The sequence below is a fragment of the Micromonospora sp. NPDC051924 genome (genome assembly GCF_055586005.1).
In genome coordinates this window covers 112,717-168,586 of sequence record NZ_JBVJJA010000012.1, presented here as the reverse complement: position 1 = coordinate 168,586, position 55,870 = coordinate 112,717, and the positions used below count along the sequence as shown (strand labels likewise).

The following is a 55,870-nucleotide window of genomic DNA, read 5'->3' as shown; positions in this document are numbered from 1 at the left end:
AAAACACACCCCCCCTCCCCCTCGCCCCCCCCCCCCCCCCCCCCCCCCCCCCCCCCCCCCCCCCCCCCCCCCCCCCCCCCCCCCCCCCCCCCCCCCCCCCCCCCCGCGGCTACCTCCGGCCAAGGTCGGCAGGGCCGGGCTGTCCAACATCCCGAGCCCTGTGCCTGCGGACCTCGGTTCAACGCAGGGTGGCTGCTCCGGTGGTGGCGTACTGCTCGTCGAGGTCGCCGGAGGGCGCGCCACCGACTCCGATGGCCCCGACGACCTGACCGTCGACGGTCACCGGTACGCCGCCGGCGAGAAACAACGTTCCGGGGATGTCGCGCAGCGTCGCTCCCTGGCCGGTGACTCGGCCGGCGAGTGCAGAGGTCGGCTGGCCGAAGGAGGCAGCCGTATACGCCTTGCGCTCGGCGGACTCGGCCGTCTGCGGGCCTGCGCCGTCGCCCTTGAGCTGTACCTGGACGTCGCCCGATCGGTCGAGGACCACGACGGTGACCCGATGGCCGCCCTTCTCGGCCGCCTTGAGTGTCGCTTCGGCCGCACGCAGCGCCGCGTCGATGTCGAGTGACGGGTTGGCGACGACGGCGCTCTGGTCGGCGACTGCGGCGGTGCCGGGTGCGACCGTGGACTCCGCGGCGTTGGCGTTGATGGTGACGCCGGTGACGGTGGCCACGCCCACGGCGCCAGCGATCAGGCCGAGGGTGGCCCGGCGGCGGACATTGATCATTGCGATGCTCCTCTGGTTCGACGTTCGAGTCGAGGTGACGTCCCCCAGCCTGGTCGTGACCTGTGGCGCGGACATGGCCCGCCGGATCCAACCGCTATACATCAGATGGTTGATTCGCCCGCCCGAGACCTGCCGTACGCTGGGCATTTACCAAGATCAGACGGAATGCGTGAGGGAGGTGCGGCGATGCGGGAGGACCGGCTGGGCGCGGCGATGCGGTGGGGGTTTCTGCTCCTGCTGGCCGCTTCCGCTTCCCGGTATGTGGTGTACCACGGTGGGGGAGCCGCCACCGTCGGCGTGCTGGCGCTGGCCGGCGTGCTACTGGCCGCGTACGCGTTGAACGAGCTGGAGGGTTTCGCGCCGGGTGCCCGCTTCGCGGTGGTGACCGTCCCGTTCCTCGCGCTCGTCTTCCTCGCGCCGAGCTTCGCCTGGTGCGCGATCCCGCTGTTCTTCCTGGGCCTGCGCCAGCTCCCGCGCCGCGCGGTCTGGCCCGTGGTCGCGCTGCTGACCGCGGCGGTGGTGATCGCGCAGATCCGGCTGGCCGACCGGTTCGAACCCAGCCTGCTGCTCGGGCCGGCGGGTATCGCCGCCATCACCACCACTGTCTTCCTCGAACTGGATCGGCAGAACCGAGCCCGGCAACACGCGCTCGACGATCTGCTGGCGACCCGGGACGAGCTGAGCCGCAGCCAGCACGAGGCCGGGGCGCTGGCGGAACGAGCCCGGCTGTCCCGGGAGATCCACGACACCCTCGCGCAAGGCCTGTCGAGCATGAACCTGCTGCTGCAAGCGGCCGACCAGGAATGGGACACCGAGCCCGCGCAGGCGCGCGGGCATGTCCGGCAGGCCGCGGCGACCGCCCGGGAGAACCTGGCCGAGGCGCGCCGTTTCGTCCGGGGGCTGGCCTCTCCGGCGCTCGACAACGCCTCGTTGACCGACGCCCTGCGACGGTTGTGCGCGGCGACCGAACGCGACATCGGCACGGCGGTTCGATTCACCGTGGCGGGCACGGTCGTGCCGCTCGGCGTCGACAACGAGGTCGCTCTGCTGCGGGTCGCGCAGGGCGCCCTGGCCAACGTCCGCCGTCACGCGCACGCCCACCACATCGCGGTGACGCTGACCTACGGCGACAAGGAGGTGATGCTCGACGTGTACGACGACGGGACAGGTTTCGACCCCGCGGTCGCCACCGGATTCGGGCTCACCGGCATCCGCGAACGGATAGCGCACCTCAACGGCACGGTCACCATCGAAAGCGCACCAGGTGAGGGCACCGTGCTCGCCGTGAGCCTGCCGCTGCGGGAGGCGCGATGACAGACCCGCTGCGGCTGATCCTGGTCGATGACCATCCGGTGGTCCGCGCCGGCCTGCGCGCGCTGCTCGGCGCCCGACCGGACATGACCGTGGTCGCCGAGGCGGCCACGGCCGACGACGCCGTCCGGCAGGCCGCCGCGCTGCGCCCCGACGTGGTCCTGATGGACCTGCAACTCGGCCACGGAGCCGACGGGGTCGCGGCCACTGAGCACCTCCTCGCCCTGCCGGACCCGCCGCGCGTGCTGGTGTTGACCACGTACGACACCCAGGAGGACATCATGCGGGCGATCGAGGCCGGTGCGACCGGATACCTGCTCAAGGACTGTCCGCCTGACGAACTCTTCCGCGCCGTGCATGCCGCCGCCGCCGGACAGACCGTCCTCTCGCCGCCGGTCGCGGCCCGGCTGATGGACCGGATGCGCGGCCCGCGTACCACCCTCAGCACCCGCGAGGTGGAGATCCTCACGCTGCTTGCCCGCGGCCACGCCAACAGGGAGATCAGCCGACGGTTGTTCATCAGCGAGGCCACCGTCAAGACCCACCTGGTCCACATCTACGCCAAGCTCGGCGTCGACTCCCGCACCGCGGCGGTGCACGCCGCCCTCGAACGGAAGCTGATCCGGCTGTGAAGCGCCGTGGACTGCTCATCCTCACCCTCGCACTGGCTGGCTGCACGCAATCGGATAAGACACCCCGGGAGGACCACATGACCACATCCCCCGACGAGGCGCTGCTCGCCGCGGCGAACGCCGGCGAGCCAGCAGGCGTACGCGCAGCACTGGCGGCCGGCGCCGACCGCGAGACCCGCGATGCACGGCAGCGCACGGCGCTGCTGCTGGCCGCCGCGAACGACCACGTCGAGGCCGCCCGCGTGCTCGTCGCCGCCGGTGCCGACCCGAACGCGCTCGACGACCGGCACGACACCCCCTGGCTGGTGACGGGCGTGACTGGCAGCGTGGCGATGCTCGAGGTCCTGCTGCCCGCGGCCCCGGACCTCAACGTGGTGAACCGATTCGGCGGAATCTCGATCATCCCGGCGAGCGAGCGTGGCCACGTCGCGTACGTCGAGCGCGTCGTCCGTACCGGCATCAACGTCAACCACGTCAACAACCTCGGCTGGACCGCCCTGCTGGAATGCGTCATCCTCGGCGACGGAACGAAGCCGTACCAGCAGATCGCGGAGATCCTCGTGACCGCTGGCGCGGACGTCCACCAGCCAGACAAGGACGGCGTCGACGCGCTGCAACACGCACGCGACCGCGGATACGACCAGATCGTCGCCATTCTGTCCCGATGAGCACGGGACAGGACGCCGGCCGGCTCCGGATCGCGCCCGGTGTCGTCATCCGGAAACTTCGATGGCTCGACGAAGACTAGGCCGCCAAGGTCCGGAAGTGCTCGGCGATCAGGGGGAATACGGGGCGGGGATGGCGCAGGAGATGGACATTTCCACCACCACGCTGCCCGGCGACGCTTTCGTACGGGACCGGCCGACCATCCTGTCCTACAGCGCCCTGGGTGCGTACACCTTCTGGCTGTACGCCTTCGGCCCGGCGCTGGCTCTGCTCCGCACGGAACTGAGCTTCTCCTACACGATGATCAGCGTCTACTCGGCGCTGTGGGCGGCCGGCTCCATCGTCGCCGGCGCGGCCTTCGCGCCGCTCGCCACCGCCATGGGTCGGCGAGCCGTGCTGGGATGGTCGGCCCTGGTGACCACCGCAGGCGCGGCCCTGTTCACGCTCTTCCACAGCGTCACCATCACGCTGCTGGGCGCCGTCGTGATGGGGTTCGCCGGCACCACCGTGCAGACCACCACCCAATCGGTGCTCGCCGATCACCACGGTCCCCGCCGAGACCGGGCGTTGGTCGAGATGAACATCGGCGCCGGACTCGGGGCCGTGGTCGCCCCGCTCGCCCTCGGCCTGTCGCAGGCGACCACGAGCACCTGGCGCACCGCCATGGCGGTACCGGCGCTCGCCTTGGTGGTCCTCGCCGTGGTCTACCGGCACGAGCCGCTGCCGGCCCCACCGCCCCGCCCGCCGCACAACCCACTGCACCGACACGCCTCTCGGTTGTCCCTGGCGTGCTGGCTGCTGTGCCTGCTCGTGGCGGTCGGCATCGGCGTCGAATTCTCCGTGGTGTATTTCGGCGCCGAGCTCCTGACGGCGGCCCACCGACTGTCCACGGCCGCGGCCGCCACCGCCATGACGATCTTTTACGCAGGCATCCTGCTCGGCCGCGTCGCGGCGGTTCGCCTGACCCGCCGTCCCGGCCAGGCCGGTTTCCTGCTGGGCGGGTCGCTCGCGGTCACCCTCGCCGGCCTGGTCGCCCTCCGGCTGCCCGGTGGTTCGGCCCTCGCCCTGCTCGCCCTGTTCGTCACGGGCCTGGGCATCGCCAACCAGTTCCCGCTGGCCCTGGCCCTGACCCTTGCAGCCGCACCGGGCAACACCGACGCCGCCAATGCCCGCGCCCAACTCCTCGGCGGGGTGCTGGTTCTCGCCGCCCCGTTCCTGCTCGGCTCCCTCGCCGACCACATCGGGATTACCGCTGGCTTCTCGATCGCACCCCTGCTCACCGCCCTGTCCGGGCTCTTGCTCCATGCGGCGCTCCGCCAAGAACGCCGCGGATCCGGCACGGTGCTGGGAAAGGTGGCGACTTGACCCTGAGCCCGTGCGCAGCCGTCCAGCGGGAACGCGTCGACCAGGCGCTCACCCAGAAGATCGCCACGGTGTACGAGGCGTCTCCGGGGTTGCGTACGGGGCGTCGCGGATAGACGCCGAACTGGCCGCGGCCGGGCACCGGCACGGTCGCGAGCACTAGGAGGCCCGTCGCCGGAGTCTCCGGTAACGGGTCAGCGTGGCGAGTTGTCGCCGTGAGCCCGTTCTTGTCCGCTGTGGCTCATGCGCTGTGTCGACGGGTGAACGATGCGCGGTACGCGCTTGGGTTGAGACCGGTTCGGCGGACGACATGCTGGCGCAGCGACTCGATGCTGCCGATGCCACTGAGGTGGGCCACCCGCGTCAATGGCAGGTCCGTCGCCTCCAACAGTTCGCATGCCTGCTCGACGCGCTGATGCAGCAGCCACTGCAACGGGCTCTGGCCGGTCTCGGCGCGGAAGCGTCGGGTCAGGGTTCGGACGCTCATCCGCGCATGCGTGGCGAGGTCGGTGAGGGTCAGCGGCTCACCCAGCCGGCCCAGCACCCACGCCCGGGTGTCGGCCAGCGTCGTCCCGTTCTCCTCCGGCAGCGGGGACCTGATGAACTGGGCCTGGCCGCCGGGGCGCACCGGCGCCACGACCCCAAGGCGTGCCACGGTGTTGGCGGTCGCGGCGCCGTGGTCAATGCGGATCAGGTGCAGGCACATGTCGATCCCAGCGGCCAGGCCCGCGGAGGTCACGATGTCGCCGTCCTGGACGTACAACACATCCGGTTGCGGGGTGACGGACGGGAAGCGCTCACCGAGTTCGGCGGCGTAGCGCCAGTGTGTGGTGGCGCGGCGACCGTCCAGGAGGCCAGCCTGGGCGAGCACGAAGGCGCCAGTGCAGATGGACGCGATCCGCGCGCCCCGCGCCGCCGCCCGACGCAGGGCCGCGAGCGCGCGGGGATCCGCATGCTCGCGCGCCCCGGTGCCGGTGACCATGACCGTGTCGGCGGTCTCGGTGCGGTCCAGCCCGTGCGGCACGAACACGTCGAGCCCTCCGGTGCTGGTGACCCGGCCCGGCTCGGCCGCGCAGGTGAGCACGTCGTAAGCGGGGTGCCCGGCCACCTGTACAGCGCTGAAGATCAGGTCCGGGATAGCGAGCTCGAAGGTGCCGACCGGAGGCACGGCCACGACGGCGATCTGATGCATGGCCAGATCCTACGTGCATATGGCATTCGGGCCACTGTGCTGTCCGGCTGTTGTGGCGCACAGTGAGCACGTTCGAAACGCGAAATTGGAGGAAGACATGCCGTTGTCTGTCGTGATCGGTGCCGGAGGTACGGGCATCGCGACCGCTAGGCTGCTGGCGGATTCGGGCCACGACGTCCGCCTCGTCACTCGCACCGGCAGCGGGCCGGAGCATCCGCGGATTGAGCGGGTCGTGGCCGACGCCGTCGACGCCGTCCGTCTGACTGAGCTGACCAGGGGCGCGGAAACGCTGTTCAACTGCGCCGCGCCGCCCTACCACCGCTGGCAGACGCAGTTTCCGCCGCTGGCGAAGTCCCTGCTGAAGACCGCGGAGGTGACCGGAGCCGGCTACGTGATGCTCGGCAACCTCTACGCGTACGGGCCGGTGGACAAGCCGATGACCGAGGAGACGCCGTTGGCGCCGTCCAGCAAGAAGGGCAGGATCCGGGCGGCGATGTGGGAGGAAGCGCTCGCCGCGCACCGTGTGGGCCGGGTGCGGGTCACCGAGGTGCGGGCCAGTGACTTCATCGGCGGCGGAGCCGGCTCGGTGTTCACCCTAGCGGCGGTGCCAAAGGTGCTGGCCGGCAAGCTCGCGGTGGTGCCGGCGGACCTCGACCTGCCGCACAGCTGGACGGCGACCGGCGACGCCGCACGTGCGCTGGTCGCGGCGAGTCAGGACGACCGCGCCTGGGGCCGGGTCTGGCATGTGCCGACGAACCCGGCGGTTACGGTGCGGGAGTTGGCGACTCGGCTCGCGGACCTGGCCGGAGCGCCCGGCCCGAGGCTGCGCGCCATGCCTGACTGGATGCTGACGATAGCGGGCATCGCCTCGCCGATGATCCGCGAGCTGCCCGAGATGCAGTACCAGTTCCGGCGGCCCTTTTTTCTGGATTCGTCCCTGACCGAGCAGACGTTCGGCCTCAAGCCGTCGCTGCTGGATGACGTCCTGCGGGAAAACATCCAGTCAACCTGATAGCCCTTTATGAATCTCTTGCCCACTGTCGCAGAGTCGTGGACGGGGTGACCTTGATGCCGAGGTCGGACAGTCCGCCGTGGATGCGGCGGTAGCCCCAGCTCGGCTTCTGCCGGGCCAGGCGCAGGTCGCGTCGCCTCAGCTCAGCTGTCCGGGAAGCCGGGGGAAGCTCACGTCGCGCCAGTTTGCCGAGGTCCCTTGACACGGGACGGGGCTCTATCTAGCTTTACAAGTAGATACTTGAACAAGAAATTGCTTGTGGATCTGAGAGGAGGCCGGGATGACCGGCGCCACCAGCATGCGGACGCAGGACTTCACTGCGGCCCTGCACCTTGCCGCCAGCCCCGAAAGCGTGTCAGCGCTGTTCACGTCCGCTGCCGGCGTGAGCCGCTGGTGGGGACCGACCGAGGGCGATGCAGCAGTCGGCGGCATGCTCGTCACCAGCTTCGGCGATCACGGCGCCAACGCAATGCGCGTCCTCGAAGCGGGACCCACCCGAGTGGTCTGGGAGCCCATCGCGCTCGACGGGACCACACCCACCGGACACACGCAGGAATGGCTCGGCACGACGATGGAGTTCGACATCGTCGCCGCCGACACCGGCACTGAGCTGCGCTTCCGGCACGCCGGCCTGACCCGACAGCTCGAGTGCTGGGACGCCTGCGTCGCCGCCTGGACGTACTTCATGGCGAGCATCGAGACCTTCGCCAGGACCGGCACCGGCACCCCGTTCGGGGCCTGAGACCCTAGTCCCATGGCCGAACGGAACCAGCCGTCGCCCGCGGCGCCCGATGCGGTGCTGCGGGCGCTCGCCGACCCGCACCGGCGACAGATCCTGCGCCTCGTCCAGCACACCGAACTGCCTGCGGGCCAGATCGCGGCGAGCTTCACTCTCACCCAGCAGGCGGTCAGCCAGCACATCGGCGTACTCAAGCAGGCCGGCCTCCTCACCGAGCGCCGCGAGGGAACCCGCCGCCTCTACGCGCTGCGCCACGAGTCGCTCGAGCCGGTGCGCGAACTGCTATCCGAGTTCTGGCCTGACGCCCTCAGCCGCCTGAAGAAGGCCGTCGAGACGGCCCATCCCCGACCACCGATGAGGTAGCCGTGACCGCCGAGATCCGCAACGACATCATCGTCGCGACCGAGCACATCAAGGCGCCGCCCGAGGTTGTCTTCCCGTACCTCACCGACCCGGCGCTCATCGTCAAGTGGATCGGCATCCGGGCTGAACTCGACCCGCAGCCCGGCGGTGTGTTCTCGCTCGACATGGGTGACGTCGTCGCCCGCGGTGCCTACACCACTGTCGAGCCGCCATACCGCGTCGTGTTCACCTGGGGCATCCCCGGCGACGACACCCTGCCGCCCGGCGCATCGACCGTCGAGGTCGTGCTGACCCCTGACGGCGACGACACGATGGTCGTACTCACGCACCGCGGCCTGCCACCCGCTCTCATCGGCATCCACTGCGCCGGCTGGGCACACCGGCTCGAACGGCTGGGCGTTGCAGCCGCCTGACCCACCTGCATGGTGGTGGACGCCGCGAAGCGCCACCGCGGACACCTGGCCCGGTGCCCGTTCCACGGCCTGGCTGCCCGCCATACCGCTCTCGTGTGCGGACTCAACCACGCCTTTCTACCGCCTGCTCCAAGGGCTGCGCACCATCGACTGGCGCACCGTCCTGGATCTCGCGTCACGGGGGCTCTCCCCTGCGGCGTGCCCGGCCGCCGGCCAGGTGGCTGTCAGCCGGGCACGTCGATGTGCTCTAGAGGATGGTCACGCCGTAGGCGTTGGCGGCTTCGCGGGCGGGCTGGAAGTAGGTGGTGCCGCCGGACGTGCAGTCGCCGCTGCCTCCGGAGGTCAGGCCAAGGGCCTTGGTGCCGTCGTAGAGCGGACCGCCGGAGTCGCCGCCCTCGGCGCAGACGTTCGTCTCGATCAGGCCGCTGACCGTGCCGCCGGGGTGGCCGACGTAACGCACGGACACGTTGAGCGCGGTGACCTTGCCGGTGTGCACGCCGGTGGTCGACCCGTCGCGGGTGACCGACTCGCCCACGACTGCGTCGGCGAGCGTGAAGCCGCCGGGGTGGGTCAGCGAGGTGTTGTCGTAGCGGACCAGCGCGTAGTCGTTACCGGGGAAGCTGTAGCCGATGGTCGGGCCGATCAACGTGGTGTGGCCGGAGTTGGTGTACCAGGTGCTGGCCAGGCTGCCACAGTGCCCAGCGGTCAGGAAGTAGTAGGTGCTGCCGCTGACCACGTTGAAACCGAGCGAGCAGCGGTACTTGCCACCGTAGATGGCGTCACCGGCAGACAGCAGCGGGCTGAACACGCCGGAGGCGCGCTTGATCCGCAGGGCGGCGGCGTTGGTGCCGGCGGCCCGCTTGAGCGTGGCGATCTCCGCCGCGGACACACTGCTGTCGGCGGTGACCACGACCCGACCGCTGGCGGCGTCGGTGTACCAGGAGATGCCTTCGACGCCGGACCGGTCGACCGCGGCGTTCACAGCGGCGAGGGTGTCTGCGCCGTACCGGGGTGCGGCGGTGGCGCCGGTCGGCAGGACGAACACTCCGAGGGTGACCGCGACGGCGGCCGCGAGCAGCCGACCGACGCGGCTGCGCATCGTGCTGGGGGTGATCCTCACTGGGCTTCCTCCTCACGAGTCGGCGGGACGCCAGGTGGGTCCCATCCGTGCACACCGCGAGACACCTCGTCGGGGTCAGCCGAGCGCATCCGCGGCGCAACCTTACGCAGTATCCAAATGCATCGATCCCGCCGGCAAGTGGCGTTTCGCGATTTGCAGAAGCAGGGAATGTGGACGGACCTGCGCAACATCGCTGGTCACAGTGCCGGAACGCCGAGCCTCGCGAGTTGGGCGAGAGAGCACGGCTCGTGCGCCAAGCGGCCGGCCCGTGTCGCGGCAGCCACCCGGGCTGCGGGTACGGCGTCGGCGGGCGATCAGGTAACCGACGCCGCCGAGGAGTAGGAGCCCGCCGCCGACGCCCGCCACGGTTGCGGTGTCCGCACCGGTCACGGGCAGCCCGCCGCCTTCGCCACCGTACGGCGGGGTGCCGGCGCGCCGGTTGGCTGACGGTCGCGCAGAGAGCCGATGCCGTGCCAGTTCACCGTCGTCACCATGGCGAACAGCAGCAGCGGCACGGCGGCCTCGGAGCCCGCCGCGGCGGCCGGCGCCAGGCAGCCCAGCAGGATTGCGGCGGCCAGGCTGATCGCGCGCATCGCCAGTCTCAACGCCGAGCCGCCGAGTGAGCGTCCGGACCGGTGGACGGGTAGCGGGCGGGGGCGGCCAGCGTCCCCGCCCGCTCGCGGTGCAACCGTCAGCAGAGCAGGTCGTCGGCAGTGATGAACCCGTTGCGCTGGGCAAGCCGGTGGTCGTAGCAGGCACCACCCGGCCCGGTCAGCCGGTACCGCTGCTCGGACTCGCCGACCGCGTGCCGCTCCTCGCGCGGCACGCCCAGCGTCCAGGAGGCCGAACCGGTGAACGTGTTCGCCAGCCGGCTCCACGGCGCCTGCGCGGCGCCGACGATGGTCTGATCGGCGTAATCACCGAGCGTCATGCGGGTGGTCAGCCGGTCACCGTCGATCGTGATCCCACCGTCGACGGTGAACCGCTTCGCGCTGCGGCTGACCAGCGGCGACGACCCCTGCGCGGACACCGTCACCGTCGAGGTGTCGGTCCAGATCGCGTGCTGAGCGTCCGGGCTCTCGTCCGGGCCCCAGTAGTGCTGGTTCTGGTTGGTCAGTGCCTGCTCGACGGTGGTCACCACCCGGCCGTGAGAGGTGTCGAGCCAGCCGACCGTGTGGAACCGGTGCGCCGCGTCGACGTCAACGTTGTGCGTGTCGCCCTCGACGTAGCTGGTCACGTCGTTACGCAGCGCGCCAAGCTGGCGGCTGAGCAGGCCGCCGGTGGTCTGCGTGCTGCCGTGGTCCCGCCACACCAGGAAGTTCGTCGGCGTGTCCCAACCCGACTGGCCGGCCGGCACCCCGACCGTCCGCACCCGCACCCGGTGCGGCGCACCGTCGGTGAGCAGCCCCACGAACGGGGTCAGGTCGTACCGGATGGCTTGGATGTTGAAGGCGCGCGGCGCGGGGATCACATACCAGAGGAAGGGGTTGGACCAGCCGCCGGTGTAGATGTACGGGTACGGCGCGGCGATGCCGGCGACCTGGTCGTCGATCAGCACCTGCACCTCCCGGTACGGCCCGTCGGCCGCCGTGCCGCAGGAGTAGCCGGTGTCGGGTGGCGTGGTGCCGTACCAGAACTCCTCGCAGCCGCCGCCGGAGCCGGTGGCGTACACCTCCGCGACCAGTCGCTCGGTGTTGCGAGCCACCGTGACGGTGCCCTGCAGTTCGCCTCCGGCCTGGGCGGCGTCGGCGAGCGGCAGTACGTCGTCGGAGGTTTCCGCCGCCGGGTAGTCCCTTGTGGCCTGGTAGAACGTCAACTCGACGGTGGTGTCCAGGATCCCCGTGTACGTCTCGTTGACCACGTTGCCGAGCAGCATCCAGACCGGCTGCTGCCGGGTGAGGAGCGGGGCGTACCGGGTGACGTCACTCTCGACGCTCCAGTGGATGCCGTCGACAGACGGCTCGGCGGTGGAGGTCTTGAAGATGGTCACGTCTCCGACGCGCAGCGAGCCGAGGCGGTCGTACTGCCGGCCGGCGATGGAGGTCTCCATCCGCAGCACCACCTTGTTCCACGGCCCTGCGCAGCCGGCGGGTGGGGTGTACGTGCCGGTGTACGGGCTGTAGTCCCGGAACTCGTGGTCAACGATGGTGACGGTGCAGGACGAGGTGGGTGGCTTCGATACGGGCTGATCCGCCGTACGCGGGTCGTCCCAGTCCGAGCCGAACTCTGGTGGCACGGCGGCGTGTGCCGCGGTGCCGGTGAAGAGGGCGAAGCCGAGTACGGCGGCCCCCACGGCGACGAGACGTCTCATCATTCTCCTGATGCGCTGCTGGTCGATGCCGTGGCGCCCCGCCGTGCTGCGCGGCACCCGTACCGGACGTTACGGGAACGATCATGATGGGGAAAGAGCCCGTCTCGTGCAGGGCTTCCTGCCCGGTTCCCCTTTTCCCGACCGGCGGCCGGGCAGCAGCGGTGGGATCTCGGCCCACAAATCGTCCGAGACGATCCGCCGCGGCTGCCCACCCTCGTCACATCCCGGCAGAACGGTGCTCCAGTCTCCCGGATGTCTGCACCGCGGCGACCAGACTCGCTTCTTCGTGGGAATCCGCTGAGCTGACGGTACGGCGTTCCGGACTGCTTCGGCCTCGCAGGTGAGTGCAGGTTGGGTGCAGCCCGGCGAGGTCGTCGTCGCGCCCGAAGCGCTCAACAAAGCCGGGTGGAAGCTCGCTGCATCGAAGCCTGGCTCTGGCCTCTGCCGTACTGGCGTCGGCATGAATCGTCGGAGTTGAGACTCGAATCCCACCGGCAAACCTCTTACAGGGTCTCCTGCTCGGTGACCTCTTCGGCGACTCCGAAGCGGTCAGGCTGTCGGGGCGGGTGGCCTGGATCCGTCGCGCCGACGTGGACTGCCTGACAGGTGAGTGTCGGAATGACTTGACCAGATACCGGCGGCGCCGTCAGCCCAATCTCCACCGCTGGGCGGTGTCTTCACGTGGTCCGGGCGGACCCGAGGTCGGCCAGGTTGTTCTACCGGCGTGCGGCGGCGCGAATCCGTGCACGCGTGGCAAAGCGTCGGACACGCACGACACGGTCGATCAGTTCTCGTGGCTTTAGCGTGATCACCGTGAGTAGGCGACGACCGGAGGCGGTGGCAGCTGCCTGGGCAGCTGGTCCTCCGCGACATTGGCCCGCCCGCCGGTGCGGGTCGATCTTGGCACCCGAAGGGCGAAGACCGGGCGTCGGCGCTCCCGTCGCGCGCTGCCCGATGCCGTCGGGTCGCGCCGACCAGGGTGACGCGCACCCCGCACATCGCAGGTCCGGGCCGGCCCCGGTGATCGGGAGGTGGCATGGCGTCTGAGCGCCAACAACGCCCGCAGGAGCACCCGGTAGTGACGGAGCACCGGGCGCATCGGGCGGCGGACCTTCAGTTGCGGGTCGCGGACCGGATCACCGCGTTCGCCGGCTCGATGTCGTTCGTCTACATCCATGCCGCGCTGTTCGCGGGATGGATGATCTTCATCGAAGGTGATCCTTGGCCGAAGCTCACGCTGATCGTCTCGCTGGAAGCGATTTTTCTCTCCACGTTCGTCATGATCGGCCAGAACCGCCAGGCGGCGTTTCAAGAGGCGAAGGCGGATCACGACTTCAACACGCAGGAGCTGGAACTCAAGACGAACATCGTGCTGACCCGCCAGATACACCAGCTCACCACCGACCTGCATCAGCGGCTTCTCGCCGGCGATGACGCGCAGAGCAGATCGGCGCCGGAGGGCTTCCGCGACGGGCGTGGCGCCCGTTGATCGCTCGTTCCCGGCCACGGCTTCGTGCCCAGAATTACCAGGAGGAGGCCCCAGATGGGCTCGGACCCGACAGCGGGGCACGCTGACATGCCGGCAGCCCTGGACGATCCGACGGGCCGTTGCGCAGGGACCCGTCCGGTGGGTGGCCGTGGGGTGACCGGCGTCGCCGCACTGGCCGGCGTCACCACCGCCAACCTCGTGCTCTGGCTGGTCGCCGGGCCGAGCGGTGAGCCGACCGGCCGCTTCGTCGGCGAGTTCTGTGGCACCGAGGCGGTGCTGCTCTTCGTCTGCGCGCTGGTACTCACCACACTCCTGCCACCGATCGAGCGGGCGTTCGGGGGCCTCGACCGGGTCGCACTGTGGCATCGCCGCCTCGCCGTCGTGGGCGTGCTGCTGCTCGTACCCCATCTCGCGCTCGCCAGCTCGCCACCGGATCCGTACGGCACGACGCTCGGGCGGGGCCTGGGAAGTGTGGCGCTGTACGGGATCGTGTTCCTGTCGCTGTGGGCCGTAGCGCCAAGTCTGCGCGCCGCGCGATGGCCCGGTCCGGTACGTCGCCTCGCCAGGGCCGCCTATGAGCGGTGGTTGACCTCGCACCGGTTCATGGGGCTGTTCGTCGCCGTCGCTGTCGTGCACGGCGCGACCGTTGCGGTGATCCTGCACCGCTCGACCGTGCTGGACGCGGTCTACCTGGTCACTGGTGTCGTCGGCGTCGCCGCGTACCTTTACCGCGAAATCTTCGCCCGCTACGTGGTCCCGGTCCACCAGTACTCCGTAGCCGCCGTCGAACGCCTGAACGGGACAACCGTCAACGTGGGGCTCGATCCGGTCGGCGACCCGCTCGTGTTCATCCCTGGTCAGTTCGTCTTCGCGGCCTTCGGCGGACCCGGCGACTGGCGCCGACACCCGTTCACCGTCGCCAGTTCACCCTCGGCACACCGTCTCACCGTCTCGATCAAGGCCGCCGGCGACGACACGTACGGCATCTACCATCGTCTTCGGCCCGGAATCCCGGCCAGGATCACCGGGCCGTTCGGCGGCTTCGATCACCGGCTCGGCGGGCGCGATCAGATCTGGATCGCCGGGGGGATCGGCATCACGCCCTTTCTCAGCTGGCTGCGATCGCTCGACCAGGGCTTCGACCGGACCGTGGACCTCTACTACTGCGTGGCCCACGCCCGCGACGCCCTCTTCGTCGATGAGATCACCGCGACGGCCGCGGGTCATCCGTCCCTGCGCCTACACCTCGTCGTCGCCGATCGCGACGGTCAGTTGACCGCGTCGGCGGTCATGGACGGACGCGGCAGCGAGCAGGTGTGGGTCTACATGTGCGGGCCCCCGGCGATGATGACCGCCCTGTCCCGAGGCTTCCGCGCCCACGGTGTACCTGCCGGCCGAATCCGCTGGGAGCGGTTCGACGTGCGGTGAGCCGTCCGCGCAGCCGCCGAGCCCTGAGGCCGCGACGACGTCGGTCCGCCACCCCGGCTGTGCACGTACGCGCAGGAGGCGTGCACGCGCGACACCGTCGCCGGACGGGCGGACGGCGACCATGGCGATCGGTTCGGTGCTGGTTTCGATGGAGGAAACATGTTCAAGTCCCTGACCACGTCGCTGCTGTGGCGTGGCATCCTGGCCGTCATCCTCGGGTTCGTCTCGGTCGCGTGGCCGCAGATCACCGTGGGTGCGCTCGTCATCCTGTTCGCCGTGTACGCGTTCATCGCGTCCGCTGCCGACGCCGGCCACGCGTTCAGCAGTGATCGGGTCGGACCCGTGGCCGGGTATCTGCTGCTGGCCGTGTTGTCGCTGGCGGCCGGGCTCGGCGCGCTGTTCTGGCCCGGCAAGACCGCGCTGGTGCTGACCGCCTGGATCGCCGTGTGGGCGGTCATCACCGGTGTCGTCGAGATCGTCATGGCCTTCCGCGGCGACAAGATCGCCGGCCAGCGGGCGCTGTGGGCGCTGAGCGGACTGGTGTCGGTCGGGTTCGGCGTGGTCCTGGCGATCCGCCCGGACGCCGGGGCGCTCACCCTGGCCACGGTCTTCGGTCTGTTCGCGATCGTCTACGGCATCTCCACGATCGTCGTGGCGGTGCAGGCGAAGAAGGTCGGGCGGGACGCCCACCGTCTGGTCACGACCTGATCGAGCCGACCACATGCTGCCGCCACCCGTCGTCCACCCATCAGGGACCGGGCGCCGGGTGGTGGGCACCGTTTCCGGACCGGGGAGGATGTCATGAGCGATGAGCCGACGGGCCCGGTGTCCAGGACCACCGTGTTCGGCTGGGGGATCGCGGCCACCAGCGGGGTGGTCCTGGTCGGGCTGGGCTGCCTGGTCGTCTACGCCGTGCGTACCGTGCTGGTGCAGGCCCTCATCGGGCTGTTCATCGCCATCAGCCTCGACCCGCCGGTGCGGGCCATGACCCGCCGGGGCGTGCGCCGCGGTCTCGCGGTGACGGTGATCGTCCTGGCCGCGCTGACGGTGCTCATCGCGGCGGCGGCGGCGTTCGTCCCATCGCTGGTAGCCCAGGGCAGTGCCCTGACCGCCGACTTTCCGCGCTACCTCGCCGACCTGCGGGCCGACTCGTCGTGGCTCGCCCGGCTGGACGACCGCTTCCAGGTGCACGCCCAGATCGCGAACTGGTTGACCACGCTGCCCGGACGGGACGCCTGGGGATACGGGCAACGGTTCATGGGTGCGCTGTCGTCGGTGTTTCTGGTGGCCGTCCTGACCGTGTATCTGATGCTGGACCTGCCCCGGCTACGCGTCAGGCTCGTCTCGATCGCCCCACGACGGCACCGCCGAGCCGTCGAGAGCGCCCTGACCGTGGTCACCGACAAGGTCGGCGCGTACATGATCGGCAACATCGTCATCTCGGTGATAGCCGGCGTCACGTCCTTCCTCGCGCTCACCGTGCTGGGCCTGCCGTTCGCGTTCCCGTTGGCGGTCGTCGTCGCGCTGACCGACCTGATCCCGATGGTCGGTGCGACGCTGGGCGCCACGATCTGCGTCGTAGTGGCCCTCGCCACCACCGACGTGTGGCCCCACGCCACCGGACTCGCGCTGTTCTTCGTGCTCTATCAGCAGGTGGAAAACTACCTCCTGGTACCGCGGGTGATGCGCGACGCGGTCCAGTTGCCGGCGCTGGCCGTGCTGCTCGCCGCCCTCGTCGGGGGCGCCCTGCTGGGCCTGATCGGTGCGCTCATGGCCATCCCGCTCGCGGCCGCGGTCAAGGCCGTCGTCGCCACCGTCGTGGCCCACCGGCCCCCGGCGCCCTCGCTCGTCACCGACCCGGACAGTCCGTCCGCAGTCGACGCCTGAGCCCGCGCTGGCCGCCGCCGCGACGGCCCGATCATGTGCGGCCCTGGCATGCTGCGCGTCGCAACAGCAGCCCGACAACGGCCCACAGTGCACAGGGGGAATGGTCTGCTGCACGTGCGACACATTTCGCCGAATCCCTGGCGTTTAGCCTGATCGGGCGCCACATCCATCGGGAAACGTCCGCGAAAGGGCAAGTCACCTGCTGCTCGCGGCCGGCTCGATTTCCCGGTGAGCAGTTCGGTAATTCGACCGGACGCAATTCGCCGTACCCGCCGAATGGGGCGCAACGACAAATTCCATTCACGGCAGTTCGAGGAGAGCCACATGTCATCCATCACCCGCCGCGGTTTCCACCGCGCGGCCACCGCGCTGGTGGCCGGTGCCGCGCTCGGCGGCGCAGCCATCCCGCGGTCCGCCGCCGCTGCCACCGACCGGGACGCCGCCGGCCAGCCGCCGACCGTCCTGCTCGTCCACGGCGTCTTCGCCGACTCGTCGAGCTGGAGCGGCGTCATCCCGCTGCTGCAACGGTCGGGCTACCCGGTACTGGCGGCGGCGAACCCCCTGCGGGATCTCGCCGGCGACTCCGCGTACGTGTCCAGCATCATCGACACCATTCCAGGTCCGGTCATCCTGGTCGGCCACTCGTACGGCGGTGCCGTGATCACCAACGCGGCCCGCGAGCACGACAACGTCAAGGCGCTGGTCTACGTGGCGGCCTTCGCCCCGGACGCCGGCGAGAGCCCGCTGGCGCTGACCGACAAGTTCCCTGGCAGCAAGCTCTCGTCCGCCCTGATCGCGCGCCCGTTCCCGCTGCCGGACGGCTCGACCGGCTACGACGGCTACGTTGACCCGGCCAGGTTCCAGGAGGTGTTCGCGGCGGACCTGACCCGGTCGGCCGCGGCGCTGATGGCGGTCACCCAGCGACCCGGCAGCGTCGGTGGCCTGGCCGGGCTCAGCGGTGCACCGGCCTGGAAGGACCTCCCGTCCTGGTACGTCATCCCCGCCGCGGACCAGGTCATCCCGCCGGCTGCCCAGCGGTACATGGCGCAGCGGGCGGGCAGCCGGGTGGTCGAGGTCCGGGACGCGTCGCACGTGGTCATGCTGTCCCGACCCGACACCGTCCTGCGGCAGATCGAGGCCGCGGCGTACGCGGTCCGCTGAACCGGTCGACCGGGCCGCGCCGCCCACTGCGGCGCGGCCCCTCCTCCCCGGAGCCGCCCGCGGCTTCCGGAATCGCGCACCTGTCCAGAACGGAGCAGCAGAATGCTTACCAGCGTCAACACGGAAACAATTCCCGGCGACGGCGCCGGATCCAATTTCCGGCTACCGGGCACCGGCCAGCAGTTCGCCGTGCTCGTCGAACTCGCCGAGGTGGTCGCCGAGGAACTGGAACGCAGGCTCGCCGACGGGATCTGCGCGGCACAGCGCCGGGCACTGACCAAAGCCGCCGGCCGCGAACGGGACCGGCTGCGGCTGCTGCGGTCGGTGTTGACCCGGACCCTGGACCCGCCCGCCGCACTGCCGGCCGTGCCGGGACTGACGCTGGCGGCGTTCCACCGGCCCGCGGCGCCCACCGGACTCGGCGGCGACTTTCTGGACGTCTTCCCACTCGACGACGGGGCCTGGGGAGTCATCGTGGGCGACGTGTGCGGCAGCGGAGTGACGGCGGCGCCGTTGACCGCGCACTGCTGGTACGTGATGCGTCGGGCGGCGGACCACAGCCGGCGACCCGCCGCCATGCTGGCGGCCCTCAACGACGAACTGCTGCATAGGACCATGGACGCCAACGGCTTCTGCACCGCCCTGTGCGCCCTTGTGCGGATCGGCGACAGCGGCTGCCAGGTGACCATCGCCAGCGGAGGGCACCCGGAACCGCTCCTCGTACGGCAGGAAGAGGGGGTGGTACGGCCGCGGACGCTCGGCCTGTTCCCCGGCCCGATGCTCGGCGTCCGAACCGACCCCGTCTTCCCCGAGGTGACGCTGCCACTGGCGCCCGGCGACACCCTGCTCGCCTACACCGATGGCCTGACCGAGGCCCGGCTGCCCTCGGGGGCCATGGTGTCGGAGGCCGGCGTGATGGCGGCGGTCGGCGCGCTCGACACGGCCAACGCGGGAAAGGTGATCGACTGTGTGCGGCAACTCCTGAACGTCGCCACCGGCAGCCGCCGGCCCGACGATGTGGCCGCCCTGGCGCTCACCGCGGGTCCCGCCGGGACGGCGACGGTCAGCTGGCCGGCAACTGCGCGTGCAGTTGGGCTCGCGACGTGACGTCGAGCTTCCGGAAGACCTTTCTCAGGTGGTACTCGACCGTGCTCGGGCTGATGAACAGCTGGGCCGCGATGTCCCGGTTGGGTGCCCCCGCCGCCGCCAGCCGTGCCACCTCGAGTTCCTGAGGCGTGAGCGTGCCTCGTACGGTGGTCCCGCCGGCAACCGTCTCCCCGGCGGCGGCCAGTTCCCGACGGGCACGACGGGCGTAGATCGCCGCCCCCATTCCGTGGAACATGACATACGCCGTCCTCAGCTGCTGCCGCGCCTCGCGGCGCCGCCGCCTACGGCGCAACCACTCCCCGTACATCAGGTGCGCCCGCGCGAGCGCGGGCTTCGCGGGGGACGTCTCGAGCACGGCGATGGCCGAGCGGTAGTGCTGCTCCGCCTCGTCCTCGGGGGCGACCAGCGCCCGGCAGCGGGCGAGTAGCCCGCGGGCGGTCGGCGTTCCGCTCGCCGAGGCCATGGTCGCCAGTTGCCGCAACGCCGCCTCGGCGGTGGAATCGTCGCCGACCCGGTCGGCCGCCTCGATCACCTCCGGCAGGTTGCTGGCGTACAGCGGGCCGACCGTCTCCTCGGCAAGGACTCGGACGCCGTGGGCCAGGGCGGTGGCGTAGTTGCCGAGGCTGACGTCCAACATGCACAGCGCGAGCTCGGAGGTCAGGGCACCGTACGGACCCTCGTGCTGGGCGGCGGCCTGCCGGATCCGCCGCTCGGCCGTCGTTCTGGCCAGGTCCTCCGGGCCGGTCACGCTCAACAGGAGTTCCACGCCGGGGCGGTGGCCGAACTGGGACAGCTCCGCGGCGGCCGCGTTGAACTCGTCCGCTGAGATGTAATCGCCGCGCATCAGCTCCAGCAGTGCCCGGATGCGCAGCGCCCGGGCGAGTGCGTTGACCGTCCCCCGGGCGCGGGCGAGATCGACCCATGCCGTGGTCAGGGCGAGCAGCGCGTCGACGTCCCACATTTCCAGGGCGGCGAGGCTCGCCAGGTTGAATCCCCGCAGGTCGGGCGTGCCGTCGAGGTGGGCGGCGATGGCGGCCCGGTAGCGTGGGAAGGCAGACTCGTGCCCGTCGAGGAAGCGGGCGGTGAACGCGTCGACCAGCAGGTCCGCGGGTGTCATGTCAGCCGGCTGGATCGCCGGCCACCGCCGGGCCTCGGTGGCCGCGGCGAGGGTGGCCTGCCGGCTGGTCCACACTGCGACCTCGAACGCCTCGAACAGCGCGTCCCGCGCGGCGCGGTCGTCGTGGTCCAGCAACGTCCGTGCGACCTCCATGATCAGCGCGAACGCCTCGGGAAGCCGGCCCTGCGCGAAGCGGATCCGGGCCTGCACTCGCAGACCCTCGGCGCGGTCCGTGGCGGCGCGCAGGTCTGGTAGGGCCTGCACGATCAGGGCGTCGGCGGCGGCCGGATCGCTGGCCCCGAGGTGCGCCTGAGCGGTCGCCAGCAGGCGGTATGGTCGCCGGCTGCGGTCCTCGGTCAGCTCCACCGCTCGGGCCAGGAGAGTGGCTCGCGAGGCGTAGCCGCCACGGGCGCCGGCCCGGGCCGCCGATCGTTCGAGTTCGAGGGCGAGCTCTTCGTCGGGTCCGACGGCTGCGGCGGCCCGGTGCCAAGCCCGCCGGTCGGCGTCGTCGTCGACGGCGGCCAGCGCCTCGTGTGCGAGGCGCCGCTCGGACACCGGTGCGCCGTGGTAGACGGCGGAGCGGATCAACGGATGCCGAAACTCGAGACGTGGGCCGAGGGTCATCAGGTGCCCGGTCTCCGCCGGCACGGCCGCGGTGAGTGAGGAGCCGAGCCGTTCGGCGGCCCGGCGGAGGAGACCGGCATCGCCGGAGGTGTCGGCCGCAGTGACGAGGAGCAGGGTTCGGGTCGCCGCGGGCAGCATGCGCAGGCGGCGCTGGTAGACCTGTTCCAGCAGCCGTCCGACCGGCAGCGGGTCGGGTAGGGGCGCCGCGCCGGACAGTTGGGCGGCGGTCAGTTCCCGGGCGAGTTCGATCAGGGCCAGCGGGTTGGCGTCCGTACCGGCCAGGATCATTTCCGCCACCCGGTCGGAGACCGCGGTCCCGGCCCGAGTGCTCAACAGTTGCCGCACGGTCTCCGGTGGGAGCCCGCCCACCGCCAGCCTGTCGAGCCCGTCGAAGGCGCGGGCCGGACGATCGCTCTCGCGGACGGCGAAGAGCATCGCGATCCGTTCGGTCCGGATCCGTCGTGCGACGAAGGCCAGCACGTCCGCGGACTCGGCGTCCAGCCAGTGCGCGTCGTCGATGACGCAGACCACCGGCTGTGCGGTGGCGAGTTCCGCCAGGGCGGTCAGCGCGGCCAGGCTGACCAGGAAGCGGTCGGGGACCGGGCCGCTCTGCAGGCCGAACGCCGTCCGTAGGGCGACCCGCTGCGGCTCGGGCAGCACGGTGCCGCCGGCCAGGACGGGGCTCAGCAGCAGATGCAGCGCCGAGTAGCTCAGGTCGGCTTCCGCCTCGACGCCGGCGATGTGCAGCACGCACGCGTCACCGGCGTCCGCCACCGCCCGCGTGAGCAGCGCCGTCTTCCCGGCGCCGGGCTCCCCGCCCAGGACGAGCGCGCCGCTGCGCCCGTCGCGGGCTCGACCGATCACGCGCTGGATCGCCGCCAGCTCATCGGCTCGTCCCAGCAGGTCCCCTGTTGCCATCCCGTCGAGCCTACGGCGGACGGTGATCAACTCAGGCCGCCTGGTGAGCGAGATGACCCGCAGCACGGTCGGTGGCTCACGGTCAGTCGGGCGTTGCTCCCGCGAGATACCGCAATCCGCTGATTCCGGGTAGGAACACCTGTTCGCCGCCTTTCGGGACGACGAATGCCGGCGGTCCAGCGTCGCTGATCCACTCGCGCGGCGCGAAATCGAACTGCCGACCCGGGTCGGCGTTGGCGCACTCCAGCACCACGCCCCGGGCAGCCCCGTCGTCGTCCAGGACGCCCGCGGGCAGCACCGGCCCGTACACGGCCCGCCGGCACAGCAGCATGTGCCGGACACTGATCAGCCTGGCGCCCAGTGGCTCCTCGCCGTACACGTCGGCGTTCTCCTTGAGGAGGCGCCGGAAGAGCGCGACCTTCTGGTGCAGTTTCCGGATCGAGAGGTACGTGCCGTTGCGCCACAGCCGCTCCGGACCGGGGCCGGTCGCGATCCGGCCGAGCTCGTCAACGTAGCCGAGCAGGAACTCGCCCGCCCGAGCGCGGACCTGGCCCGCCCGCGGCCGGCCACTCTCGCCGGTGACGAAGGGCCGGCTGGCCCGATCCACGAGGCCGAGATGGTCTCGACCGTAATCCGGCGCTCGGATGTCCAGCCGGCTCACCGGCGTGACACCGGCCAGTTTCTTCTGCGCCGCGTGGCCGATGGCCAGCCTCGCCTCGAAGGTCGCCCGGTCGGGCGCGATCAGCAGGAGCCCGATGTCAAAGCGACCCCGTTCCGGCGGTTTCCCGTTGGTCGGGTCTCCCTCGCCGAGGTCCCGAAGCGGAGCCTCGCGGGCGCGCATCCGCTCGCGGAACCCCTGCGGGAACCCATCGAGGATCTGTCGCGAGAGACCCAACGCCCGCAGACTGGGGTGACTGAAGGCGATGTTGAGCCAGGCGACGTCCTTCGGTTCCTGCCAGTCCGCAGCGGTCGTCACGTGCGGCACCAGGCGGCGCAGCATCAACCGGGCCTGCGCGGGATCGTCGATCCGGTAGAGCAGGTAGGCGCCCACATACGGCATCGGCCGTGGCCTGAGCACGGTTCCCTGGATCTGGTCGAGTTCCAGTTGCATGCTCCCGTGCCCCCTCGTGACGACCGTTTGGAGGCTAGGCGCGCCAGTGCCGGCAGACCGTGTCCGGCGTGCACAGGTGGCTGACGGCCGTGCACACCGACGCCGGTTCGCTCCGCCCGATCACGCCTAGCCTCGGCCGCGCCGAGCACGAGCGTGGTCGGTCGATGACGGGAGGAACCAGAGATGACTACGGTCGACGCGCAGATCGAGCGCGCCAACGCCGCCGGGCGCACCCCGGTGGTGTTCATCCACGGGTTGTGGCTGCTACCCACCAGTTGGGACCGGTGGGCGGAGCTGTTCGAGGCGCACGGCTACGCGGCGGTGACGCCAGGCTGGCCCGACGACCCGGACACCGTCGAGGAGGCGAACGCCCACCCGGAGGTCTTCGCCGGCAAGACCATCGCCCAGGTCGCCGACCACTACGCCAGCGTGATCGGCCGACTCGACCGGAAGCCGGCGGTGATCGGGCACTCGTTCGGTGGCCTGCTGACGAACATCGTCGCCGGGCGCGGTCTTGCGGCGGTGTCCGTCGCGATCGCCCCGGCGCCGTTCCGGGGCGTACTGCCCCTGCCGTTCTCCGCGCTGCGCGCCTCAGCGCCGGTGCTGAGCAACCCCGCGAACCGGCACCGGGCGGTGCCGCTGACCTTCGAACAGTTCCGGTACGCCTTCGCGAACGCGGTCAGCGAGGAGGAAGCGAAGCACCTGTACGAGACCTACGCCGTGCCCGCCCCCGGAGCGCCGATCTTCCAGGCCGCCACCGCGAACCTCAACCCCTGGACCGAGGCGCGGGTCGACACGGCCAATCCGGAGCGCGGCCCGTTGCTGATCATCGGCGGGGAGCGGGACCACACCGTACCGCGGGCCATCACCGAGGCGGTTTACCGGCGGCAGCAGGACAATCCGGGCATCACCGAGTTCGTCGAGCTTCCCGGCCGGGGGCACGCCATCACCATCGACGACGGCTGGCGGGAGGTTGCCGAGACGGCGCTGGCGTTCGTCCGGCGGTTCGCGTAGCGGCCGGGACTAAGGATTTCCGGGATTCCGTCGCGCCCGAACCTTGTCAGGCTGATCGCAGCGGACCAGGGGTGTCCGGTGGATCGACGAGGCGGCCGGTGCGGGCCGGGGACGACGCCGAGCGTCGCCGGCCCGCCCGGACATCCCGGTGTCCGGGCGAGCCTTGGCGGCGATTCCCGCACCCCCGGTCGATGGGTGAGGCGCAGGGGGTGAGGCATGGTTCGGCGTCGGCTGTGCGGGCGGGAAGCCGAGGTGGCGGTGCTTCGGCGACTACTCGACGACGTCGCCGGCTCCGGCTCTGCCGCGGCGGCGCTCGTGCACGGAGAGCCCGGCATCGGCAAGACCGCCTTGCTGGACGCCACGATCCGCCACGCGGCCGAGCGCGGGTTCCGAGTCGCCTACGGGCGCGCCGAGGAGAACGACCAGGTCGCGCCGCTGGCCTCGCTGCTCGAGGCGCTGCGCCACGGCCCGACGCCCCTGCTCACCGGAGCCGACCTCGCCGCGCTGCCGTTGCATCAGGAGCAGCGGTACTGGCTGGTGGAACAGGTGGCTGGCCTGATCGAGAGCCAGGCCAGCCGTACCCCCATCGTGATCGCCGTCGACGACCTGCACTGGGCCGATCCGCTCAGCCGGTTCGCGCTCCGGGTCCTGCCGGTCCGGTTGCGCGGGTCGCCGGTGTGTTGGCTGCTCACCAGCCGGGAGGAGACCGAGGGCCTCGCGCTGCCGGTCGAGCAAGTACGGCTCAGGCCCCTGCCGCCCGCGGCGGTCGAGGCGCTGGCCGCGGACATCCTCCGGGGCCCGGTCGACGACCGGCTCCGCACCCTGCTGACCGGAGCGGGCGGCAATCCGTTCCTCGCAGTGGAGATGGTCGAGGGCCTGGCCGGCGCACCGACCGCCGACGGCCCGCCGGACCGCCTGGTGACCGGCGTACGAGGGCGGCTCGGCTCACTGCCGCCGCAAACGCTCCGGTTTCTGCAGGCCGGCGCAGTGCTCGGCCGTCGGTTCACGCTGTCCGACGCTCAGGTGCTGCTCGGCGCTCCGGCGGCCATCCTGATCGCCGACACCGAGGCGGCCGTGCACGGATCGGTGCTCGCCGACGACGGCGAGCGCCTCGAGTTCCGACACGATCTGCTCCGACAGGCGGTCTACGCCGGCATCCCGCCGTCGGCCCGCAACGTCCTGCACCGGGCGGCCGCGGCCCACCTGCTGCGCGGCGGCCGGCGCCCGACCGAGGCGGTTCGGCACCTGCTGATCGGCGTGGGGCCCGGCGACGAGGACGCGCTGGGGCTACTGCGTGACGCGGCCGACGACGTCACGACCGCGCTGCCCACCCTGGCCGCGGACTTGCTGCTCCGCGCGCTTACCCTGACACCCCCAGGACGCACCGAGTACTTCGCCACGGCCGAGCGCGCCATCCGGCTGCTGACCCTGTCCCAACGCAACCGGGAGGCGGTCGACGTCGCCGACGCGGCGCTCGACCAGCGGCCCGGGGACGAGACTGTCGGGCGCATCGAGGCGGCGCTCGGCCGCGCCCTGTGGAACCTGTGGTCGGCGGCCGAACTGAGCCGGCGCGCCGAGCGGGCCCTCAACCGGCCCGGTCTGACCCCGCGGACCCGCGCCCGGTTGGAATCGCTGCGCGCCCTCGCGCTGTCCCGTAGTCGCGACCAAGCCGCGGCCCGGGACGCCGGTAAGGCCGCGCTCGCCACGGCGGAGGCGCTGGGCGACGAGCAGGCACTCACGACAGCGCTGCTGGCACTCGGCGAAACGGCGTTCAACGAGGGTTACTGCCGGGAGGCGCTGGACCACTTCGAGCGCCTGCGCGAGTACGACCCGACGGCGATCACCTGGGAGATCCTGGTCCACCAGCACCTGGACAACTTCGACACCAGCGCGCGGCTGATCGCCGAGGCGCGCCGGGAGTGTGAGCGCGAAGGCAGCCGCCTCCCGCTGGCCGCCGTGCTGTGGGCGCAGGCCAGCCAGACCTGGCTGCTCGGCCAGCTCGACGACCTGGACGCCGACCTGCGTACCATCTCCGAACTCGACGGCGACGGGCCCCCGGCGCACGCATACACCATGCTGTGCCAGATCGCGCTCATCCGGCTCGCCATGTTGCGCGGCGACGACCAGGGTGCGCGGCAGCTGCTCTCCGCCGCCAAGGCCCGGCTCGGCGCCGCCGCCGACCCCGGAGACGTGGTGAACGTGCGGCTCGGCGAGGCGTGGCTGCTTGCCGCAACTGGCGACGCGCCGCGCGCCGTCGAGATCATGTGTCGCGATCAGCAGCGCGACGAGCACTGGCTGGTTCAGACCCGCACCCTGCGGCCCCTGGTGGGTTCGTTCATCGACATCGCCCTGCGCGGCGGGAGCCCGGCGCTGGCCGGCGAACTGGCGGCGCAGGCCGACCTGTACGCGAGCCGCAACCCCGGCGCGGTCACGGCCGCGGGCATGGCCGCCCACGCCAACGGGCTGGTGACCGCGGACCTCGGCCTGTTGGAGCGGGCGGTGCACATCCTGGCCGACAGCCCCCGCCGACTCGTCTACGCCCGCGCCGCCGCCGACCACGGCCAGGCGCTGCTGCGCGCGGGCCACCGGCAGGCCGGCATCCTGCAGCTGCTGGCCGCGGCGCAGACCTTCGCCCGCAGCGGGTCGCCGCGCGAGGCGGAGCAACTGGACCGCATCCTGCGGTCGCTCGGCGCGCTGCGGCGCTCGCGCACCGCCGCGGAACGGCGTCCCACGACCGGGTGGGCCGCGCTCACGCCGACGGAGCGGCGGATCGCCCGGCTGGTCGCCGAGGGCCACACCAACCGCTCCGCGGCCACCCAGCTATCCATCTCGCCGCACACCGTCAACACCCACCTGGGTTCCGTGTTCCGCAAGCTCCAGGTCACCACCCGGGTGCAGCTGACCCGGGCGGTGCTGGACCAGGACCCGACCACCTGACGCGGTCCCGGGCCGGGCCCCGGAAACCGGCAGGCACCGCGGCCCGGATCTGGTACGTCCACGCGATCCGCCCATGCGCCAACCGGTGTTTGCTGAACGCCGACGAGCACCACCTGGAGGCCGATATGCAGCTCAACCTGGACACGTCTTTCCTGCGCGACGATCAACGCGGCGATGCCGTACAGGCCTTCCTGAACGACACCGTGGTTCGCTGCCGGGTCGACCACCCGTCCGAGATGGTGAGCCGACTGTCGTACGCCCGAATGGGGCTGATGGGAATCTGCACGGTCGAGGCCACCGCACCACCGGATGCGGCGCCCGCCGTCTTCGAACGCACCGAGCGACAGGCGGACGGCGACCCTCAGCCGGCCGTGCTCGTCGACGTTCAGGTCGCCGGTACGTCCACCGTTCTCCAGGACGGCCGCGAGGCGGTGCTGCACCCCGGCGAGTTCGCGTTGCGGGACACCACCAGCCGCTCCGTTGTCGTCTACCGCGGCAGCGGAGTGCGGACCGTCATGCGGATCACCCGCTCGGCCCTCGCCCTGCCGCAACGTGCCCAGCGCGCGGCCACGGCCCGCCCGTTCGGCACCGGGACGGCGGTGTCCGCGCTCGCCGCCACCTACCTCACCCGACTCGGGGCGGCCACGGAACTGACCACCTCGGCACACGCCCACCGGCTGGCCGCGGCCGGTGTCGACCTGATCCGGGCTGCGGTCGGCGCCGAGTTGGCGGACGACGCGCCGGACCGGCACGAACGCATGGACCTCTTGCATGGCAGGATCATGGCCTACCTCCAGGCCAACCTGACCCGGCCGGACCTGAACGTCGCCCAGGTGGCGGCTGCCCACCACATCTCCGTGCGCTACCTCTACACGATTCTGGAACGCGCCGGGATCAGCCTCGGCAGCTGGATCCAGACCCGCCGGCTCGAGGGCGCGCGTGCCGACCTGTCCCAGCCGGACGCCTCGTCCCGGCCGGTACTCGCCATCGCGAAGCAGTGGGGCTTCACCGACGCCACCCACTTCAGCCGGGTGTTCCGTCGGGCGTACGGGGTCAGCCCGAGCGAGTGGCGGGACGGCCGATAGGCCATGGACGCCGTCCTGGACACCTCAGTCCTACCCGCGCGAGACCGGGAGGAGGCGGTACGCGGGTTCTTCTCCGGCTCGGCAATCGGCCGGAACCGGATCCACGTCCCCTCCCGGTTCCGCAGCCGGATCGCCGTCGGTTCCGCCGGTGACCTGCGCGTGTGCTCGCTGAACAGCTTCTGCCACCCGGACTCCGGATCGGAGGCCGCCCGCCACGCGCAGACCACCTCGCGCCGTGAGGTCGCGCCGGCGGTGTTCCTGGTCCTGCAGGACAGCGGCACCAGTGCGGTCGTCCAGTACGACCGGGAGGCCGTACTGGGACCGGGCAGCTTCGCGCTGCTCGACACGACGGCCCCTTACGAGCAGATCTTCCCCGGCAGCCACCGGCAGGGCCTGATCCGGATCCCGCACGCGGCGCTCGGTGCCGGCCGGCCGCTGGTGCGGGACGCGGTCGCGCGAACCGTCAGCGCGGGCGCGAGCCCGGTCAGCGACCTCGTCGCCAGTTACTTCTCCCGGCTGATCAGACAGCCCGACCTGCGGCACGGCCCACACGCGCCATCCGTGGCGGAGGTCGGTGTCCAACTGCTGACCGCCCTGCTGGCCGGCGAGTTCGGCAGCTCGGCGCCGGCCGAGGCACTGCACGAGACCCTGTCGAGCCGGATCATGGCCTACCTGCGCGAACACCTCGCCGACCCCGGGCTCTGCGCCGAGCAGGTCGCCCGGACCCACAACATCTCGGTCCGCTATCTCTACGTGCTGCTCGCCCGCGAGGGCGTCACGCTGGGGGAGTGGGTCCGGACGCGCCGCCTCGCCGCCGCCCGGGACGAACTGGCCAGCCCGCGGGCGAAATGGCGCACCATCGCCGCGATCGCGAACAGTTGGGGGTTCGCGGACGCCACCCACTTCAGCAAGCTCTTCCGGCAGGCGTACGGGATGACTCCCCGTACCTGGCGGGCGCTCAACCAGCAGACGAAAGCCTGACGGCACCCTGGATCGGCGCCGGAGCCAGCCGCTGACCACACCCTGATGAGACGGCGAGGCGCCTGACCCGCGGAACGGGCCAGGCGCCTCGGAGCGTGCGTCGGGCGATCCGGGCGGCCGTCGTCCGGCTGCCCGTGCGTCGAGCGTCAGCCGTTGCCGGCCAGAGCGTCGGCGTCCGCGCGGGCGAGGGCGGCGTCGACGAAGGCGTACTCGGCCTGGTCGATAGCGTACAGCGCGAACGCGACAGCATCCGCGGCGTCGTCCTCCGCCCTGCCGGCTCGACGCTCCGCACGGCGGAGATCACGTTCGTCGTGTCGCTTGTCGGCGTCCGCCCGCATCGCCTCCACCTTGCCGTCCACCATGGCCTTGGCCGAGTTCCAGGCGGACTCCGCCGAACCGAACTTGGTATCCACGGCCGTCTTGAGTTCGGCCTTGCGGTCCTCGAGCCGGCTTCGGTTCTGCGCGCGTGCGGCCTCGACCACCTCCTCGGTCTTCCTCGTGCGGTTCGCCAGTTCGGTGAGCTGGTCGCTGAGCTTCTTCACGGTGTTCTCCTCTTCACGGCGTCCCGTCGACCGGGGTGAAGTGGACGCTACGGCGACCAGCGCCCGCCGGATTGGTCTCGTCTGCACAGGTCCCGGCCGTGCCTGCACCGTGACCGGATGCTGACCGAGTCAGGTGGCGAGGGTGGCCGCGCCCGGAGCCCGTCTCCGCCAGCGAGAGTGGCTTTCTGCCGAGTGGGATGGCGCCGAGAAGGCGCAGCCGGTGTTGGGAATCGGTCCGTGTCGATCCTGATAATGGGGAGTCCGCCGTTGGCCTGGTGGAGTCCGATCCCGCGCCACAACGGGGCATCGAGGACGTGCCAGACGAATCAGCCGATGGCGAAATTGCGCGTGATCAACAGCTCGTACTCCCATCGTCCGCGACGTGGAACGGCTGGCGGGTCGCGTGCCGTGCCTCGGTCAGGGGGATCGCGGTAGATGACGTGGCTGTCCATTATTGGTGCCATGAGATCAGTAGGCGGCCGGCGGGTGAGGGGTGCGGACGGTCGAGCGCACAGTCCTGTCGAGCAGCGACTGATTGAGTCCGTCGCCTGCGGCGAGGTGCTCGATCTGGCCGGTGACGGGCCGGTCGACGAGGCAGCGATGCGGTCCTGGGGCGATGAGCGGACGGTCTCGGCTTCGGTAATCCGTGAGCTCGTCCGCGGTCGTCTGGTCAGCGAACCCGACCCACATGGCCTGCGGCTACGCGGAGCCCGGATCGCCGGTCAGATCGATTTGGAGAACATCACCAGTGACCTGGCGCTGGAGTTGCGCGACTGTTTACTGCCCAGCGGCTTGAATCTCCGCGAGGCCCACCTGTTGGCGGTTGCCTTGACCGGGTGCCGCATCGAGCAGGCGGCAGATTCGAACGACCCGCCAGTCGACGCCACGCGCTTTGCCGCGCGGGTGCTCTCGCTCGAAAGGAGCACCGCCACCAGCGCCAGCGAGCGGGGCACGATCCGGCTGCTCGCTGCCCGCCTCGGCACATTGGACTGCGGCGGGGCGCGGTTGGAGAACACCACCGGTCCCGCCCTCGACGCCGACGGCCTCCAGGTCGACCAAAGCGTATTCCTGCACGGCGGGTTCACCGCCACCAGCGCCAGCGAGCGGGGCACGATCCGGCTGCTCGGTGCCCGCCTCGGCGGCCAACTGAACTGCGGCGGGGCGCGGCTGGAGAACACCACCGGTCCCGCCCTCAACGCCGACCACCTCCGGGTCGACCAGGACGTGCTCCTGCACGGCGGGTTCACCGCCACCAGCGCCAGCGAGCAGGGCACGATCCGGCTGCTCGGCGCCCGCCTCGGCACATTGGACTGCGGCGGAGCGCGGCTGGAGAACACCACCGGACCCGCCCTCGAAGCCGACCACCTTCAGGTCGACCGGGACGTGGCCCTGGACGGCGGGTTCACCGCCACCAGCGCCAGCGAACTGGGCACGATCCAGCTGCCCGGCGCCCACATCGGCGGTGTCCTGTACTGCAGCGGGGCCCGGCTGGAGAACACCACCGGACCCGCCCTCAACACCGACGGCCTCCGGGTCGACCAGGACGTTCACCTGGACGACGGGTTCACCGCCACCAGCGCCGGTGGCCAGGCGGCGCTCGTGTTGGCCGGTGCGCGGATTGGCGGGACCTTCCGCCTCGACACCGACCGGGTTACGCACATGGCACCGGACCGGGGATCGCTGATCGAGTTGGACGGGCTCACCTACAGCGGGCTGCCGCGGCCAGCGTCGCTGCGGCGCTGGCTGACTCTGCTGCGCGAGCACACCCCCGGCTACGCCGCCCAGCCCTATCAGCACCTCGCCGCCGCCTACCGCGCCGCCGGCCACGACCGCGACGCCCGCACCATTCTCATCGCCCAACGCCGCGACCAAATCCAGCGCGCCGGACTGGCCGGCTCCGAACGCGCTTGGGGTCGCCTCACCGGCATCACCCTCGGCTACGGCTACCAGCCCTGGCGCGCCCTGCTCCTGCTCCTCGCCACGCTTGCGACCGCAGTCGCCCTCAGCGTCACCGGCGGTCACCACAGCGGCCTCGACCAAAAGCCGGCGAGCGCCGGAGCAGTCGCAGCCACCGCCTGCACCACCATCGACCAGATCGGCGTCGGTCTCGACCTCGGCACCCCACTGATCAAAACCGGCGCCCGCGACCGCTGCCAACCCACCAACACCCCCACCGGCCAAACCCTCACCATCGCCGGCTGGATCCTGCAACTGCTCGCCTGGACCTTCGCCACCCTCTTCATCGCCGGCTTCACCAGCGCAGTCCGCAAAACCTGACCCATGTCACGCTGAGCCACCAACGCCGCTGCTGTACATGATGGCTGCACGCGCTCGCCGTGGCCGGGACAGCAGCGCCTGCCGCACCCAAGGACGAGCACGACACGATCGTGTTCGCCCGGATCATGGGAGCGTTCTTCGCGGTGATGCCCCGTCATCATGGCGGTCGCTGTTGGCGGCGTCCTGGGCCTTCAAACTGAGCAGGCACGCCGGTCAGGTGTCAGCCATCGGTGCCAGGGCGAACAAGGGCGGCACCGGATCGGCTGCCTGGACCGCGGCAACGACCTGTGTCAGTTGCTGGTAGTCGCCCCCGGCCGCCCTGATGAGGGTGGCCGCATCGGCGTGGTTGCCGAGGTAACACTCGGCGATGGCTCGCAGGAGAAACGCGACGCTGCACAGGTCCGGCGGGTCAACACCCGGCCGAATGTCGAGAAGCAGCGACTGCGCATGCTCCGGCCGCTGGTTGAGCAGGTGAGCCAGGCTCATAGCGACACGAGCGGACAACATGTGCGGCTGCACGTGGAAGGCGAGCTCGGCCAGCTCCGAGATCTCCAGCACCTCTTGGTGTTCGACCGGTGAGCCGTTCACCACTGCGGCGTACAGGTACCACAACCCGAACTGGACGGTAAGCACCTGCCCGATTGCGGCGGCCGCCATGGGATCGGTGCTGTCGGCGCGAGCCAGCGCCGCGAGCCGCTCGGCGTCGGCGATGAAGTCGGCCGCCGACTGAACGTGTCCCGTGCTCCAGCGCCGTTGGAAGGCAGCGAGCGCGAGCCGCGGGTCGTTGCCGTCGCGAACAGGATCTCCGAGACGATGGTCGCCAACCTCCCCTCGGGCAATCGTCTGCAACGTCCTGCTTACCTCCTCCTGGTAGTAGCCCGCCCGTAGCGCGGCGCGGGTGGCTGTTGGCGCCAGGAGCCAGCGCAGCAGGTTGCGGCCGTCACTGCGGGGCGATATCCCGGGAATGAGATTGACCACCCCGAGCAGCGCCCCAACAAGCGCTGCGCCGAGCAGTACGACGCGTGTCAACGCCGTGCTCGTCAACGCCGCTGCGGTACCGAGCACCGTCGCGGTGCACAGGTTCGCCATCGGGCCACCGAGGTAGAACAGCACCATCCGCAGCGGCAACGCGGTCGCCGGCGGCGTCGGCCGGACCCACACTTCGCTCCGCCAGCCGGTAAAGGGTGCGATACGGACCGCGATGACCGGCAGACGCAGCAGCTTCGCCACGACGAGGTGCCCGCACTCGTGCAGGACGACGTGCACCCACAACGACACGCAGGTGAAGCCGACGGCGGCGATCGCACCGGTCACGGACTCGGTGACGAATAGCGCGAACGCCACCGCCTCCAATACCAAGAGGATGGACGCGACGACCAGCCGTCGGCGGGGGAAGATCACCGGGAGATAGTACGGCCGGACAAGTAGAGGCCCAGGTACTTGACGTACGCACGTCGCACACCGCGGAAGCCGGCGAGGTACATGGCGAAGATTCGCCGAATGACCGGCGCGGTTCGCGGGTCCGGATGCGTCAGATCGCCGCGCCGGGCCCGGGAAGCAGGTCGACGTCGCGGGCGTGCATCGGCTCGCCGCAGTGTGCGCAGCGCAGGTCGACACTGCTGACCTCGCCACATGCGTGGTGGCGGTACAGCACTGGCGCGCCGGCCTGACCGGCGAGCCACTTGTCGCCCCAGCCGACCATCACCATCAGTAGGTCGACGAGCTCGGTGCCCTTCTGGGTCAGGACGTACTCGAACCGGGGTCGCCGGTCGTAGGGCCGGCGCTCGAGTACCCCCTGTTCGACGAGGTGGTTCAGCCGCTCGGTCAGGACCTTGCGTGAGATGCCGAGATCCGCCTGGATCTGCTCGAACCGGGTGAAACCGGCATACACGTCACGCAGGACCAGTGGTGACCAGGGCTCGCCGATCACGTCGAGCGTGCGGGCGATCGAGCATGCCATCTCGCCGAAGTTGGTGCGCTGCATGAAGGCAGTCTAGCAGCCAGGGTTCCCTCAGGGAACTTTAGCTGTTACGGTCATGGAGTCTCTTGAAGGAACCCAGGAGGGCGCGGAAATGAGCAAAGTGTTCATCGCACTGGCGGTTTCGGTCGACGGGTACATCACCGGTCGCGATCCGGGCGCCGGGCGCGGGCTCGGCGACGCGACGATGCTGTTCGACTGGTACTTCGACGGTGACACCCCCAGCCAGGTGTTCGACGGGTTCCGGCTGAGTGAGCGCAGTGCCCCGGTGTTCGACGCCCTCGCCGGTCGCGTCGGCGCCAGCCTGGCCGGCCGCAACACCTACGACGACTCCGAGTGGATCCACGGCGGAGCACCACACCCGACCGCGCCGCTGTTCGTGCTCAGCCACCGGCCGGTGCCGGGTATGAGCGACCGTCAGACCCTGGTCACCACCGGGATCGAGGATGCGGTCGCGGCCGCGCGGGACGCCGCCGGCGACAAGGACGTCGCCCTGATGGGCGGCGGCGTCGCGACAGCGGCCCTGGCGGCGGGACTGGTCGATGAGGTGATCCTGCATCAGGTGCCGATCCTTCTCGGCGGCGGCCGACCCTACTTCCAGTCGCTTCCGGAGCACGTGCGGCTCCGGCTCGTCGAAGTGGTCCCGGCACCGGGCGTGACCCACCTCCACTATGAGGTGGCCCGATGATCCTCGTCCCGACAACCCCCGCTGAAGGAGACAGACATGCTTGACCCCGATGTACGCCGCATACTCGACGGCACCTCGATCGCTCACCTCGCCACCGTTCTCCCGGACGGCTCGCCCCATACCGTTCCCCTGTGGATCGGCACCCTCGGCGACCGGATCGTCTTCCTCACCGGTCCAGGCTCCCGCAAAGCCCGCAATCTTCGCCGCGACCCCCGGGTGGCGCTGTCCGTCGCGCCCGTCGACAACCCGTTCGAGCCCGTCGTGATCCGTGGACGAATCGTGGAATGGATCGAGGGAGATGCGGCGTGGCAGATCATCGACCAACTGTCCACGAAGTACACCGGCGCGCCCTACGCCCGAGGACTGGAACGCGTCGTGGCCGTGATCGAGCCCGAACGACAGACCGTCGGGATCGGCTGAGTACCCGTAGCTGCACCGAGACTACAGACAGGCCGCGGACCAGCACAGACACTGCCCGCCAGCGCGTCCGCTCGCCCGCCGCGCTGCGCGGCGTACCAGAATCCTCGAAGAAATCTCAGCGGAGCGTGTCGGATCGAGACACCGGCGTTCGTAGCAGGGGTGAAAGGCGGCCCGAGGGGGCGGCCACCCGACGACAGGAGATGATCCCGATGGCGCGGTACCTGATGTCCGTGCTCGACGACACGACCGAGTCCGCCACTGCGGACGAGATGGCCGCGATCGGCGCCTTCAACGAGCAGCTCAGGGCCAATGGCCACTGGGTCTTCGCCGGCGGCCTCGCGTCGCCCAGCACGGCCACCGTCGTCGACGGCCGGGACGGGGAGGCGGTGTTCACCGACGGGCCCTACCTGGAGTCGAAGGAGTACGTCGGCGGCTTCTGGATCATCGAGGCCTCCGACCTCGACGTGGCGCTCCGGCTCGCCGCCCTGGGGTCGAAGCACTGTAACCGGAGGGTCGAACTCCGGCCGTTCCTGGCCGGATGACCGACGTCGACGAGGCGATCACCCGGCTCCACCGCGCGGAGTGGGCCCGGGTGGTGGCGACCCTGGCCAGGCGCTTCGGCGACCTCGACATCGCCGAGGAGATGGCCGCCGAGGCGTTCGCGACCGCCGTCGAGCGCTGGCCGGTCGACGGCGTGCCGCCGAGTCCCGGCGCGTGGCTCACCACCACCGCCCACCGCAAGGCCATCGACCGGATCCGGCGCGAGGTCAGGCGCGAGGAAAGGCACAAGGAGGCGCTGATGCTGTTCGACACCCCGGAGCCGCTCGGCGCCATCGACGACGACCGGCTCCGCCTCGTCTTCACCTGCTGCCACCCCGCTCTCGCCATGGAGGTACGGGTTGCGCTGACCCTGCGGATGGTCGGCGGGCTCACCGTGCCCGAGATCGCCCGCGCGTTCCTGGTCCAGGAGGGCGCCATGGGCCGGCGGATCACCCGCGCGAAGGCGAAGATCAAGGCGGCCAAGATCCCCTATCGCGTGCCGGTACGCGAGGACCTCCCGGCCCGGGTCACCGGGGTGCTCGCCGTCCTCCACCTGATCTTCAACGAGGGCTACCTGGCCTCGGACCCCGAGAAGGAGGCCGTCCGCAGCGACCTGACCGCCGAGGCGATCCGGCTGACCCGGTTGGTCCGTGCCCTGATGCCGGCGGACGGCGAGGTCGCCGGACTCCTGGCGCTGATGCTCCTGACGGAGGCCCGCCGGGCCGTGCGGGTGTCGGCGAGCGGTGAGCTCGTCACCCTCGGCGAGCAGGACCGCGGCGCCTGGGACCGCGAGCTGATCGCCGAGGGCCACGCCCTGGTCCGGGCGCGCCTCGCCTCCGGCCAGGCGCCGGGGCGCTACCAGATCCTCGCCGCGATCAACGCCGTCCACACCGACGCCCGCGACATCCGTGACACCGACTGGTCGCAGGTCGTCGCGCTCTACGACCAGCTGGTACGCCTCGACCCCTCGCCGATCGTGCGGCTCAACCGGGCGGTCGCGGTCGCCGAGCTCGACGGCCCGCAGGTCGCGCTGGCGGAGGTGGACGGTCTGCCGCTGGAGGGCTATCACGCCTTCCACGCCACCCGCGCCGACCTGCTGCGCCGGCTGGGCCGGAGCGGGGAGTCGCGGGCGGCGTACGACCGGGCCATCGGGCTGGCCGGCAACACCGCCGAGACGGCGTACCTCATCCGTCGCCGCGACCAGCTGGCCGGCCCATGAACCGCACCACCCCGGTCACCGCCTCAGCCGCCTACCCCGCAGCGGCAGTCGTCACGACGGGCACGTCAGCCGGGGGCCGGGGAAGGCGTCGGTGATGGTGGTCAGGTTGCCGTCGGCAGGATGCTATGAGCGAGTTGGCTCGTAGTCGGGGACTGCGGCCGGGGTGATTTGGATTGCCGGGCGCATGGTCAGGATCAGGACGGTCAGCCCGGCGAAGATGACCGCGGCGACGACGCCGGTGACGTGCAGGCTGGTGGTGAACGCCTCCCGCGCGGTGTGCAGCAGTATCGCGCCCTGGCTGGCGGGAAGGTGCTGGCTCGCGGCGACCGCGTCGGCCAGCGAGTCGGACGCGCCGTCCATCCGGCTGTGGTAGACCACCGCGGCCACCACGCCGATCAACGCGAAGCCGAGCGAACCGCCGAAGTAGTTGCCGGTCTCCGACATCGACGCCGCCGAACCGGCGCGCTCCGGCGGTACGGACCCGACGACCAAACCGGTGCCCAGCGCGAACAGCGGGCCGGTGCCCACCGCCAGTACGGCGATGCCGATCATCACCATCGGCAGGGCGCTCGCGCCGTGGACCCCGACCAGCAGCAGGCTGCCCAGCGCGGACCCCACCAGCCCACCGGCGATCGCGGTCGTCTGCTTCATCCGCCGGGTCAGCGCCGGCGCGGCCATGGTGCCGACTGCTGAGGCCAGGCCCATCGGTGCGAACAGCACCGCCGATACGAACGGCGAGAAGCCCAGCACGCTCTGCAGATACTGGGTCACCATCAGGCCCGTACCCGCCATGGCGATCCCGGCGAAAACCAGCGCGACGAGCACGGCCACGAACGGGCGGCTACGCAACAGCCGTAGGTCCAGCAGCGGCGCCTCCAGCCGCAGCTGCCGGCGAACGAACAGCCATCCGATGGCTGCGCCGACGACGAGGGCCACCGCCGGCGCGACTGGCACGCTCTCGACGGCCAGCTGCTTGATGCCGTAGACCATCAAGAGCACCGCCACGAGCGACAGCCCGACGCTGCCCAGGTCCAGCCGGCCGGCCCGGTCGCTGCGGTACTCCGGCAGCAGGACCGGCCCGACGAGCAGCAGCACCGCCATCGCCGGCACGGCCACCAGGAACACCGATCCCCACCAGAAGTGCTGGAGCAGGAATCCGGCGAACACGGGCCCGAGCGCGCCGCCGGTGAACTGGCAGGTCGCCCAGATCGCAATGGCCTGCGCACGCTGCCGTTGGTCACGGAACATGTTGGTGATCAAGGCAAGTGTGGACGGCGCCAGGGTCGCGCCGGCGACGCCCAGCAGTGCACGCGCGACGATCAGCATCAGCGGGCTGACCGCGAAGGCGGCCACGACCGACAGCACAGCGAACGCCGCTCCGCCGATCATCAGCAGCCGCCGGCGACCGATCCGATCGCCGAGCGTACCCATCGTGATGACCAGGCCGGCCACCATGAATCCGTAGCTGTCACTGATCCACAACTGCTGGACGTTGGTGGCCCCCAGGTCGGCGCTCAGCCGTGGGAGCGCGAGGAGCAACGCTGTCATGTCCATCGCGACGAGCAATGTCGGCATCATGAGGATGACCAGTCCCAGCCATGCCCGGTTGACTCGCATATCCGAAACTTCCCGTTCTCTCGACGTCTCGCCGGTTGGTCGGAGCGGTCGAGAGCTTCTTGACATCGGTACGGACGGAAATCTCGCGTGTCTGCGGCGGCGTGCACCAGAAGAGATGACCTTGCGGTCCGGGCGATGCGGCGGCGAGGAACTCATGCGTAAGTTCGACGGGGGATGTCAAGACTGCGGCGGCGGCTCCGACCAACCGGCTGAAGGGCATGGCTGGAGTTCGCGAACGACGAGGAGTACGAGATGCAGTTCTTGATCAGCATGTACATCAACCCCGCGGTGTTGGACGCGCTGACCGACGAGGAGAAGGCGGCGATCGGCGACGGCCACGGCAAGTTCATCGAGGCCCTGAAGGCGTCCGGCGAGTTGATCACCACGCAGGCGCTGGTCGATCCGTCACAGGCCGCTGTGGTGTCCGTACGCAACGGCCAGCCGGTGGTGACCGACGGACCTTTCCTCGAGTCCAAGGAGTATCTGGGCGGTTTCTACCTGATCGACTGCGAGAACAAGGAGCGGGCGATCGAGCTGGCATCGCAGCTCCCGGACACCGCGATCGAGGGTCTGGGGGTCGAGGTGCGGCAGGTGATGTTCGCTGACGGACAATTGGAGGCATGACAGCGCCAGCCATCGAGGACCTGCTGCGTGAGCTCACGCCGCAGGTCCTCGGCGTGTTGGTACGTCGGCACGGCCAGTTCGAAGGGTGTGAGGACGCCGTACAGGAGGCCGTCCTCGCCGCCGCCGTGCAGTGGCCGACCGAGGGAGTGCCGAGCAACCCGCGCGGCTGGCTGGTGACCGTCGCGTCCCGGCGGCTCATCGACGAGATGCGAAGTGACCATGCGCGCCGCGAGCGGGAGGCGGCGACGGCGACCGAGGTGGTGCCCGAGGAGGTGCCGGACACCGACGACTCGCTCGTCCTACTGTTCCTGTGCTGCCATCCGACGCTGACCGCCGCCTCCCAGACCGCCCTGACGCTACGGGCGGTCGGCGGCCTGACCACTGCGGAGATCGCCCGCGCATTCCTGGTGCCCGAGGCCACGATGGCGGCCAGGATCAGCCGGGCCAAGCAGCGCATCAAGGCCGCCGGCAGCTCGTTCAGCTTGCCGGACGGCGCGGAGCGCGAGGAGCGGCTACGGGTTGTCCTGCACGTGCTCTACCTGATCTTCAACGAGGGCTACACCGCTTCCTCGGGCAGCCAGTTGCACCGGACCGATCTCGCACACGAGGCGATCCGGCTGGCCAGGATGGTGCACGCGCAGTTGCCCGAGGATGGCGAGGTGGCCGGGTTGCTCGCGCTGATGCTGCTGACCCACGCCCGTCGGAAGGCACGTACGACGGCTGCCGGTGACCTGGTGCCGCTGGACGAGCAGGACCGTACGACGTGGGACCGCGAGCTGATCGACGAGGGCATCGAGCTGGTCAAGGCGTCGCTGGCCGGCCGGGCGCTGGGGCCTTATCAGCTGCAGGCCGCCATCGCCGCCACGCACGCCGACGCGGCCACCGCCGAGGAGACCAACTGGCCGCAGGTGCACACCCTCTACCTGATCCTGGAACGGATCGCGCCCAACCCGGTGGTCACCCTCAACCGGGCGATCGTGCTCGCCGAGACCGAGGGCCCGCTGGCCGGGCTGGCCCTGCTGTCCACGTTGGACAGCGACGAGCGGATGGCTGGGCATCACCGGCTACTGTCCGTTCGGGCGCATCTGCTGGAGAAGGCCGGCGACGCGGCCGGCGCGTACGAGCACTACCGGCGCGCCGCGAAGTCCACCGCCAGCATCGCCGAGCAACGCTACCTGGAGTCCCGGGCCAGCCGGGCGGGCGCTGCCGCCGGTCAATGGCCCTTGACGGGCCGTAAGTTAAATGTGTAAATAATTCGACACTTGAATGAAGTCCCGAATCCTCGTGTCGCGCGCGGACCCGTTCCCGGTTCGGGACGCTGCCGAGCCGTGCAACGAAGGGATCATGACGTGTCACGAAGAGGGCTACGCGCCGCGCTGGCCACTGCACTGTCCCTACTCGTGCTGTGTCCGGCCGAGGCGCCCGCCGCAGCGAGCGTGCCGGCGGGGGTCTCGGTGTTTCTCACCGACCTCGGCACCAGGACCTACCTGTCGCGCCAAGCCACCGTGTCGTGGCAGGGCGGGCAGGCCCCGCAAGGACCGACCATCACTGTCGACAGCCAGCGGCGGTATCAGGAGATGACCGGCTTCGGAGCGTCGTTCACCGACTCCTCCGCCTGGCTCGTCGGCACCCGCCTCGACAGCGCACAGCGCGACGCGGTGATGCGCGACCTGTTCAGCCGCCAGGGCATCGGCTTGAGCTTCCTGCGTCAGCCCATGGGCTCCAGTGACTTCGCGGTGAACGGGAACTACTCGTACGACGACATGCCAGCGGGCCAGAGCGATCCGACGCTCGCCCATTTCTCCATCGACCACGACCGCGCATACATCATCCCGGTGCTCAAGCAAGCCCGTCAGCTCAACCCGGAGCTGACCGTGATGGCCTCGCCGTGGAGCCCGCCAGGCTGGATGAAGACCAGCGACTCGATGATCGGTGGGACGCTCAAGCCGGACGCCTACCAGCCGCTGGCCGACTACTTCACGAAGTTCCTCGAAGGCTACGCGGAGGCGGGGGTCCCGGTCCGCTACATCACCCCGCAGAACGAGCCGCTCTACGTGCCCTCCGGATATCCGGGCATGTCGCTCAGCGCCGAGCAGCAGAACAACCTGATCAAGAACTACCTCGGTCCGGCGCTACGCGACCGCAAGCTGCATACCGGAATCCTTGGCTACGACCACAACTGGGATGTCGTCAGCTACCCGGAGACCATGTACGCCGACCCGGCCGCGACCGGGTTCGTGGCCGGCACGGCGTGGCACTGCTACGGCGGTGACGTGCGGGCCCAGGCTTTGTCGCACAACGACTACCCCAACAAGCCGGCGTGGCACACGGAGTGTTCGGGGGGCACGTGGGAGGGCGACGAGCAGGCCGCTTTCGCCGGGGCGCTTGGCCTGGTCATCAACAGCACCCGTGACTGGGCAAAGGGTGTCATCCGCTGGAACATGGCGCTGGATCAGAACAACGGACCGACCAACGGCGGCTGCCTGACCTGTCGCGGCGTGGTCACGGTCGCGCAGGACGCAGCCGGCCACTGGTCGTACACCAAGACCGTCGACTACTGGGCGCTCGGCCACGCCAGCAAGTTCGTGCGTCCGGGCGCCCGCCGGGTGGCGTCCAACTCCCTTGGCGCCGGTGACGTGCAGGACGTCGCCTTCGTCAACCCCGACGGCTCCACGGCGCTGGTCGCGTTCAACGCCGCGAACACCCAGAGGACGTTCCACGTGCAGTGGGGCAACAAGTGGTTCACCTACCGCCTCGCCGGCGGGGCGGCAGCCACGTTCACCTGGACCGGCACCCAGCACGGCACGGTGGACCCGGCCGCGATCGGGTCGGTTGACGTTCCGCTCGAGAACCCGGACGGGACGCGAGCGCTGATCAGCTACGACGCTGGAATGCTGGCACACCAGGCCCAGGTGCGGGTCGGCGACCAGTGGCTCGGCTACACGCTCCCCGCCGGCGCATCGCTCACCCCTCCGACGACCGCAGTGCCGTTGTCGCGCGACCTGTGGACGGTGTCGGCATCGGCGAGCAATGCCACCGAACCACCTGAGAGGGCGATCGACGGCGACCCGGCCACGCGATGGAGCACCGGCCGCGGCATGCGGTCCGGTGACTGGTTCCAGGTCGACCTCGGCTCGCAGCAGACGTTCGACCAGGTCGTCCTGGACACGACCGGAAGCAGCGGCGACTCGCCGCGGGGGTACGAGCTCTTTGTGTCCGACGACGGCACGAACTGGGGCCAGCCGATCGCGACCGGACCGGGCAGCCCGGTTGCCAAGATCCTCATTCCGCAGGTCACTGCCCGCTACATCCGGGTGGTGAACCAGGGCGATGCCGGCAACTGGTGGTCGATCCACGAGCTGAACGTGCTCGGGCCTGCCGGTCCGGCGAGCGTGACGGCAGGCTCGGACGGCGGCGTTCAGCGCAAGACGGCCGTGCTGCCCGACGGCACACAGCTTCTGGTCGTGTACAACTCGGGCCGCTCGGTCGCCGCGTTCGACGTGCCGTGGGGAGACACGACCTACGCCTACCGCCTGCCGGCGGGCGCCGCCGCGATATTTACGACGCGCCAAGGCTGATCGGTCGCGCTGTGCCGGCCGGAGTATCCCTGGCCGGCACAGCATCGCGGCCGTCTCTCGCCGGTAGAGGCCCAGGATCCGGCGCATCTTCGACGTGACGTTGGGTCGGTCCTGGCCTTGCACGTCTTGGTGGCCTGCCAGGACACGCCATTTGGTCGCGGCGCTGATCGCGGTGGGGTAGCCGCTGTCGATCGGGTGGCCGCGGAGCTTGGCCAGGGACCAGCAGGCGGTCGGACGGGCCGCCTCCGCTGGGAAGCCCGAGCGCCGAAGCCGTGGCTGTCGATCAGGAGGGCTCCGGGCTCTTCGCTATCCCAGGGTGACGGGTCCGAGGTCGTCAGGCCTGATCGTCTTCGCCACCTCGCTCAGGTCATTGTCCAGCTGGTGATCGCGCCCGGGCAGCCGGTGCAGCTGTGCCTGCGGGATGGCGCGGGCGTAGAGGTCAGCATGCGACGGTGGGGCAGTCTCGTCGTGGAGCCCGTGGAACACGTGCACCGGCACGCCTTGCGGCAGCCTCGCGCCGAGGTCGTGCGGCAGTTCGAACTCGTCGCCGGGCCAGCCACCCGCACCGACGAACGGAGCGGCGATCAGCACGATCGCCCTGAGCTCCGGCTCCGGTGGCCGCTCGGCGAGCGCGTTGATGAGGATCGTCCCGCCCACCGAATGGCCCGCGACGACCGCGCCGTCGTCCAAGGCCGTCATCTCACGCCGGATGGCGGCGCTCCACCTGGCGTAGCTCGGGTCGTCCTCGTTGGGCATGCGCGGGTAGCGGACCTCGTACCCGTCCCCGAGCTCCCGCCTGAGGCTTTCGAACAGCTTGTCGTCCCACTCGTCGTGCGCGCCCTCGCCGCCGCCCTGAATGAACAGGATCTGCCGAGTCCCTGTCATGACGATCCTCCTTCGCGCCCGCGTGACGATCCGGTTCGACACCCGCTGCCGGCCCGCGCGAGGCCCGGGCGACCTGCCGGGCCCGTTCCAGCCGCGCCAATCAGGCGGCGCTGATGCCCTCATCTTTGCACTGAGATCTCCGCCGGCTGGCCCGCCACGGCATCGCCGGGCTCGCGCTCGTAACGGCTGTGCACGTGACCGCTTGCCAATAGCGTCCTGCCTACTTGTTCGATTGAAGGAAACTTCCGTCCGATCTCTTGCGCGTGCCAATGCTCGCCGCCGACAGTCTGGACCACCACCAGCTTCGACAACTGTCGATGCGCTTCTCCGTGGGCAGCTGAGGAGGAAGCATGGCACCCGTCGTCCCTCGCCGCAGAAGCCGTCTCGTCACACTCGTGATCGCCGTCCTCACAGGCTTGGCGCCGGCCACGCTGTGGGCGGTGCCCGCGCACGCGGCCGCGCCCCTCTACACCGCCCTGGGCGACTCGTACTCCTCAGGCGTCGGCACCCGCACGTACTACTCCGACGGCACCAGCTGCTACCGCTCCCCGTACGCGTACCCCGTCCTCGACGCGAACCAGATCGGCGCCAGCCTCACGTTTGCCGCCTGCTCCGGCGCGAAGGTCGCCGACGTGTCCAACAACCAGCTCGGCAGCCTCAGCTCCTCGACCAACTACGTCACGCTCACCGTCGGCGGCAACGACGCCGGCTTCTCCAGTGTCATCACGCAATGCGCCAAGCCCTGGCCGTACACCTGCTGGGGTGACATCGACAACGCCAACACCTACATCCGCAACACCCTGCCCGGCGCACTGGACACGCTCTACAACAAGATCCGCTCCCGCGCGCCGTACGCCCGAGTGGTGATCGTCGGATATCCGCGCCTGTTCAACGAGAGCGACTGCCAGTCGTTGGCCCGGATCAGCCCGGGGGAGCAGGCGGCGCTGAACGACACCGCCGATCTGCTGAACGACACCATCAAGGCCCGCGCGGTCGCACACTCGTTCCCGTTCGTGGACCCGCGAGCGGCCTTCACCGGGCACGCCGTCTGCGACTCCATCGAATGGATCAACGGCCTGTCGGACCCGATCACGGAGTCCTACCACCCGAACCGCACCGGCCAGTCCAGCGGATACGCCCCGCTGGTCAAGAACACCATGCTCGGCACGACGGCGGCCGCCGACAAGGCATAGACACCGCCACCGGTTACCGGCCGGCGGAGACGCCGAGCCGGTACCCGGCGTTGCCGCATCACGGCAGGCCGATGCTGCATCGGGAACCGGTTGCCCTGTCGCGGGCAAGCCACGCCGTGACCCCTCGGCATCGTCGGCACGACGCACATCTGACGGATGGCCAGCAGCGTCTACGGAAAGAACCGGCCCGCGCTCGGGTGATCCTGGGCGCCGTCCACGCAGATGTTGGCGCCGTTGATCCCGCCGGCGCGGGCCGACAGGAGGAAGCACGCCACGTCCGCCACTTCCTGCAGCTCGACGAGCCGCCCACGAGGGAAGTCGTCGCGGGCGAAAGCCTCGTACTGCTCCGGTCGGTTGTCCCGGAACCAGGCCCAACCCCCGCCCTCGAACATCACCGAACCCGGGCTGAGCGCATTCACCCGGATGTTGCGCGGGCCCAGCTCCTGGCCGAGTGTGGCGGCGAGGTGGATCTCCGCCGCCTTCGCCGAGGCGTACGACGACTTGGGGCCCGGCTTCCACCCCGTGATCGATGCCACTACGAGCGCGCTGCCGCCCCCGCGCCGCTCGAAGTGCGGCACTGCGGTGCGGATGGCGTGGGCGGCATGCAGCACGTTCAACTCGTACGTCCGCAGCCAGTCCTCGGGCGTCGAATCCAGCAGCCCACCCCCGTATGCGCCGCCGGCATTGGCCACCAGCAGGTCGAGCCCGCCCATCTGCTCGGCCGCCTCGTCGACGGCCCGGGCGAGCGCGTCCGGATCGGTGACGTCCGCCCGGACACCCGGCAGTCCTGACTCCTTCAGCCTTTCTGGATCCCGTCCGCAGACGGTGACCACCGCCCCCTCTTCCTGGAGCGCCCGGCCGATGGCCAGCCCGATGCCGCTGCTTCCTCCGGTGATGAAGGCCGTCTTCCCCGCAAGTCCTAGATCCACAGCGGCAGCCTGTCAGCAGACGCCGACACGATCAACCCACTTGATCCCGCGACCGAATGACCCCATCTGGACTTGACGGGGCGGTGTCGTTGGAGGTTGTTTCGGGCCTGGTGTGAAGGACTTCGCGGGCCTGTTCGGCGGCGCGGGTGATGCTTTCGCTGATGAAGTCCAGGAAGCGGGCGATGTTCTCCAGGCGGGTGGCGGCGGGGGTCTGGGGGCCGAGGATCGCGACGCCTTGGCGTGCGGTTTCAACGAGCTGGTCGTTGGCTCGGGCGCTGGCGATCGTCGCCTGGTAGAAGAGTTCGTCGTCGACGACGTAGCGGTCGCGGCGGCGTTCGTCGCGTTCTCGGCGGACGAGGCTCTGGCTCTCCAGGAAGGCGATCGCTTTGGAGATGGACGCCGGGCTGACCTGGAGGCGCTGGGCGAGTTGGGACGCGGTGAGGCTGCCCGCGTCGGTGGTGAACAGGCAGGTCAGCACCCGGGACCCCATCTTGTTCAGGCCGGAGGCCATGAGAACGGTGGTGAGCGCCTCCTCGTACTCGGCCACGGCCTCGGCGTCGCGTCCGGGTGGCTGGGGGATTGACTCCGACCTGCGGGAGGAGGCGGGCCTGCGCCGGTGGGCGCGGCGTTCGGTGGCGCGGTGGGCCAGGTCGGCGCGGTAGGCGGTGGGGCCGCCGTTGCGCATCACCTCACGGGTGATCGTCGAGGTCGGACGGTCGAGGCGTCGGGCGATCTCGGCGTAGGGGAGGCTGTCGGCCAGCCCCAGCGCGATCTGCTGGCGTTCCTGCTGGGTGAGCCTGCCTCCCGGCATCGCGATCTCCTTGGTGATCCTTCGTGGTGGTTCCCGATCCCCCCACTATAGCGTTCACTTCTCATTCATTGCAATGATCAGGGCCGTCCTCGTTGCGTTAGCTTGACGTCCGTTGCAACGATTTGCCGCCTTCTACCTGCGGGAACGCCAATGCCGTGCAACAGATATGTTGCCGCCCTATGGAAAGCAACGTAGCGTTTCCAGCATCGGAAACAACGAGCGAGCACGGGAGAGCACGATGCAGAAGTTCGACACCCCCGCCCCGATCTCCGCCGTCCTGGCCATCCCCGCCGGACGCATCCAGTTCATCGCCGCCGACCGGGCCGACACCACCGTCGAGGTCCGGCCCGCCAACCCCGCCAAGAGCCGCGACGTCCAGACCGCCGAGCAGACCACCGTCGCCTACGCCGACGGCGTCCTGCGGATCCACACCCCCGAGCCCAAGAACCAGCTCTTCGGCCCCTCCGGATCCCTGGAGGTCACCGTCCAGCTGCCCGCCGGCTCCCGCATCGAGGCCAAGGCCGCCAGCGCCGAACTCCGCGGCGTCGGCCGCCTTGGCGCCGTCGCCTTCGAAGGCGCGTACCGCAAGATCAAGATCGACGAGGCCGCGAGCGTCCGCCTCACTGCGATCGACGGCGACGTCGAGGTCGGCCGGCTCAACGGCCCTGCGGAGATCAGCACCGCAAGGGGCGACATCCGGATCAGCGAGGCCGTGCGCGGCACGGTCGTGCTCCGCACCCAGTCCGGCGACATTTCGATCGCCGCCGCCGCCAGCGTCTCGGCCGCCCTGGACGCCGGCACCGGCTACGGCCGCATCAGCAACGCCCTCAAGAACGATGGCACCGCCGAACTCGACATCCGCGCCACCACCTCCCACGGCGACATCACCGCCCGCAGCCTCTGAAGAAGCAGAACCAGGACTTGCCGGCCGGGCCCACCGCGATCGAGATCCTGTCGGTCGTCGCCGGCGGCGCGGCCGTCCGTCCCGAGGCGCCTGCGATCCACGTGCAGGCCCAAAGAAGTCGTACAAGACGCCTGACGCGACCAGGAGGAACACATGACAAAGAACAGCACCTCCTCGACCAATTCGAAGTGGACCGGCATGGTGCCGGTCGACGATACGGCCCTGGCCGTCACCGACACCGGCGGTCGCGGTATCCCTGTGGTCTACCTCAACGGCCAGTTCGCCACTCAGGGATACTGGCGGCGGGTCATCGCCGAACTGGGGACGGGGTGGCGGCACATCACCTACGACGAGCGGGCTCGCGGCAAATCGAAGCGTTCGGCGGACTATTCCTTCGAGGTCGCCGTCCGGGATGTCGATGCCGTTCTCGCGGCGAGGAGCGTGAACCGGGCGCTGCTGGTGGGCTGGTCCTACGGAGCGGTCGTCGCGGCGCATTGGGCCAGCCGGAATCCGGACCGTACCGTGGGCGCGGTCCTGGTTGACGGCGCGTTCCCGTACGACTGGCTCGACGAGGCCATGGAGCAGCGAATCCGGACGCTGTTTCGGCGGATGGGCTGGTTCCTGCCGCTGCTGCGCCCCACGGGCCTGACCCCGCGGATGACCGCCGCACAGCAGGCCGACAGCAACATCGAACTCGGCAAGCTCTCCCGCGAGCGCGAGCTGAGCCCCGTGCTGGACAACATCACCGTCCCGGCGCGGTACGTGGTTGCTTCGGGGACGTCCTTCGGAAGCCGCGGTGATGAGCAGGAACGGATACGCACCAGCCTCGACGCGGTGACCGCCCGCAACCCGAACATCAAGGTGAGCGCGAAGGTCGCCAGCAACCACGGTGCGGTCCTGCGGAAGGACTTCCCGGCCATCGCCCAGGCCGTACGCGAGGTCGCCGCCCTCGACCGCGAGGGGGCGCTGAAGACACGACCGGCGGACTGACGACAACGACACGTCCTCGCCATCATCGACAGCGGCTCCCGTGCTGTCGGAAGTGGTCACGCACCGTCGAGCCGGCCGGCACCTACCCGGTGCCGGCCGGTCCCGACCTGACCACCGCCGCCTCCAACAAGCGGCACGAGGATCAGTTGGCCCGCCGCGGGCGGCCCCACCACCCAGTGGGGAGTCGCTCGCCCACCCGGCGAGGATCCACAACCTGCACCGGCAACCCGGTAAACGTTCGTGGACGCCGCACGTAGGGGCAGAATCGGCCGATCACCTCGGCGGCCGCGCGCGCCAGGGTGTCGCCGCCGGTACCGTCGAGGAGCCCGGCCACCACCGCGTCGGCGGTGGCCGGGGTGAGTACGTCCTCGGCGTTGCGGCGGAACTTGGCGGTCGTCTCGTCGACGGTCAGCGGGTCGTCCGGGTTGCCGCGGGCGTTGCGCACCGTGGCCGATGCCGTGGAGCCGTCCCGCCAGTGGAGCGTGACCCTCGTCGGCCGCTCGTACGGGAGGGCGGCGGTGGCGGTCGCGCGCCTCAGCCGCCGCCGCGATCACAGCCATCAACGCAGCCCTCACCGGCAGTGTGCCGATCACCCCAGCCACGCCCCCACTCCGGACCCGTCTGTTTTCGGCGATCCATCCGGCGACAACGGCCGGTCTGCTCCGGCTTCCATGACTGCCCGGTGCCGAGCAGGTGCCGCCTCGCACTCGGCCACTGTCGGCCCGACCCGACCACCGGTGACCCACCGACATCTGGCGACCTCGGCAGAGGCGCCGCGATCAGCGCTGGGTCGGCTCGATCACCACCTCGGCGAGGTAGACGCAGGTGCGCCCCTCGTGGGACGAGTAGTAGCTGACCCGGAGCAGGTCGTCGTGCCAGACCAGGCCGGGATAGCTGGTGTCACCGCCGGAAGGGAGAGAGACAAGTTCGGTCAGTACGCCGCGCTCGGCGTCGACCGCGCAGATCGCGGTGCGCGGTCGGCCGTCGAGGAGGCGGACCCCGGCCAGCAGTTGGCCGTCCGGCAGCCGGAGCAGGGCGGGTCCGCCTACCTGCACTCCCAGGTCTGTCCAGTGCCAGTCCCGGTACGGCGGGCGGGCCTGGCCGAGCTGTGCGGTGGCGCTGTCCCGGTCGCGGCGCAGCAGGCAGACGGCCCTGCCGTCGGGCTCGAAGACCAGGCCCGACTCGTTCGGGTAGCCGCCGGCAAACAGGGTCTGCACCACCGGGTGCAGGTCGACCCCGTCGCCGCTGCGGTACAGCCGGACAAACCGTGGCTCCCGGGTGGCGTAGCCGATGCCGTACATCGCGTTGTCGTGCCACACGGCCCGCCACAGCCAGACATCCGGCTCGCCGACCGGCGTCGGGTCACCCCAGCGGTGCCCGTCGTGCGAGAGCCACGCCATGGTGCGCAACGACCTCGTGGCCTCGCCGGTCACCGCGGCGGCATACAGCTGCAGCCGGCCGTCGGGTCGGGGGACGAAGCGGGGGTCGCGCAGGTCGGTGTCGTCGCGGCGCAGCATTGCCGCGGACGTCCAGGAGCGGCCGTCGGGCGAGGCGAGCACCCGGATCACGCCGTCCCCAGACACGTGCGAGGTCGCCTCCCGGAAGGCGCAGTACCAGCCTCCACGGTGTCGGACCAGGTCGGTGAAGGCGCTGTGCGGGGCAGTGTCGCCGATCCGGCTCACCGCCGTGACCTCGGCGCCCGTGCTGCGGCCGATCGGTGGCAGGGTCATGCGCGGCGGCCTCCTGGGCGTCCGGTCGAGCCGACCACGCTAGGGCCCGCAGGCGACGGGCGGGCGGCCCCGCAGCGAACGCTGGGCGAACATCCCCGCTTCACCAGCCGAAGCCTGTCCCGGACCAACTCGTGCCTCACCTCGACAACTGTCCGCGCCGCTTCAGCAGTTGGGGGCCTGTCGATCGCCCGTGGCAAGATCTGCCAGGTGCAGATCGGGATGCTTGGACCGTTCGAGGTCCGCACGGACGGCGGCGTCCTGGTCGACGTGCCGGGCGCGCGGTTGCGCGGGCTGTTGATCGCCCTCGCGCTCAAACCAGGTCACGTAGTCCCGAAGGCGACACTCGTCGACTGGATCTGGGGGGAACACCCGCCGTCCGAAGCGGCGAACGCCCTGCAACGCCTGGTTTCCCGGCTGCGGAAAGTGCTGCCGGACCGGTTGGTCGAGGGGCAGACGGACGGCTACCGGTTGACGGTGGAACCCGACGCCGTCGACGCCGTCCGGTTCGAACGCCTCGTCGCCCAGGCCCGCGATGACGAGGATCCACAGCGGGTACGGCGGCTGCGCGAGGCCCTCGCCTTGTGGCGTGGTGCGGCCATGCAGGACGTCGGTTTGCCCGACAGCGCGGCGCTTGACGCGGCGGTCACCCGGCTCGAGAGGCTACGCCTGACCGCCATGGAGGATCGGTTCGACGTGGAGATCAGCCTCGGCCACGGTGCGGAGCTGGTCACGGAACTGACCGACCTGGTGGCCGCGCACCCGGTGCGAGAACGGCTGGTCGCCGCGCTGATGCGTGCCCTCGCCGCGACCGGCCGCGACACCGAGGCGCTGCTCGTGTACCAACGCACGAGCGAAGCCCTGGCCGACGCGCTGGGCGTCGACCCCTCACCGGAGCTCTCGGCACTGCACGTCGCGCTGCTGCGGGGCGAGCTGGGACGGCGCGAGGAGAACCGGAAGACCAACCTGCGTGCCGAGCTGAGCAGCTTCATCGGCGAGGACGAAGCTGTCGCCGCGGTCGGCGCGCTCGTCGCCGAACACCGACTCACCACCCTGATCGGGCCGGGCGGATCGGGGAAGACCAGGCTGGCCACGGAAACCGCGCGCAGGCTGCTCGACGACCTGCCGGACGGCGCCTGGCTGGTGGAGCTCGCCGCCATCGGCGCCGACGGTGACGTGGTGCGGGCTACGCTCGCCGGGCTCGGCCTCCGGGACGCTCTGCTCGGCGAGGCGCCGAACATGGAGCTGATCGACCGGCTCATCGCCGCGATCCGCGAGCGGGAGGCGCTGCTGATCCTGGACAACTGCGAGCACGTGATCGAGTCGGCGGCGGCGTTCGCCCATCGACTGCTCGGGGAGTGCCGGCGGCTGCGGATCCTGGCGACGAGCAGGGAGCCGCTCGGCATCACCGGTGAGGCGCTGTGGCCGGTCGCGCCGTTGGCCTTGCCGGCCGAGGACGCCGGCCCTGGCGAGATCGAGTCCTCTCCCGCCGTCCGGTTGTTGCGCGACCGGGCAAGCGCGGTGCGCCGGGATCTCGCGGTCGACGCCCACACGTTGTCGACGATGGCGCGCGTCTGCCGGGCGCTGGACGGGATGCCGCTGGCGATCGAACTGGCCGCGGCCAGGTTGCGCACCATGTCCATCGATCAGCTCGCCAAGCGGCTCGACGACCGGTTTCGCCTGCTGACCGGCGGCAGCCGTACCGCGTTGCCGCGGCACAGAACGCTGCGCGCGGTGGTCGACTGGAGCTGGGAGCTGCTGACCGACGCCGAACGGACGGTCCTGCGCCGGCTCTCGGTGTTCTCGGGCGGGGCGAGCCTGGAATCGGCCGAGCGGGTCTGCGCCGGCGACGCGGTCGAGCAGGTGGAGGTGCTCGACCTGCTTACCGCGCTGGCCGAGAAGTCGCTGCTGATCGCCGAGGGCGGCGGCACACCGCGTTACCGCATGCTCGCCACGATCAAGGAGTACGCCGCGCACCGGCTCGCCGAGGCGGGGGAATCGAACGTGGCGCGCCACGCGCATCTCGCCTACTTCACCGAACTCGCCGAGACCGCGGAGCCGCAGCTGCGCCGCGCCGAGCAGTTGACATGGCTCGCCGCGCTCGAGGTCGAGCACGACAACATCGGTGCCGCGATGCGCGGTGCGCTCGCGGTCGGCGAGGCGCATGCGGCGATGCGGCTGGCCGCGGGCGCCGGCTGGTACTGGTGGCTCAGCGGCCACCGGACCGAGGGCATGGAGCTGATCACCGCGGCCACCGACATGCCCGGCGAGGTGACCGATGAGATCCGGGCCACGGTGTACGCGCTCGTCGTGCTGTTCCTGAACTCGGGGCCGGGCGACGCACACCACGCGGCGGAGTGGATCCACAAGGCGTACCGGCTCAGCCGGCGTAGTCGAGGCAGCCACCCGGGGATGGCACTCGTCGTCCCGCTGGAACGCATGTTGCGCGAGCCGGACTCGCTCCTGCCCGCCTGGGAGACATTGCTGGACCAGGAGGACCCCTGGGTACGCGCGCTGGCCCGGCTGCACCTCGGCAAAATGCGGATCATCCTCGGCCAGGACGGGCGGGATGTGGACGCCTATTTCGAGCGGGCGCTCGTCGAGTTCCGGGCCCTCGGCGAACGGTTCGGCATCTCGTTCGCCCTGAGCGAGCTGGCGGAGCTGATCGCCGTGCGGGGTGAGTTCGCCGCCGCGTGCGAGCACTACGAGGACGCGATCGCGGTCGTCACCGAGGTCGGCGCCGTCGAGGACGTCATCCGGATGCGGTCGCGACAGGCGCGGCTGTACTGGTTGCTGGGCGATGCGGACTCCAGCGCGGCCGCCATAGCCGAGGCGCAACGGTTCGCGGACCGGGTCACATGGCCGGGTGCCCTGGCCGAACTGGCGCTGTCGAAGGCGGAGCTGGCGCGCTGGAGCGGTGACGCCGAGGAGGCATACGAGCAACTTGGAGTGATGACAGCGCTGCTGGGCGACGAGGCGGAGCTGGCGGGTATCCGTGCGGGGACGCACGACCTGCTGGGCTATCTGGCCGACGATATTGACCAGGCCCGTACGCATCGCGTGGCGGCGTGTCAGGCGGCGGTGGAGGCTGGTTACGCACCGTTGATGGCGCAGGTGCTCGTCGGGTTCGCGGACCTGGCGCTGCGCCGCGACCAGTACGAGCAGGCCGCGCGGCTGCTCGCGGCGAGCACCGGCGTGCGCGGACTGCCGGATCGCTCCCATCCGGATGTGGCCCGGATCGAGCAGACGGTGCGGCGCCGCCTCGGCGAAGCGGGGTTCGCCGAGGCGGCTCGGGAGGGCACCGAGACGGATTGGAGTCAGCTGGTCGAGGTCACGCTCGCTTCGTGAACGTGGAACACGCCCACAGGTAGCCGACGAGAGCGATGCCGACGCACCAGGCGAGGGCGGGAATCACGTCGCCGGCGGACGGTGCGCCGTTGAGGAAACCGCGCAGGGTTTCGATGATCGGCGTGAAGGGCTGATACTCCGCGAACTGCCGGAGGCCAGGCCCCATCTTGTCCGCCGGCACGATCGCGCTGCTGAAGAACGGCAGCATGACCAGCGGCACCGAGGCCAGACCCGCCGTTTCCGGAGACTTCGCGAACAGGCCCAGCGCGACCGTGAGCCAGCTGGCCGCGAAGCCGAGCAGCACGATGACGCCGATCGCGCCGAGCCAGTCGAGGAAGCCCGCCGACGGGTTGAAGCCCAACAGGAAGGCCACCCCGATGAGGGCCGCGATGGCGACCAGGTTGGTCAGCACGGTGGCGATCACGTGGCCAGTCAACACCGCACCACGGGAGACGTGCATGACTTTGAACCGGTTGATGATGCCCTTCGTCATGTCGGAGTTCACCGCCGTCGCGGTGGCTCCCAGCCCGTAGCAGACGGCCAGCAGCATCAGTCCCGGCGTCGCGTAGTCGATGTAGTCGACACCGACGTTGAAGGCGTCTCCGAACATGTACACGAACATCAACATGATCACGATCGGCATCAGGACCGCGTTGAAGACCGAGGTCGGGTTCCGGGCGATGTGCTTGAAGTTGCGACGCAACATGACGATCGAGTGGGACTTGGTGCTCATTTCGCGGCCACCTCCGTGGTACGGCCCGTCAGGGCGAGGAAAACGTCATCGAGGTCCGGCGTCCGGACGGAGAGCCCGTCGGCGCTGATCGCGTACTCGTCGAGCCGGTCCAGCAGAGCCCGCAGCGACTTCGTCCCGCCGTCACTGGGAACCCGCAGGGCCAGTGCCTCGTCGTCCCGAGTGGAGTCGCCGAGGACCCGCGCAGCCGCGTCGAGTTCGGCGACGGTGCTGAACCGGAGCCGGACGTGGGTCCCGGGGACCTGGCGCTTGAGGTCGTCGGGAGTGCCCTGGGCGACCAGCCGGCCCTGGTCGAGTACCGCGATCCGGTCGGCGAGCTGATCGGCTTCCTCGAGGTACTGGGTGGTGAGGAAGATGGTCACACCGTCGGCCACCAGGTCACGGATGATCGACCACATCGTGCGACGGCTGCGCGGATCCAGTCCCGTCGTCGGCTCGTCGAGGAAGATGATCCGCGGGTTGCCGACGAGCGTCATCGCCAGATCCAGCTTCCGGCGCATACCCCCGGAATAGGTCGACACGGGCTTGTGCGCCGACTCGACCAGGTCGAACCGCTCCAGCAGTTCCGTGACGACCCGTTCGCCGCCTTTGGCGGCCACCCGGCTCAGATCCACCATCAGCTGCAGGTTCTCCCGCCCGGTAAGCAGCTCGTCCACCGCCGCGAACTGACCCGTGACCCCGATCGCCGCGCGCACCGCCTTGGACTGGGTCGCGACATCATGTCCGGCGACGCGTACCGACCCACCGTCGGCTTTCATCAATGTGGTCAGCACGTTCACCGTCGTCGTCTTGCCCGCCCCGTTGGGACCGAGTAGGGAGAAGATCGTGCCCGCGCGAACATCCAGATCGATGCCGTCGAGCACGACCTTGTCCTTGTATGCCTTGCGCAGTCCGGAGACCGCAATCGCTGAACTTGTCATGCAGCCACCATGGGCGGCCGGCCTGTCACCCACCTGACACGACCCTGACACGGCCACTGACACTGCTTCTGCCTCGGCACATCGAATGGCCGTCAGCCCAGCTTCCCGGGACCTCGGCTCATCGCGCTGGCGTGCCTGCGTCGGCACCCGATGCGGCACTCTCAGGAACTGGTAATCGACGACCTGGAACAGTCCGGAAATTGGCCGCGTCCTGCCGCGTCTGGGAATCGCGTTTTCCGGCCTGACGGCCGTGCCATAGACTCCGCCGGTGCTTGAGGTGTCGGGGGACTTCGAGATCCACATTACGGCTCACGCTCCTCAGGCCGAGGAGCTGTCGATGTTCGCCACCGAGCATGGCGTGAAGTTCGTCCACATCGTGCTCGATCGTGGCGCGTACGTCTCTCAACCGATGCTCACCCTGAGCGGGCGAGGCATCCTGACCGAGCAGCACGCGGCGGTGGAGCGTTGGCAACGCGGACTGCGCGAGGCAGGCATCTACCCGTGCCGTTCGAAGATTGAGGCGGCGCCGTGGTGCGTCGGTGTACCGCAGGCGGATGAGCAGGCGGCGGTCGAGCCGGGCAACCGGTACTTCGAGCATCACCTCAAACTGCTGCTATCCAACGCGGCGCTGGCCGACCTGGTGGCTCTCACCGATCTGGTCGCGCCGCACGGGGCGCGGCTCTCACGCAACGCCCGCCGGGAGCTTGCGGACGGCGCGCAGGAGCGGTTCGTCAACCAGCGCTGTCATGGTGTCGGGCTCGTCACGGCCAGGCAGCGGCTGGACGAGCTCGTCGAGACCCTCCGGGCTGCGGGCCACGAGCCCACGACGGTGGAGCAGGAGTATGTCGTCTTCGACAGCGACCTCCACCACGACCAGGGCTGGCTGGACTCGCCCACGCCGGGCGTGAGAGGTTGGGCATTGGAGCGTGAGAACAGGATGAGGTCCGCGCCGGCCGGCTCCCCGCACTACCCGCCGACCTACCAGCCACTACCCGTTAGCCCGACCGTCCGCCAGAGGGCGGCGTTCGACCCGGCCCTCAAGCAGTACCCGAACGCCTACCGCGCCGGGGAGCCCGACTTTCTCGTGGCGGCCACCGGCCAGCTGTGGACCGACGCCCGACGCGCCGCCATGCACCACGTCTTGGCGGCCATCGCCGCGACGACCTTGGGTCAGCATCTGGTCCTGCGGGGCAGCGTCACCATGGCGGCCTGGGTCGGCGAC

At 70.4% G+C, this 55,870-nt stretch carries 49 protein-coding genes and 1 pseudogene (1 of these 50 cut by a window edge); 31 read left to right on the top strand and 19 right to left on the bottom strand.

Going from position 1 to position 55,870, the window contains the following annotated elements:
• Nucleotides 1–178: 178 nt before the first annotated feature.
• A complete protein-coding gene (locus tag ACZ6S5_RS12710) occupies nt 179–727 on the bottom strand; it encodes a GlcG/HbpS family heme-binding protein (RefSeq protein ID WP_466000132.1) in 549 nt (182 codons plus the stop codon).
• A 186-nt stretch (nt 728–913) separates the two neighbouring features.
• On the opposite strand from ACZ6S5_RS12710, the gene ACZ6S5_RS12705 reads away from it, so the two are divergent.
• The 4 genes from ACZ6S5_RS12705 to ACZ6S5_RS12690 all read left to right on the top strand — a co-directional run bounded on the left by ACZ6S5_RS12705 (nt 914) and on the right by ACZ6S5_RS12690 (nt 4,701).
• Nucleotides 914–2,041 (top strand): sensor histidine kinase, encoded by a 1,128-nt coding sequence (locus ACZ6S5_RS12705; RefSeq protein ID WP_466000131.1) that lies wholly within the window; start codon nt 914–916, stop codon nt 2,039–2,041.
• Nucleotides 2,038–2,670 carry a response regulator gene (locus ACZ6S5_RS12700; RefSeq protein ID WP_466000130.1) on the top strand — a complete coding sequence of 211 codons (633 nt, stop codon included), beginning with the start codon at nt 2,038–2,040 and terminating at the stop codon, nt 2,668–2,670. The genes ACZ6S5_RS12705 and ACZ6S5_RS12700 overlap by 4 nt, the downstream gene beginning before the upstream one ends.
• Nucleotides 2,667–3,338 (top strand): ankyrin repeat domain-containing protein, encoded by a 672-nt coding sequence (locus ACZ6S5_RS12695; protein WP_466000129.1) that lies wholly within the window; start codon nt 2,667–2,669, stop codon nt 3,336–3,338. The genes ACZ6S5_RS12700 and ACZ6S5_RS12695 overlap by 4 nt, the downstream gene beginning before the upstream one ends.
• A 130-nt stretch (nt 3,339–3,468) precedes the next feature.
• Nucleotides 3,469–4,701, top strand: coding sequence for an MFS transporter (locus tag ACZ6S5_RS12690; RefSeq protein WP_466000128.1), 1,233 nt, complete (start codon nt 3,469–3,471; stop codon nt 4,699–4,701).
• Nucleotides 4,702–4,939: 238 nt separating this feature from the next.
• Here the strand turns inward: ACZ6S5_RS12690 and ACZ6S5_RS12685 are convergent, their stop codons facing one another.
• Nucleotides 4,940–5,890, bottom strand: coding sequence for a GlxA family transcriptional regulator (locus tag ACZ6S5_RS12685; protein ID WP_466000127.1), 951 nt, complete (start codon nt 5,888–5,890; stop codon nt 4,940–4,942).
• A 97-nt stretch (nt 5,891–5,987) separates the two neighbouring features.
• Here ACZ6S5_RS12685 and ACZ6S5_RS12680 point away from each other — a divergent pair, with 97 nt between their 5' ends.
• From ACZ6S5_RS12680 to ACZ6S5_RS12665, 4 genes are all read left to right on the top strand, one after another.
• A complete protein-coding gene (locus ACZ6S5_RS12680) occupies nt 5,988–6,902 on the top strand; it encodes an NAD-dependent epimerase/dehydratase family protein (protein ID WP_466000126.1) in 915 nt (304 codons plus the stop codon).
• Between the two features lie 280 nt (nt 6,903–7,182).
• Nucleotides 7,183–7,644: an SRPBCC family protein gene (locus ACZ6S5_RS12675; protein WP_466000125.1), complete on the top strand. Its 462-nt coding sequence runs from the start codon at nt 7,183–7,185 to the stop codon at nt 7,642–7,644.
• 12 nt (nt 7,645–7,656) lie between these two features.
• On the top strand, nt 7,657–8,004 hold the full coding sequence (locus ACZ6S5_RS12670; RefSeq protein ID WP_466000124.1) for an ArsR/SmtB family transcription factor: 348 nt from the start codon (nt 7,657–7,659) through the stop codon (nt 8,002–8,004).
• 2 nt (nt 8,005–8,006) lie between these two features.
• On the top strand, nt 8,007–8,417 hold the full coding sequence (locus ACZ6S5_RS12665) for an SRPBCC family protein (RefSeq protein WP_466000123.1): 411 nt from the start codon (nt 8,007–8,009) through the stop codon (nt 8,415–8,417).
• A 247-nt stretch (nt 8,418–8,664) separates the two neighbouring features.
• On the opposite strand, the gene ACZ6S5_RS12660 is transcribed toward ACZ6S5_RS12665, so the two are convergent.
• The 4 genes and pseudogenes from ACZ6S5_RS12660 to ACZ6S5_RS12645 form a co-directional block, all read right to left on the bottom strand.
• A complete protein-coding gene (locus ACZ6S5_RS12660) occupies nt 8,665–9,537 on the bottom strand; it encodes a S1 family peptidase (RefSeq protein WP_466000122.1) in 873 nt (290 codons plus the stop codon).
• Between the two features lie 291 nt (nt 9,538–9,828).
• A pseudogene (locus tag ACZ6S5_RS12655) lies at nt 9,829–9,951 on the bottom strand (LPXTG cell wall anchor domain-containing protein); the annotation flags it as partial.
• Nucleotides 9,924–10,130 carry a hypothetical protein gene (locus ACZ6S5_RS12650; RefSeq protein ID WP_466000141.1) on the bottom strand — a complete coding sequence of 69 codons (207 nt, stop codon included), beginning with the start codon at nt 10,128–10,130 and terminating at the stop codon, nt 9,924–9,926. The gene ACZ6S5_RS12650 and the pseudogene ACZ6S5_RS12655, both read right to left, overlap by 28 nt.
• A 98-nt stretch (nt 10,131–10,228) precedes the next feature.
• Nucleotides 10,229–11,848 carry a peptide-N4-asparagine amidase gene (locus tag ACZ6S5_RS12645; RefSeq protein ID WP_466000121.1) on the bottom strand — a complete coding sequence of 540 codons (1,620 nt, stop codon included), beginning with the start codon at nt 11,846–11,848 and terminating at the stop codon, nt 10,229–10,231.
• 1,036 nt (nt 11,849–12,884) lie between these two features.
• On the opposite strand from ACZ6S5_RS12645, the gene ACZ6S5_RS12640 reads away from it, so the two are divergent.
• The 6 genes from ACZ6S5_RS12640 to ACZ6S5_RS12615 all read left to right on the top strand — a co-directional run bounded on the left by ACZ6S5_RS12640 (nt 12,885) and on the right by ACZ6S5_RS12615 (nt 18,920).
• Nucleotides 12,885–13,337, top strand: a complete 453-nt coding sequence (locus ACZ6S5_RS12640; RefSeq protein WP_466000120.1) for a DUF1003 domain-containing protein — start codon at nt 12,885–12,887, stop codon at nt 13,335–13,337.
• A 138-nt stretch (nt 13,338–13,475) separates the two neighbouring features.
• Nucleotides 13,476–14,765 (top strand): ferredoxin reductase family protein, encoded by a 1,290-nt coding sequence (locus tag ACZ6S5_RS12635; RefSeq protein ID WP_466000119.1) that lies wholly within the window; start codon nt 13,476–13,478, stop codon nt 14,763–14,765.
• Between the two features lie 159 nt (nt 14,766–14,924).
• Nucleotides 14,925–15,473, top strand: coding sequence for an HdeD family acid-resistance protein (locus ACZ6S5_RS12630; protein ID WP_466000118.1), 549 nt, complete (start codon nt 14,925–14,927; stop codon nt 15,471–15,473).
• A 93-nt stretch (nt 15,474–15,566) separates the two neighbouring features.
• Nucleotides 15,567–16,652: an AI-2E family transporter gene (locus ACZ6S5_RS12625; protein ID WP_466000117.1), complete on the top strand. Its 1,086-nt coding sequence runs from the start codon at nt 15,567–15,569 to the stop codon at nt 16,650–16,652.
• A gap of 324 nt (nt 16,653–16,976) precedes the next feature.
• Nucleotides 16,977–17,813, top strand: a complete 837-nt coding sequence (locus ACZ6S5_RS12620) for an alpha/beta fold hydrolase (protein ID WP_466000116.1) — start codon at nt 16,977–16,979, stop codon at nt 17,811–17,813.
• A gap of 102 nt (nt 17,814–17,915) precedes the next feature.
• On the top strand, nt 17,916–18,920 hold the full coding sequence (locus tag ACZ6S5_RS12615) for a PP2C family protein-serine/threonine phosphatase (RefSeq protein WP_466000115.1): 1,005 nt from the start codon (nt 17,916–17,918) through the stop codon (nt 18,918–18,920).
• Here the strand turns inward: ACZ6S5_RS12615 and ACZ6S5_RS12610 are convergent.
• Both ACZ6S5_RS12610 and ACZ6S5_RS12605 read right to left on the bottom strand, forming a co-directional pair.
• Nucleotides 18,877–21,579, bottom strand: a complete 2,703-nt coding sequence (locus ACZ6S5_RS12610; protein WP_466000114.1) for an ATP-binding protein — start codon at nt 21,577–21,579, stop codon at nt 18,877–18,879. The two genes, ACZ6S5_RS12615 and ACZ6S5_RS12610, sit on opposite strands and share 44 nt — an antisense overlap.
• An 82-nt stretch (nt 21,580–21,661) precedes the next feature.
• Nucleotides 21,662–22,690, bottom strand: a complete 1,029-nt coding sequence (locus tag ACZ6S5_RS12605; RefSeq protein ID WP_466000113.1) for a hypothetical protein — start codon at nt 22,688–22,690, stop codon at nt 21,662–21,664.
• Between the two features lie 183 nt (nt 22,691–22,873).
• Between ACZ6S5_RS12605 and ACZ6S5_RS12600 the strand changes: the two genes are divergently transcribed.
• From ACZ6S5_RS12600 to ACZ6S5_RS12585, 4 genes are all read left to right on the top strand, one after another.
• Nucleotides 22,874–23,704, top strand: a complete 831-nt coding sequence (locus ACZ6S5_RS12600; RefSeq protein WP_466000112.1) for an alpha/beta hydrolase — start codon at nt 22,874–22,876, stop codon at nt 23,702–23,704.
• Between the two features lie 216 nt (nt 23,705–23,920).
• Entirely contained in the window at nt 23,921–26,641 is a 2,721-nt protein-coding gene (locus tag ACZ6S5_RS12595) for a helix-turn-helix transcriptional regulator (protein WP_466000111.1), read from the top strand.
• Between the two features lie 125 nt (nt 26,642–26,766).
• Entirely contained in the window at nt 26,767–27,726 is a 960-nt protein-coding gene (locus ACZ6S5_RS12590) for a helix-turn-helix domain-containing protein (RefSeq protein WP_466000110.1), read from the top strand.
• Nucleotides 27,727–27,729: 3 nt separating this feature from the next.
• Nucleotides 27,730–28,707: a helix-turn-helix domain-containing protein gene (locus ACZ6S5_RS12585; protein WP_466000109.1), complete on the top strand. Its 978-nt coding sequence runs from the start codon at nt 27,730–27,732 to the stop codon at nt 28,705–28,707.
• 146 nt (nt 28,708–28,853) lie between these two features.
• Here the strand turns inward: ACZ6S5_RS12585 and ACZ6S5_RS12580 are convergent, their stop codons facing one another.
• Nucleotides 28,854–29,249, bottom strand: coding sequence for a hypothetical protein (locus ACZ6S5_RS12580; protein ID WP_466000108.1), 396 nt, complete (start codon nt 29,247–29,249; stop codon nt 28,854–28,856).
• A gap of 558 nt (nt 29,250–29,807) precedes the next feature.
• Between ACZ6S5_RS12580 and ACZ6S5_RS12575 the strand changes: the two genes are divergently transcribed.
• A complete protein-coding gene (locus ACZ6S5_RS12575) occupies nt 29,808–31,526 on the top strand; it encodes a hypothetical protein (RefSeq protein ID WP_466000107.1) in 1,719 nt (572 codons plus the stop codon).
• Nucleotides 31,527–31,739: 213 nt separating this feature from the next.
• Here ACZ6S5_RS12575 and ACZ6S5_RS12570 read toward each other — a convergent pair whose 3' ends face one another.
• Nucleotides 31,740–32,927, bottom strand: a complete 1,188-nt coding sequence (locus ACZ6S5_RS12570; RefSeq protein WP_466000106.1) for a zinc metalloprotease — start codon at nt 32,925–32,927, stop codon at nt 31,740–31,742.
• Between the two features lie 130 nt (nt 32,928–33,057).
• Nucleotides 33,058–33,510, bottom strand: a complete 453-nt coding sequence (locus ACZ6S5_RS12565; RefSeq protein WP_466000105.1) for a winged helix-turn-helix transcriptional regulator — start codon at nt 33,508–33,510, stop codon at nt 33,058–33,060.
• An 88-nt stretch (nt 33,511–33,598) separates the two neighbouring features.
• Here ACZ6S5_RS12565 and ACZ6S5_RS12560 point away from each other — a divergent pair, with 88 nt between their 5' ends.
• The 4 genes from ACZ6S5_RS12560 to ACZ6S5_RS12545 all read left to right on the top strand — a co-directional run bounded on the left by ACZ6S5_RS12560 (nt 33,599) and on the right by ACZ6S5_RS12545 (nt 36,371).
• The gene (locus tag ACZ6S5_RS12560; RefSeq protein ID WP_466000104.1) at nt 33,599–34,192 is read left to right on the top strand and encodes a dihydrofolate reductase family protein; all 594 of its coding nucleotides are present in this window, start codon (nt 33,599–33,601) and stop codon (nt 34,190–34,192) included.
• A gap of 36 nt (nt 34,193–34,228) precedes the next feature.
• The gene (locus ACZ6S5_RS12555; protein WP_466000103.1) at nt 34,229–34,612 is read left to right on the top strand and encodes a PPOX class F420-dependent oxidoreductase; all 384 of its coding nucleotides are present in this window, start codon (nt 34,229–34,231) and stop codon (nt 34,610–34,612) included.
• 209 nt (nt 34,613–34,821) lie between these two features.
• The gene (locus tag ACZ6S5_RS12550; protein WP_466000102.1) at nt 34,822–35,154 is read left to right on the top strand and encodes a YciI family protein; all 333 of its coding nucleotides are present in this window, start codon (nt 34,822–34,824) and stop codon (nt 35,152–35,154) included.
• A complete protein-coding gene (locus ACZ6S5_RS12545) occupies nt 35,151–36,371 on the top strand; it encodes an RNA polymerase sigma factor (protein WP_466000101.1) in 1,221 nt (406 codons plus the stop codon). The genes ACZ6S5_RS12550 and ACZ6S5_RS12545 overlap by 4 nt, the downstream gene beginning before the upstream one ends.
• Before the next feature lie 123 nt (nt 36,372–36,494).
• Here the strand turns inward: ACZ6S5_RS12545 and ACZ6S5_RS12540 are convergent, their stop codons facing one another.
• On the bottom strand, nt 36,495–38,144 hold the full coding sequence (locus tag ACZ6S5_RS12540) for an MFS transporter (protein ID WP_466000100.1): 1,650 nt from the start codon (nt 38,142–38,144) through the stop codon (nt 36,495–36,497).
• A 96-nt stretch (nt 38,145–38,240) separates the two neighbouring features.
• Between ACZ6S5_RS12540 and ACZ6S5_RS12535 the strand changes: the two genes are divergently transcribed.
• From ACZ6S5_RS12535 to ACZ6S5_RS12525, 3 genes are all read left to right on the top strand, one after another.
• Complete coding sequence (locus ACZ6S5_RS12535; protein WP_466000099.1) at nt 38,241–38,612, top strand: YciI family protein; 372 nt, start codon at nt 38,241–38,243, stop codon at nt 38,610–38,612.
• On the top strand, nt 38,609–39,862 hold the full coding sequence (locus ACZ6S5_RS12530; RefSeq protein ID WP_466000098.1) for an RNA polymerase sigma factor: 1,254 nt from the start codon (nt 38,609–38,611) through the stop codon (nt 39,860–39,862). The genes ACZ6S5_RS12535 and ACZ6S5_RS12530 overlap by 4 nt, the downstream gene beginning before the upstream one ends.
• Before the next feature lie 150 nt (nt 39,863–40,012).
• Entirely contained in the window at nt 40,013–42,190 is a 2,178-nt protein-coding gene (locus ACZ6S5_RS12525) for a discoidin domain-containing protein (protein WP_466000097.1), read from the top strand.
• Nucleotides 42,191–42,496: 306 nt separating this feature from the next.
• Here the strand turns inward: ACZ6S5_RS12525 and ACZ6S5_RS12520 are convergent, their stop codons facing one another.
• Nucleotides 42,497–43,117, bottom strand: a complete 621-nt coding sequence (locus ACZ6S5_RS12520) for an alpha/beta fold hydrolase (RefSeq protein WP_466000096.1) — start codon at nt 43,115–43,117, stop codon at nt 42,497–42,499.
• Nucleotides 43,118–43,515: 398 nt separating this feature from the next.
• Between ACZ6S5_RS12520 and ACZ6S5_RS12515 the strand changes: the two genes are divergently transcribed.
• Nucleotides 43,516–44,268: an SGNH/GDSL hydrolase family protein gene (locus tag ACZ6S5_RS12515; RefSeq protein ID WP_466000095.1), complete on the top strand. Its 753-nt coding sequence runs from the start codon at nt 43,516–43,518 to the stop codon at nt 44,266–44,268.
• Between the two features lie 170 nt (nt 44,269–44,438).
• Here ACZ6S5_RS12515 and ACZ6S5_RS12510 read toward each other — a convergent pair whose 3' ends face one another.
• Nucleotides 44,439–45,197 (bottom strand): SDR family NAD(P)-dependent oxidoreductase, encoded by a 759-nt coding sequence (locus tag ACZ6S5_RS12510; RefSeq protein WP_466000094.1) that lies wholly within the window; start codon nt 45,195–45,197, stop codon nt 44,439–44,441.
• Nucleotides 45,198–45,228: 31 nt separating this feature from the next.
• Nucleotides 45,229–46,008, bottom strand: coding sequence for a helix-turn-helix domain-containing protein (locus ACZ6S5_RS12505; RefSeq protein WP_466000093.1), 780 nt, complete (start codon nt 46,006–46,008; stop codon nt 45,229–45,231).
• Between the two features lie 238 nt (nt 46,009–46,246).
• Between ACZ6S5_RS12505 and ACZ6S5_RS12500 the strand changes: the two genes are divergently transcribed.
• The gene (locus ACZ6S5_RS12500; protein ID WP_466000092.1) at nt 46,247–46,912 is read left to right on the top strand and encodes a DUF4097 family beta strand repeat-containing protein; all 666 of its coding nucleotides are present in this window, start codon (nt 46,247–46,249) and stop codon (nt 46,910–46,912) included.
• A 198-nt stretch (nt 46,913–47,110) separates the two neighbouring features.
• The gene (locus ACZ6S5_RS12495) at nt 47,111–47,902 is read left to right on the top strand and encodes an alpha/beta fold hydrolase (RefSeq protein ID WP_466000091.1); all 792 of its coding nucleotides are present in this window, start codon (nt 47,111–47,113) and stop codon (nt 47,900–47,902) included.
• 142 nt (nt 47,903–48,044) lie between these two features.
• Here the strand turns inward: ACZ6S5_RS12495 and ACZ6S5_RS12490 are convergent, their stop codons facing one another.
• Both ACZ6S5_RS12490 and ACZ6S5_RS12485 read right to left on the bottom strand, forming a co-directional pair.
• Nucleotides 48,045–48,440 (bottom strand): hypothetical protein, encoded by a 396-nt coding sequence (locus ACZ6S5_RS12490; RefSeq protein ID WP_466000140.1) that lies wholly within the window; start codon nt 48,438–48,440, stop codon nt 48,045–48,047.
• A 241-nt stretch (nt 48,441–48,681) separates the two neighbouring features.
• Nucleotides 48,682–49,632, bottom strand: a complete 951-nt coding sequence (locus ACZ6S5_RS12485) for an exo-alpha-sialidase (RefSeq protein WP_466000090.1) — start codon at nt 49,630–49,632, stop codon at nt 48,682–48,684.
• A gap of 207 nt (nt 49,633–49,839) precedes the next feature.
• On the opposite strand from ACZ6S5_RS12485, the gene ACZ6S5_RS12480 reads away from it, so the two are divergent.
• Nucleotides 49,840–52,977 carry a BTAD domain-containing putative transcriptional regulator gene (locus ACZ6S5_RS12480; RefSeq protein WP_466000089.1) on the top strand — a complete coding sequence of 1,046 codons (3,138 nt, stop codon included), beginning with the start codon at nt 49,840–49,842 and terminating at the stop codon, nt 52,975–52,977.
• Here the strand turns inward: ACZ6S5_RS12480 and ACZ6S5_RS12475 are convergent.
• Both ACZ6S5_RS12475 and ACZ6S5_RS12470 read right to left on the bottom strand, forming a co-directional pair.
• Entirely contained in the window at nt 52,961–53,710 is a 750-nt protein-coding gene (locus ACZ6S5_RS12475; RefSeq protein WP_466000088.1) for an ABC transporter permease, read from the bottom strand. The two genes, ACZ6S5_RS12480 and ACZ6S5_RS12475, sit on opposite strands and share 17 nt — an antisense overlap.
• Nucleotides 53,707–54,648, bottom strand: a complete 942-nt coding sequence (locus ACZ6S5_RS12470) for an ATP-binding cassette domain-containing protein (protein ID WP_466000139.1) — start codon at nt 54,646–54,648, stop codon at nt 53,707–53,709. Before ACZ6S5_RS12470 ends, ACZ6S5_RS12475 begins: the two co-directional genes overlap by 4 nt.
• 268 nt (nt 54,649–54,916) lie before the next feature.
• Here ACZ6S5_RS12470 and ACZ6S5_RS12465 point away from each other — a divergent pair, with 268 nt between their 5' ends.
• Nucleotides 54,917–55,870, top strand: partial view of a nucleotidyl transferase AbiEii/AbiGii toxin family protein gene (locus tag ACZ6S5_RS12465; protein WP_466000087.1) — the 5' portion only. The gene runs 618 nt beyond the window's last position; 954 of the gene's 1,572 nt are visible here — the first part of the coding sequence; its start codon is at nt 54,917–54,919; its stop codon lies beyond the right edge, outside the window.

What these genes read in the sequence shown, in the direction of transcription:
- ACZ6S5_RS12600 (WP_466000112.1), top strand. Translation starts at nt 22,874, where the DNA reads ATGACTACGGTCGACGCGCAGATCGAGCGCGCCAACGCCGCCGGGCGC.
- ACZ6S5_RS12700 (WP_466000130.1), top strand. Translation starts at nt 2,038, where the DNA reads ATGACAGACCCGCTGCGGCTGATCCTGGTCGATGACCATCCGGTGGTC.
- ACZ6S5_RS12710 (WP_466000132.1), bottom strand. Translation starts at nt 727, where the DNA reads ATGATCAATGTCCGCCGCCGGGCCACCCTCGGCCTGATCGCTGGCGCC.
- ACZ6S5_RS12560 (WP_466000104.1), top strand. Translation starts at nt 33,599, where the DNA reads ATGAGCAAAGTGTTCATCGCACTGGCGGTTTCGGTCGACGGGTACATC.
- ACZ6S5_RS12500 (WP_466000092.1), top strand. Translation starts at nt 46,247, where the DNA reads ATGCAGAAGTTCGACACCCCCGCCCCGATCTCCGCCGTCCTGGCCATC.
- ACZ6S5_RS12640 (WP_466000120.1), top strand. Translation starts at nt 12,885, where the DNA reads ATGGCGTCTGAGCGCCAACAACGCCCGCAGGAGCACCCGGTAGTGACG.
- ACZ6S5_RS12605 (WP_466000113.1), bottom strand. Translation starts at nt 22,690, where the DNA reads ATGCAACTGGAACTCGACCAGATCCAGGGAACCGTGCTCAGGCCACGG.
- ACZ6S5_RS12705 (WP_466000131.1), top strand. Translation starts at nt 914, where the DNA reads ATGCGGGAGGACCGGCTGGGCGCGGCGATGCGGTGGGGGTTTCTGCTC.
- ACZ6S5_RS12485 (WP_466000090.1), bottom strand. Translation starts at nt 49,632, where the DNA reads ATGACCCTGCCACCGATCGGCCGCAGCACGGGCGCCGAGGTCACGGCG.
- ACZ6S5_RS12540 (WP_466000100.1), bottom strand. Translation starts at nt 38,144, where the DNA reads ATGAGTTCCTCGCCGCCGCATCGCCCGGACCGCAAGGTCATCTCTTCT.
- ACZ6S5_RS12595 (WP_466000111.1), top strand. Translation starts at nt 23,921, where the DNA reads ATGGTTCGGCGTCGGCTGTGCGGGCGGGAAGCCGAGGTGGCGGTGCTT.
- ACZ6S5_RS12675 (WP_466000125.1), top strand. Translation starts at nt 7,183, where the DNA reads ATGACCGGCGCCACCAGCATGCGGACGCAGGACTTCACTGCGGCCCTG.
- ACZ6S5_RS12495 (WP_466000091.1), top strand. Translation starts at nt 47,111, where the DNA reads ATGGTGCCGGTCGACGATACGGCCCTGGCCGTCACCGACACCGGCGGT.
- ACZ6S5_RS12565 (WP_466000105.1), bottom strand. Translation starts at nt 33,510, where the DNA reads ATGCAGCGCACCAACTTCGGCGAGATGGCATGCTCGATCGCCCGCACG.
- ACZ6S5_RS12505 (WP_466000093.1), bottom strand. Translation starts at nt 46,008, where the DNA reads ATGCCGGGAGGCAGGCTCACCCAGCAGGAACGCCAGCAGATCGCGCTG.
- ACZ6S5_RS12625 (WP_466000117.1), top strand. Translation starts at nt 15,567, where the DNA reads ATGAGCGATGAGCCGACGGGCCCGGTGTCCAGGACCACCGTGTTCGGC.
- ACZ6S5_RS12670 (WP_466000124.1), top strand. Translation starts at nt 7,657, where the DNA reads ATGGCCGAACGGAACCAGCCGTCGCCCGCGGCGCCCGATGCGGTGCTG.
- ACZ6S5_RS12610 (WP_466000114.1), bottom strand. Translation starts at nt 21,579, where the DNA reads ATGGCAACAGGGGACCTGCTGGGACGAGCCGATGAGCTGGCGGCGATC.
- ACZ6S5_RS12630 (WP_466000118.1), top strand. Translation starts at nt 14,925, where the DNA reads ATGTTCAAGTCCCTGACCACGTCGCTGCTGTGGCGTGGCATCCTGGCC.
- ACZ6S5_RS12535 (WP_466000099.1), top strand. Translation starts at nt 38,241, where the DNA reads ATGCAGTTCTTGATCAGCATGTACATCAACCCCGCGGTGTTGGACGCG.
- ACZ6S5_RS12680 (WP_466000126.1), top strand. Translation starts at nt 5,988, where the DNA reads ATGCCGTTGTCTGTCGTGATCGGTGCCGGAGGTACGGGCATCGCGACC.
- ACZ6S5_RS12645 (WP_466000121.1), bottom strand. Translation starts at nt 11,848, where the DNA reads ATGAGACGTCTCGTCGCCGTGGGGGCCGCCGTACTCGGCTTCGCCCTC.
- ACZ6S5_RS12650 (WP_466000141.1), bottom strand. Translation starts at nt 10,130, where the DNA reads ATGCGCGCGATCAGCCTGGCCGCCGCAATCCTGCTGGGCTGCCTGGCG.
- ACZ6S5_RS12590 (WP_466000110.1), top strand. Translation starts at nt 26,767, where the DNA reads ATGCAGCTCAACCTGGACACGTCTTTCCTGCGCGACGATCAACGCGGC.
- ACZ6S5_RS12585 (WP_466000109.1), top strand. Translation starts at nt 27,730, where the DNA reads ATGGACGCCGTCCTGGACACCTCAGTCCTACCCGCGCGAGACCGGGAG.
- ACZ6S5_RS12555 (WP_466000103.1), top strand. Translation starts at nt 34,229, where the DNA reads ATGCTTGACCCCGATGTACGCCGCATACTCGACGGCACCTCGATCGCT.
- ACZ6S5_RS12550 (WP_466000102.1), top strand. Translation starts at nt 34,822, where the DNA reads ATGGCGCGGTACCTGATGTCCGTGCTCGACGACACGACCGAGTCCGCC.
- ACZ6S5_RS12530 (WP_466000098.1), top strand. Translation starts at nt 38,609, where the DNA reads ATGACAGCGCCAGCCATCGAGGACCTGCTGCGTGAGCTCACGCCGCAG.
- ACZ6S5_RS12620 (WP_466000116.1), top strand. Translation starts at nt 16,977, where the DNA reads ATGTCATCCATCACCCGCCGCGGTTTCCACCGCGCGGCCACCGCGCTG.
- ACZ6S5_RS12615 (WP_466000115.1), top strand. Translation starts at nt 17,916, where the DNA reads ATGCTTACCAGCGTCAACACGGAAACAATTCCCGGCGACGGCGCCGGA.
- ACZ6S5_RS12690 (WP_466000128.1), top strand. Translation starts at nt 3,469, where the DNA reads ATGGCGCAGGAGATGGACATTTCCACCACCACGCTGCCCGGCGACGCT.
- ACZ6S5_RS12470 (WP_466000139.1), bottom strand. Translation starts at nt 54,648, where the DNA reads ATGACAAGTTCAGCGATTGCGGTCTCCGGACTGCGCAAGGCATACAAG.
- ACZ6S5_RS12685 (WP_466000127.1), bottom strand. Translation starts at nt 5,890, where the DNA reads ATGCATCAGATCGCCGTCGTGGCCGTGCCTCCGGTCGGCACCTTCGAG.
- ACZ6S5_RS12475 (WP_466000088.1), bottom strand. Translation starts at nt 53,710, where the DNA reads ATGAGCACCAAGTCCCACTCGATCGTCATGTTGCGTCGCAACTTCAAG.
- ACZ6S5_RS12545 (WP_466000101.1), top strand. Translation starts at nt 35,151, where the DNA reads ATGACCGACGTCGACGAGGCGATCACCCGGCTCCACCGCGCGGAGTGG.